Below are 54,779 nucleotides of genomic sequence, written 5' to 3' on the forward strand. Positions count from 1 at the left end.
ATGGCTACCTGGAGCAGATCCGTGAACTGCTTGCCCAGGTCCGCAGCGACATCGGCGGCGACCCGGACGCGGTGTTCCTGACCGGCGGCATGTCCCGTGCCGGTTACCTGCGCCAAGCCGTGGCGGAGGCCTTCCCGGGGGCCCGCATGGTCCACGGCGAGCCCTCGCTGGGCGTGGTCCAGGGCCTTGCGCTGGCGGCAGCCAGCCAGGATTAACAAAACGTTACGCGGTCTAAGTTACTCTTGGTCGGCTAGAACCCCGCTGCACCTTCCACCGGCCACGCCGGTGTGTGTCCACGGTACAGCCTGGCCCGCCCTGCGGGCCTAGCGGCCATGCCTTCCTGGCTCGTTCATGGTCCGCGCAGCACCTGAGCCGCCATCGAGACCCGCTTTGGGCACCCGCCAGGCCCCCGTGGCCTTACAACCTGACGCAGCACCTGCACCCATCGACTGCCGCCGTTGTGACGCGGTCTGTTGCCGGCTGCCCGTGCTGCTGCAGCCCGGCGACCACGTGCCTGGCCAGTTCCTTGCCCGCGACGCCCACGGCCGTGCCGTGATGGCGCGCAACGAGGAAGGCTGGTGCGCGGCGATCGATCCCTATCACCTGCGCTGCACGATCTATTCGCAGCGCCCGGCGATCTGCCGCCAGTTTTCGATGGGCGGCGATGACTGCCGCCGCGAGCGGCAGGACTACCTGCGCCAGGCCGACGCCTGGGCGCTTTCCTCCCCTTCCACCTGACAGGAGCAACCATGCCCCGCAAGGCAAAGACCCCCGCGAAGGCCAGCAACAGCATCCGCAGCGAACGCAAGGGCGCGGCCGCCAGCACCGTGGTCAGCAGCGATTCGATCGCTTCGGACCTGGCAGCGTTCCGCAAGGCCGGTGGCAAGATCGAAGTCCTCGGCACCACCTGGGCGCTGAAGAAAGCCAGCTGACCCAGCACCGACCGCGGCGGCGCTGCCGCCGCGGCCTGCCGGATCGTGCTCAGCGATCCAGGCGCACCCGCACGCTGCCCGAGTGCGACTGGATGCGGATGTCACCGTCGCCGCCGCCCAGCCGCGTATCGAGGTTGCTGCCCGGCCCATAGCGCGGCCGCTCCACCTGCCCGGCATCGCTGTTGATCGACCCGCTGAAGCTGTTCACTGACAGCTGCGCCGACACCGTGCGCGGCAGGCTCAGCGTGACCGACGCACTCACCGATTCGACATTGATGCGGCCCCCCGGCGCCAGCCCGGCCGCGGACAGGTCGATACTGCCCGATACGGTTTCCACCGCCAGCCGTTGCACGCGCCCGGCGTCGACCTCGACCCGGCCCGACACCGTCTGTGCACCGATATCGCCGGACACGCCGCCGCCGGCCTCGATGCGGCCACTGACCGTGTTCACATCCAGCTTCGGCGTCTGCAGGCGTGCGCTGACGCTGCCGCTGACCGTGTTGAGCTTGCTGTCACCACTGCGTCCGGCGGCGCTCAGGCTGCCGCTGACCGAGTCGGCCTGGAGCCGTCGCACATCGATGCCGCTGATGTCCTGGTTCGCGCTGACCGTGCTCAGCAGCAGTTCCACCGAGCGCGGCACGTTCAGCACCAGCGTGGCCCCACCGTTGTTGTTGCGGCGCGGGTATTCGATCTCCCAGCGCACGCGGTTGGCGCTCTTCTCCTGGCGCAGCTGCAGGCCATCGCTGAGCGTGCCGGTCAGCTGCACATCGTTGCGGTCCCAGCCACGCACGGTCACCTTGCCAGCCACGTTGCTCAGCTCGATGCGGCCACCGGCGGCCAGGTTGTGGCGCTCGTCGATCTGGGTGTCAGCCAGGGCCACTGCCGGCAGCAGCAACAGCGCGGCGCAGCAGGTCATCAGGGTTCGTGTCATCGGGGGTCTCCTCAGGTCGTCAGGCCGGACTCGGCGGCATAGGCCGCTTGCCGGGTCAGTTCCAGCCGCAGCGCATAGGTGCGCTTGAGCTGGCCAAGCAGGTGCGGCGCACGTGGATCCTGCGCAAGTGCGGCCTGGATCTGTGCCGCGCTTTCATCGAGTTCGTGCAGCGCCGGCTGCCATTCCGGTGCCCGGCCTGGGGGCAACGAGGCCACGGCCTGCTGGTACTGCTCGGTCATCGCTGCGGCCTGCAGCTGCAGGGTAGACGGCACCGGCGCGTCCGGCTGCGCATGGCGCCACGGCGCCACCGCGTAGAGCGCGAGGCTGGCCGCCAGGGCAGCGCCAGCCGGCAACCACCAGCGGTGCCGCGAACGCGCAGGCAGGGCCACCACGTTGCCCGGTGGCACGGGTGCTTCCTGCGATCCACGCGGCGGCAGCTGCGCCGACAGGCGCGCCCAGCCATCGGTGGGCAGGCTGCGTTCGGGTGGCAGTGCGCGCAGTCGGGCTGCCAGATCGTGGTCGGAATCGTGTTCGCGTGTACTCATGTCATGTCTCCCAGCCGTGCGCGCAACAGGCCACGCGCACGATGCAACTGTGCCTTCGAACTGCCGACAGCCATCTGCAGTTGTTCGGCGATTTCCTGGTGTTTCCAGCCTTCGATGTCGTGCAGCACCAGTACCGCACGCGCCCGTGGTGGCAGCGTCGACAGCGCCCGTTCGAGGTCGCGTTCGGTGCCGGCGCAGCGATCATGCACCGCTAGTTCCTGCAACCCTCCGTCCACCTCGTCGAGACTGTCATGGTCCTGCCCGGCAGCACGTCCGCGCAGCTCCATCAGCGCAGCGTTGACGCCCAGCCGGTGCAGCCAGGTCGACAGGCTGCTCTCGAAGCGGAACCCCGGCAGCGCTTTCCACGCCTGCAGGAAGGCCTCCTGCAATGCATCCTCGGCACGTGCCTGCTGGCCGCCACACAACCGCCAAAGCACAGCGAATACACGCGGCGCGTGGCGCCGGTACAGCAGTTCGTAGGCAGCGGTGTCGCCCGCGGCCGCCGCCCGCACCAGAGCGGGTTCGTCGACGGCGTCGTTGGCGGCAGGCGGCGCGGGCATGGTGGTGTCGAGCATATCGCTTGGATGCGGCAACCCGGGAAAAGGTTTAGAGCCGATCCGAGGTCGGGCAATGCAACCTTTTCGACCGTCCCTGCATCCATGAAAGGTCCTTCGCAAAAACGCCGTAGGGGAGTCCCCCATGTCCAGCCCATCCTGCGCCGCCCTGCTGGTGATCGCCGCCTGCGTCGTGCTGCAGGCACTGGGCCTGTCACTGCAGCTGCGCCCCGACAACGGCCGCGCCTGCCTGCAACAGCACCGCCAGGAGCTGGTCTGCCTGGCCTGGACACCGGCGGTCGAATCCCCCGCACGCGCCGGGTAACATCGGGGGCCGTCCCCGCCACCTGTTTTCGCCCCATGATGTTGTCGCTGAAGGATCACCTGCCCGCCTGGACCCACCCGTGGTTGAACTACGCGGGCGTCGCCCTGCAGATCGTACTGGTGCTGCTGGTCGCATGGCTCCTGCGCGTGCTCGCCCGTCGCCTGATCCGCCGCTTTGCCGAGCACTACACGCTGCCGCCTGAAATGGTGATGGGCGCACGCCGGATCACCAGTTTCGTGGTCTATTTCAGTGCCCTGCTGTACATCCTCAGCCTGCTCGGCGCGAAGCCCTCGGTACTGTGGACCGCGTTCACCGGCTTCGCCGCCGTGGGCGCGGTGGCCTTCTTCGCGGCGTGGAGCGTGCTGTCCAACATCTTCTGCACGCTGCTGATCTTCACCACCCGTCCGTTCCGCCTGCACGACTACATCGAGGTCCTGGAGAACGGCGAGAAACCTGGCCTGAAGGGCCGGGTGATCGACGTGAACCTGATCTACACCACGCTGCAGGAGACCGGCGACGGCCACGAGGGCACGGTGCTGCAGCTGCCGAACAACCTGTTCTTCCAGCGCACGGTGCGCCGCTGGCGTGACCCGGCGCAGGCCCCCGGCGGCATCCAGGGCGACGGCTGAGGGTGGTTTTCGGCAGGGCTGCGCCCTGCACCCGCTATGAGCTGGAGCAACAGCACCAGCAACAGCAAAGGCGAAAACAAAAGCCGGCATTCCGTGGGTTGGCGGGATGGATCCGGTGGCGGGAGACGCCGTAAACCCGTCCATGGGGGCTTGGCCGCGGCATCCATGCCGCGGACACTCCCGCCACCGGACCCACCCCGCCTTCGACAGATTTCCGCGAGCTGTCGGAACGACGCGTTGCCCTGGTGGGTGTCGACCTGGGTCGACACGGTAGATCCACGCCATGCGTGGATGACTCATTCGATATCTGACAGATGTGTCGACCAAGGTCGACACCTACCAACAGCCGCGGGAATCTGTCAGAGGCGGGACGGTGTGGGTAGGCAGGACCGTTGGCGCCATGGATGGCGCCATCGAGCCCCCATGGCTGAGGGCGCTTTGCTTGCGAAGCACTGCTCCGCAAGCGCCCGAACGCCCAGCCGCCAGCGGCTGGGCCGGACCCCGGAGGGGGGTTTACGGCGTGTCCTGCCTACCCACACCGTCCCGCCTACCTACGGAATGTCCGCTTTTGACGTTGAAGTTGCCTTGGCTTGAAGGCCTCGGCGGGTGCAGGGCGCAGCCCTGCCGAACAACCTTTACCTCAACTGGCTGTCCTTGCTGCCACGCCGGTTGTAGCCGGCATGCGCCTGCGCCTCATCGTCATGCGCCTGCTGGCACGCCACGCACAGCCGTACCCCGGGCACGGCCTGACGCCGCGCCAACGGGATCGGCGCGTCGCATTCCTCACAGTGTTCCAGACCCGGGCCCTCGCGCAGCTGGCGCCGCGCGCGGGCGATCGCATCGTCGACGGTGGCGTCGATCTGGTCCTGGACCGCGCTGTCTCCCGCCCAACCGGTGGCCATGGCCATCCTCCGCAGGTGTGTCGCCTGATATGGGGACGATACACCCGCGCCCAAAGGAGCAGACCTGGGTTGAGCCGAGCCATGCCCGGCAAGCCTTCAGCAAGCCGAGCAGGAAGTGGACGGATCCGATCAGGCCGATTGCGGCTTAATCCCCTCCGTCCCCTTTTTGCTTACCAGACCAGGTCGTCCGGCACCTGGAACTGCGCGTAGTAGGCGTCGTCCTCGGCATTGCCGGTGGAGATCTCGGCGGTCGAGCCCGGCTGGCCGTGGTCGACGATGATCGCCTCCGGGGCGCGCTCACGCACCTTTTCGGCAGCGGCACGCGGCAGCAGGGCGTAGCCCTCGCCGTGGGCAACGATGACCAGCACGCCCACCGACAGCGCCTTGCGCAGCTTGGGGTCGATCAGCAGGGTGCGGATCGCCGCGCCATCGCTGAAGCGGTACTCGTCGTCGCCCTTGTGGGGCACGGCATGGGCGGTGATGATCTGCTTGGCCTGCGCTTTCTGTTCAGCCTGCCTGGCCTGGGCGTTGCGCTCGGCGGCCAGCGCACGGTCGCGCTCGACCTTCTCAGCGCGGGCCCGTTCAGCCTCGCGCTGGACCTCGGCCGAGGTCGATTCGGCCTTGCCCTGGCGGGCCTTGGCCTGCGCGCTCGCGGCGGCGCTGGCCTGCGACTTCTTGGCCAGGCCGGCCTTGAGCAATTGTTCCTGCAGCGCGTTGGGCTTTGCCATGGTCGATGCGTACCGCGTGTAATCTTGGATGTCCCCATTCTACCGACGCCCCGCCGCCCCTGCATGGCAGTCCTGAAGTACCTCACCGGCTATCCCGAACCCCTGGTCGCCCAGGTCAGCGAACTGCTGGCGCAGGGCAAGCTTGGCCCCTGGCTGCAACAACGCTACCCCGACCCGCACGAGGTGCGCAGCGACCGCCAGCTGTACGACTACACCCAGGAGCTGAAGGACCGCTACCTGCGCAAGTCGGTGCCGCTCAACAAGGTCTGCTACGACAACACGCTGGAAGTGATCAAGCACGCGCTGGGCACCCATACCGCCATCTCCCGCGTGCACGGCGGCCGCCTCAAGGCCAGCCGCGAGATCCGCATCGCCACCGTGTTCCGCCAGGCGCCAGCGGCGTTCCTGCGCATGATCGTGGTGCATGAGCTGGCCCACCTGAAGGAAGCCGACCACAACAAGGCCTTCTACCAGCTGTGCCAGCACATGGAGCCGGAGTACCTGCAGCTGGAGTTCGATACCCGCCTGTACCTGACCGAGCTGGCCAACCGCGGCCAGCGCTGACCGGCCGCAGCAGCTACACTGCGCGCCCCCCGCCCGACCTGCCCGCCATGGAACCGATCCGTCTCGACAAACGCCTGTCCGCCCTGCTCGGCATCCCGCGCGGTGAAGCGCGGCGCTACATCGAAGGCGGCTGGGTCACGGTCAACGGCGATGTGGTGGAACAGCCGCAGCGCCCGGTCGATGACAACGCGGTGATCGTGGTGGCCGACCAGGCCAGCGATGAAAAGGCCGAGCGGGTCAGCATGCTGCTGCACAAGCCGGCCGGTGTCGCCGCCGAAACCCTGTGTGCCCTGGTCAGCAGTGACAGCCGCAGCGAACTTGATGCCAGCGACATCCGTCCGCTGCAGCGTCACTTCCACGGTCTGCAGCTGGCCGCCTCGCTTCCGGCCAGCGACAGCGGTCTGGTGGTGGTCAGCCAGGATCCGGCCACGCTGGCTCACCTGCAACGCAATCTGGGCCGCACCGAGCAGGAATACCTGATCGAAGTGGCCGAAGGCGGTCCCGAGCGCGGCCCGTGGCTGATGGCGCGGCTGCAGCAGGAATCGGGCGGCGCCAAGGTCAGCTGGCAGAGCGAGCAGCGCCTGCGCTTCGCCGGCAAGGGGCTGACTGCCAAAGGCCTGCGCGTGGCGGTCACCGCCGCCGGCCTGCAGGTCACGGCCGTGCGCCGCCTGCGCATCGGGCGCGTGGCGCTGGGGCCGCTGCCGCCGGGGCAGTGGCGCTACCTGGGCAGCGACGAGCGCTTCTGAGGCCGTCCAGGGTCAGAGCCCTTGCCTGCGACAAGGGGTCTGACCCTTAAACCCTCGGGGTCGGATCCCTTTCCGCGGGAAAGGACTCTGACCCCATCCACGCATGGCGTGGATCTACAGCAATGGGTCTTTCGGCTTTCATCCACGCGCGGCGTGGCTCTACCATCGGGGCATGAGCCTGCCCAAGCCTTTGTGGCGACGTCTGCTGCGCGTCGCTGCGATCATCCTCGCCGCGCTGTTGCTGCTGGTCCTGTCCGGCCTGCTGCTGGCCGACCACCTCACGCCGCAGGCACAGGGCGCGCCCTCGCACGTTCTGCCGCTGCAGCCGGCGCAGACCCGCATCGACCGGCAGATCGTGCCATTGCAGGAGGCCCATCCCGGCCAGTCCGGCGTGGCGTTCCTCAGCGATGGCATGGATGCGTTCGCCGCGCGCGCGATGATCACCGCGCACGCCGGGCGCAGCCTGGACCTGCAGTACTACATCTGGCACGACGACCTGATCGGCCACCTGATGGCCAAGGCGTTGTATGACGCCGCCGAGCGCGGCGTGCGCGTGCGCATCCTGCTCGACGACATGAACGCCAAGGACAAGGACGCACTGATGATGGCGCTCGATGCGCACCCGAACATCGAGATTCGCCTGTACAACCCGTTCCGCAACCGCAGCGGCATCGCACGTACGCTGGAACTGGTGCAGCGCGCCTTCAGCGTGAACCACCGCATGCACAACAAGAGCTGGATCGCCGATGGCCGCATCGCGATCGTCGGTGGCCGCAACATCGGCGAGGAGTACTTCAGCGCGCGCGACGATGTGAACTTCCAGGACCTGGACCTGGTGGTGGCCGGCCCCGCCGTGCAGCAGGCCAACCGGATCTTCGACGACTACTGGAACAGCAGCGCGGCCATCCCGATTTCCGCGCTGGCCTCGTACAGCGATGAACAGCTGCGGCAACTCGTGCAGCAGTCGGACCTGGATGCGATGCATGCCAAGGCCCAACCCTACCTGCAGCGCGTGGCCGACTCGCGCCGCCTGCAACGGCCCAGCCCGGAGCCACTGCACTGGAGCACGAACGTGCGCATCGCCTCCGATCCGCCGATGAAGCACCGCGACGATGATCGCCGCAACTGGCTGGTCAACACGCTCAGCGACGAGCTGGCAACCGCCCGTCGCAGCGCACTGCTGATCTCGCCCTACTTCGTCCCTGGCAGCGAAGGCGTTGAAGGCCTGTCGGCGCTGGCCGCGCGCGGTGCGCAGGTCGGCGTGGTCACCAACTCGCTGGCCGCCAACGACGTAGCGGCAGTGCACGGCGGCTACATGGGCTACCGCGTGCCGCTGTTGAAGGCTGGCATACAGCTGTACGAACTGAAGGCACACGGCCAGCTGGATACCAGCCTGTTCGGCAGCAGTGGCGCCAGCCTGCATACCAAGGCACTCGTGGTCGATGATCGCCGTGGCTTCGTCGGCTCGTTCAACCTCGATCCGCGCTCGGCCTACCTCAACACCGAAATGGGCGTGCTGTTCGACGACCCGGTGCTGGGCGCGCAGCTGCGCGACGAGTACCTGCGCCTGGCCAGCCCGGAACACAGTTGGTGGCTGGCACTGGGGCGCAATGATGAGCTGCGCTGGCTGCAGCGGCAGCCACCGCCGCACTGGGTGGAAGCCGAACCCGGTGCCAGCCTCGGCAAGCGCTGGACTGCGCGCGTGATCAGCTGGCTGCCGGTGGAATCGCAGCTGTAGCGCTCAGGCGGCCGGTCCAGCTTCGTCCTGCGCGGCCTCATCCAGCGTTTCCACGCTGCGCCCATGCAGGCGTCGCCAGATCCAGCGCAATGCATGCGGCGGCGCCGAAGGCAGCTGTTCCAGCAGGGCCAGCATGCGGCTCTGGCTGGCATGGCCATGCCGGCACAGCAGACTCGCTGCGGCCGCCGCACTGGCCAGGCGCAGGCTGTCAGCCAACGGTCCTTGCGCATTCACCGCCAAAGCCTGATGCACCGGCTCAGGCAACTCCCAGGCGGCGGCGACCCGCTGCGCCAGCGGCAACGACCACTGCTGCAACAGCTGCAGTGCCAGCGCCGGCTCCACGGTCTCGCCACGAGCCTGCGCTTCCTGCAGCAGCTGGCGCATCACCAGCGCTGCGCCCAGGCCCTGAACCAGGCCCAGCCACTGCGCGGCGAAGGCATCGCCAAAGGTGACCGTGCGTGCGTGGTCAGCGGCTGCGCGCGAGGCCAGCAGCGCGTGCTCCCAGATGATCGTGCTGAACTGTGGGAACACCTCGCACTGCACCTGCATCACCGGCTGCACCAGTACGGCGCTGATGATCTGTCGCACGCCCTCGGTGCCGACCAGGGTCACCGCCCGCTGCAGGCTTTCCACCGGCCGCTCGTGCACCTTGTAGGCCGGGCTGTTGGCGATACGCAACAAGTTGCCGGTGAGCACCGGATCCTGGCCGATGATTGCCGCCATCACCCGTGCCGAGGCGGCATCGTCGTTGACGGTCTGGATCAGCTGCGGCAGCAGTTGAGGACGGCGCGGCAGGTGCCGGGCCGCCCAGTCGCGGTCCTGCAGCGCGCGCGCCACCGCCTCGCCCAACCCCGCGGCCTGCACCGCCGTGGATTCACCGGCCAGGCGCGGGTACAGGGCCAGTGCATGCAGGCCACGCTGCAGATGTGCAGCGATCTCGGCCGAGGGCAGAGCCTCGCCCTGCAGGCTGGCCGCAGCCGCCGCCACCGCCTGCCGCGACGCCGCCGCCAACCGGGACGGTGCCGTCCCGGTCGAGCGCGCCAGCCAGCCACGCAGTGATCGCCACCAGGCCGGCGTCATCGCCGCCCGCCCTGTCGTTGTGGTGCCCTTGCCGTCACTGACCGCCCTGCCTCTTCACGCGAATCCGGCCACCCGCCGTCGTCGCAGCATCGGCCGCACTTTCACCTTCTTTAACCCGACGGCTGCCAAAGTCGACGGCAGCGGCCGGGGGAATGGACTAGAATGGCGCCGCGCGACCCGTCCCCCAGCCATGACGACGTCGCTTTTTTTGTTTTGGGACCCTACCGTTCACTGGCCGTTCGCTGCAGTTCGCCGCTGTTCGCGCCATCGGAGACGCCATGCTATTCGAAACCCTCGCCACCACCGGCCACGAACAAGTGGTGTTCTGCCACAACCACGATGCCGGCCTGCAGGCGATCATCGCCATCCACAACACCACCTTGGGCCCGGCGCTGGGCGGCGTGCGCATGCGCCCCTATGCCAGCACCGATGAAGCGCTGGCCGACGTGCTGCGGCTGAGCCGGACGATGACCTACAAGAATGCGCTGGCCGGCCTCAACGTGGGCGGCGGCAAGGCGGTGATCATCGGCGACCCCAAGGTGGACAAGACCGAGGTGCTGTTCCGCGCCTTCGGCCGCTACGTCGATTCGCTGGGTGGCCGCTACATCACCGCCGAAGACGTCGGCACCGACGTCAACGACATGGAGAACATCTACCTGGAGAGCCAGTTCGTGACCGGCGTGCACCAGGTCCATGGCGGTTCCGGTGACCCGGCCCCGTTCACCGCCTACGGCGCGCTGCAGGCGTTGATGGCGGCGATGCGCTTCAAGTTCGGCCACGAGGAAGTGGGCAAGACCAGCATCGCGGTGCAGGGCCTGGGCCATATCGGCATGGAACTGGTGAAGCTGCTGCGCGACCGCGGCGCCAAGCTGTATGTCACCGATCTGGACAGCGCGCTGGTCGATCGTGCAGTCAGCGATTTCGGCGCCGAAGCGGTCAAGCCGGACGAGATCCACGAAGTGAACGCCGATGTGTTCGCACCGTGCGCGCTGGAAGGCGCCATCAACGCCGACACGCTGCCGCGGATCAAGGCGAAGATCATCTGCGGCACCGCCAACAACCAGCTGTCCAGCCTGGAAATCGGCGACGAGCTGCATGCGCGCGGCATCCTGTATGCGCCGGATTACGCGGTCAACGCCGGTGGCGTGATGAACGTGTCGCTGGAGATCGATGGCTACAACCGCGAACGCGCGATGCGCCTGATCCGCAGCATCTATCACAACCTCACCCGCATCTTCGAACTGTCGCAGCGCGAGAACATCGCGCCGCAGCGTGCGGCCGACCGCATCGCCGAAAGCCGCATCCTGTCCATCGGCAAGCTGAAGATGCCGCTGGGTCGCAGCACCCCGCGCCTGGGCAACCTGCGCGGCGGCTGAGTCCTGCCGATGTCGCGCCGGGGCTGACGTCCCGGCGCGACTAGCCACTCAGAACCCGGTGCTGTAGCGCAGCGCCGCCTGGCGCGCGCCCTCACCACCGACGCGCTGGTCGAAGCCCAGGCTCAGGCGGCCATTGCGGCCCCACCACGATTCCAGCGCCACACCGATCAGCGCACTGCCGCGTGGCGCGTTCCAGCCCACCAGCGGCGCCCATGCATCCACGCCGACAAAGCTGGCCTGCCAATCGGCATCACCGCCGTCCAACCGCTGCTGCCACTCGGCATGCCCACGCAGCGTCCAGCGGCCCCAGCCACGCTCACCGCGGATGCCGGCCAGCATCTGGCTGCGCTGCACGCGATTGGCATCGCCACGCAGGCCGAAGCCGAAACCGCCCAGCTCATTGAAGGCATCGGTATCCACACGCGTGGTGCTGGCGCCGAGGTACGGCGTCAACGATGCACCCGCACGCCCCAGCCGATACCCGCCCTCCACGCTGGCACTGCTGAAACGGCCGCCGTACCGCGCAGAGACGCCATAGGCACCGGCGCCCAGCAGCAACTGGCGATCCAGCGCACGGGTGAACTGGCCGCTGCCGAACTGGGCCAGCGCATAGCCACGCCCCAGGTTCCAGCCTGCATACAGCTGCGCCTGCGCCTGACGATCACGCCCACGATCACCGCCGAAACTGCTGCCACCAGTGCTGCGGGTCTCGCCAAACGCCACGCCCATCAGGCCGTTGCTGCCCAGTGGCAGATCCTGGCCGGCCATCCAGCCCCGGCTGTCGGCAGCGTTGCCGGCGAAGCTGCCCTGCCCCGCCTCACCCAGCGCGCTCTGCCAGCTCCCGCGCAGGCGCGGTGCGGCCTGTACACGATCAAAGCGCTCGGCGATCGCACGCCGCGACATGTCGATACTGTCGAAGGTCGCTGCTTCGGCTCGCGCATGCGCTTGACCGGACAGGCTCTGCAGGCTGGCGGCCAGGCCCTGCGGGCCACCGCCGGTCCACTGCAGGGCACCGGCCGCTGCACCAAAAGCCGATCCCTGCAGGCCTGCGTTTTTGTCCAGCGCTGCGAATGCACCCTCCAGGCGCTGTGCTGCCGCCTGGGCGGACGCCCCCAGCCCGCTGGCCGCTGCAGTGACGCTGACCTGGGTCAGGTTCAACCACGCATTGTTGCTGTCATAGCCATAGCTGCTCTGCAGCAGTGACAGGCCCTGCAGGCCGCTGGAGGTAGCCGGCGTACTGAAGGCGCCGCTGAGTCCGCCTGCCGCATGGATCAGGTCCTGCCGGCTGCCGTTCTGTGGCACGTAGCCGGAAACGAAGCCATGCACGCGCACGCCACCGTCGATCGTGGCATTGCCGGTGACCTGCAGCGCATTGGCGCCCAGTGCGATCATCAACTGTGCGCCGGCCTGCTGCGTGTAGTTGCCCTCGATGGTGCCGGTGGTGTTGCCGGTGGTGAGGAATACGCTGCTGCCGTTGACCACATTGCCGATCACGCGGGGCGTGCCGCCATTGAACTGCAGGCCGGTCGAATCCGGATCGGACTGGCCGAGGATGGTCACGTTGGACCGGATCACACCGCCGTTCTGCAACGACAGGATGCCGCGTTCGATGCGGGTGGCGCCGCTGTAGCTGTTGTTGCCGGCCAGCACCAGGGTGCCTCCACCCTGCTTGACCAGGCCGCCGCTGCCGACGATGTCATTGCGCCACGCCGAACCGGTCGAGGCTGCATCCACGTTGACGACCACATCGCCCCAGTCGAAGCGACCGGGACCGTTGATCGCGCGACCGATGTCGAGCAGTCCATAGCCGAACACCGGATCAACGCCGGGCACGCCGATATCCTTGGCGGTACCCAGCAGGGTCTGCCGGACCAGGTCATTGTTGAAATACGGGAAGCGCTGCCAGACCAGGGCCGCCGCACCGGAAACCAACGGCGCAGCGAAGGATGTGCCGTAGTTCCAGTAGTAGCTGCCACCGTTGGCATCCGGATAGACCGCGCTGCCCGGCGCTGCCAGGCAGTAGCGGGCAGCCTGGCCGCAGGCATTTGCATAGCTGGCCAGTGCTCCGGGCGTATAGGGATCCACTGCCGTGGCCACCAGCCAACCGCGCTCCAGATCAGCAGCCGGAAGCGTGCCGGCCACGCCCTGCTGGCTGGGCAGCGCGGCCAGGCTGCTCGGCTCGCTGCGGCCATCATTGCCGGCCGCGAACACCACCAGCCCACCGTGGTTGATCACGAACGGCCGGTACTCGGCGGCCACCTGCGCGGTGGTCGGCAGGTCGGTCCAGTACAGGCCGCCCCACGAGTTGTTCATCACCTTCACGTTGTAATTGATCAGGTCCTGGTGGACCTGGGCCACGCCCAGCGGGCCGCTGAAGGCATTGCCCTTGCCACTGCCGTCATCGGCCGGCGGTTTGTCGGAAATGATCCGTGCCGACACGATCTGCGCGCCCGGCGCGATGCCGCCCGGCCAGGACCCTACCGCCGCACCGGCAGCAAGGCTGGCGACCGCAGTGCCATGCCCGACCACGTCGTCAACGCCCAGGTTGTTCCTGGCCGGATCAATGTAATTGAGGTTGGCGAGCACCCGGCCGTTCAGGGCCACCGCATTGCGCTGCACGCCCGAATCGACGATGCCGATGCGTACACCCTGTCCGGTCAGGCCGGCGGCCTGTGCGGCGCGCGCATTGGTGACTGACAGATGCGCGTCGAAGGCCGGCTCCTGCGGTTTGGCCGGCGGTGGCGTGGTGGGAGGCGGCGTGGTCGGCGGCGGAGGCGTGGTCGGCGGCGGATCGACGCGCACGTTGCTGCCGCCCCCACCGCCACCACAGGCCGTCAGCGCTACCGCCAGCGCGGTTCCCAGGGCAGACCTCACCATCATCGTGCGTTCCATCGATTCCTTCCCATGAACGTTGTCCTGCCTTCATCCCGGCAGGCGTGCGGCCGCGCCCAGCGGCGGCCCTCCCCGACCCTCTATACTTGGGCCGACCCCCACGCAGTCTGCCGGGAAACCGGGGCACATCCAACGGCCCCCGGTCTCCTTTCCGAACATTGCTTACGCATCAACGAGATTGCCATGTCCAACATCGTCATCGCCGCCGCCAAGCGCACCGCCATCGGCTCCTTCCTCGGCCAGTTCAACGGCGTGCCGACCCCGACCCTCGGCGCGGCCGCCATCGCTGCCGCCCTGGAACAGTCGGGCATCCCGGCCAGCGACGTTTCTGAAGTACTGATGGGCTGCGTGCTGCCGGCCAACCTTGGCCAGGCGCCGGCCCGCCAGGCGGCGATCGCCGCCGGCATCCCGCTGTCAACCGGTGCCACCACGCTGAACAAGGTGTGCGGCTCGGGCATGAAGACCATCATGCTTGGCCATGACCTGATCAAGGCCGGTTCGGCCCGCATCGTGGTCGCCGGCGGCATGGAATCGATGTCCAACGCCCCGCACATGCTGCCGAACTCGCGTACCGGCAACCGCTTCGGCAACTTCCAGGCGGTCGACCACATGGCCCACGACGGCCTGGTCAACGCCTACGACGGCAAGGCCATGGGCGAATTCGCCGAGTGCGCCGTGGACAAGTACCAGTTCAGCCGCGAAGAGCAGGACGCCTACGCTATCGAATCGGTCAAGCGTGCCCAGGCCGCGCAGGCCAACGGTGCATTCGCCGATGAAATCGTCGCGGTGAAGGTCGCCACCCGCAAGGGTGAGGTCGAAGTCACCACCGACGAGCAGCCCGGCCGCTCGGACATTGCCAAGATCCCGACCCTGCGCCCGGCCTTCAAGAAGGACGGCAGCGTCACCGCCGCCAGTTCCTCCAGTATCTCCGACGGCGCCGCCGCGGTGGTCCTGCTGACCGAGGAAGATGCGGCCGCACGCGGCATCACCCCGCTGGCGCGCATCGTCGGCCATGCCACCCATTCGCAGGAACCGGAATGGTTCACCACCGCGCCGATCGGCGCACTGCACACGTTGCTGGAGAAGACCGGCTGGTCGCTGGACCAGGTCGACCTGTTCGAAATCAACGAAGCCTTCGCCGTGGTGGCGATGGCGCCGATGCGCGAGCTGGGCATTCCGCATGACAAGCTCAACGTGAATGGCGGCGCCTGCGCACTGGGCCATCCGATCGGTGCCTCCGGTGCACGCCTGGTGGTGACCTTGGTCAACGCCCTGCGCACGCGCGGTGGCAAGCGCGGCATTGCCACCCTGTGCATCGGTGGCGGCGAAGCAACGGCTATCGCCATCGAATTGATTTAAATGGGTTTAACGATGATTTCGCAAAAATGAATGCGGGATCGCTTGACACCCAATCTTGGCTTGTCATCATGTTGTCGGCGCGCAGCATGCGCGTTGCCTAATTCTAACGACGAGGATTTACACAATGAGCATCAACAAGCTGCTGGTCGCGATGTCCCTGGCTCTGGCCCTGGCCGCCTGCTCGAAGCAGGAAGCTGCCCAGGACGCCGCTGCTTCGGCCAACGAAGCCGCCACCGAAGCCCAGGCTGCTGCCGACCAGGCCGCCGCTGCTGGCGCCCAGACCGCCGACGCTGCCCAGCAGGCTGCTGACACCGCCGCCACCGCTGCTGACGCTTCGGTTGACGCTGCTGCCCAGGCTGGCGCTGCTGCCACCGACGCCGCTGCCGGCGCCGCTGCTGACGCTGCCAAGGCTGCTGAAGGCACCGCTGAGAAGGCCAAGGACGCTGCTGAAGAAGCCAAGAAGTAATAACTTCTTTCTTCACGCTGTTCTGGAAAAGCCGCTGGTTCGCCAGCGGCTTTTTCTTTTGTCGAATGCGCGCGACTGAGCCGCTGCATCGCGACCCCGTCTTCACAACGGCATGAATAGGCTGGCGTCCCCATCCATTGCAGTACCGGAGACCGCCATGAAGATTCGTCCGATCACCACCACCCTGCTGGCCGCCTCCCTGCTGCTGGCCCTGGCCGCCTGCAAGGGCCCGGAAGCCGAACAGGCCAAGCAGGACGCGCAGCAGGCCGCCGACAGCGCTGGCGCTGCCGCCCGTGACGCCGTGGACAAGGCCGCCGAAGCCACCCGCGACGCCGCCGACAAGACTGCTGCCGCGTCCGAGCAGGCCGCTGCCGATACCCAGCAGGCGCTGGACAAGGCTGCAGACGCCACTGCCAACGCTGCCGACAAGGCCAAGGACGCCGCAACCGACGCCGCCGCACATGCCAGCGACGCCACCGCCAACGCCGCACAGAAGGTCGCCGACAAGGCCCGCGATGTCGCCAATGACGCCAAGGCGACCGCCGCCAAGGAAGAAGCCAAGCACTAAGCCCTACCGGCAGCCGTGCATGGCCTCGGCGCTACAGGAAAAGCCGCGGCACTGCCGCGGCTTTTCTGCTTTTCGCTTTTCGCCTTTTCTGTTGATTCCGTGGTGTGCGCCCACGGAAATTGTCCGCGGCCGCGCGGGTGGGTTGCGCAGGGGCGTGAGCCGCATGGATGCGGCGATCGAGCTTACATGGACGTACTTGCAGCGCCCCCTGCGCAACCCACCCGCGCGGCCCGCTCACGACGCAGACTCCGCGCCGCCCACCACGAGGGGCTCCGCCGTTGGCCGCCTCCTACGGCAGCGCCCGCGCCAGCATCGCCGTCAGCTCCAACCCCGCCGGCAGCGTCCCGAACGCCAGGCCGTGCTCCCCTTCCAGCCGGCTACGCACGAACGCCTCCGCCATCGGGCTGCGCGCACGCAGCAGCACTGCCGCCTGCAGCAGCAGCGCAGTACGCTCGCAGAACAGCCGCGCCTGCGATTCTTCCGGTGGCGGCGCCGATGCCCAGCGCTGCAATGCCGCTGCGTAGCGCGCATCACGGTCAGCCACCGCCGCCAGCTCATCTCGCAGCGCCGCCAGCGCTTCCGGCTCACGGGCCAGCGCGCGCAGCACGTCCAGGCACTGGATGTTGCCGCTGCCCTCCCAGATCGAATTCAACGGTGCCTGCCGGTACAGCCGCGGCAGCATCGACTCCTCCACGTAGCCCGCCCCACCCAGGCATTCCTGCGCTTCATTGACGAATGCCGGCGCACGCTTGCACAGCCAGTACTTCCCGAGCGCCGTCCCCACCCGTGCCAACGCAGCTTCGTTGGCGTCCACACCGGCACGATCCACCGCGCGCGCGATGCGCATCGACAGCACCGTGGCCGCCTCCGACTCCAGCGCCAGGTCGGCGAGCACGTTGGTCATCAACGGGTGTTCGACCAGCGGCTTGCCGAAGGTGCGGCGATGGCGTGCATGGTGCAGTGCCTGCGCCAATGCCATGCGCATTTCCGCCGCTGCACCCAGCATGCAGTCCAGGCGGGTCATCATCACCATGCCGATGATGGTGGCCACGCCGCGCCCCTCTTCGCCTACGCGCCATGCCTGCGCGCCGCAGAACTCGACCTCGCTGGAGGCGTTGGCCCAATCGCCGAGCTTGTCCTTCAGCCGCATCAGCCGGAACGCATTGCGGTCACCGTCGGCCAGCCGGCGCGGCATCAACAGGCAGGTCAGGCCTCCCGGCGCCTGCGCCAGCACCAGGAAGCCGTCGCACATCGGTGCGGAGAAAAACCACTTGTGGCCGACCAGGCGATAGCGTTCGCCATCGATCGGTTCGGCACGCGTGCTGTTGGCGCGCACATCGGAACCGCCCTGCTTTTCGGTCATGCCCATACCCAGGGTGATGCCGGCCTTGTCCGCCACCGGTACATCGCGCGGGTCATAGACCGGTGCGGCGGCCTTGCGCGTCCACGCTGCGAGATGCGGTTGAGACTGCAGCACCGCCACCGCGGCATGGGTCATGGTCAATGGGCAGCTGGTACCGGCCTCGGCCTGGTGGTGCAGGTAGCTCAGCGCCGCACGCGCGACGTGTGCGCCGGGCTGCGGCTCGTGCCAGGACAATCCAGCGACACCGTGCGATTTCGCGGTTCCCATCAACTGGTGATAGGCCGGATGGAACTCCACCGTATCGATGCGATGGCCCTGCGCGTCATGCGTGCGCAGGCGCGGGCGATCACGGTTGGCGTCGAAGCCGATCCGGTACAGCTCATCACCGGCCAGCGCGCCGTACACCGCCAGCCGTGGCGCGAAGCTGGCGGCCCCTTCGCGTTGCACGGCGTCCATCAACGCCACGTCGTCGGTCCACAGCTGGTGGCCGGCAAACGGCGGCGGCTGGTTGAGCACCACGTGGGTTTCATAGGGCGCGTTGCTGCTGAAGCTGGGTCCACTCATCCGGTCCATCCTGGCGGCAAGAGGTGTGCGGTTCGATTGTGCCGCATCGCCTGCCAAGCCCGCGTTCAGGCCGGTTCTCACCCCGTGCACGAGCGGCAGGCCACAGTGATCGCATGGCAGTCAACGACGATCTGGTGGTGCTGCGCCCGGAAGGGCTGTACTGCGCCGCCGGCGATTTCCACATCGATCCCTGGCGACCGGTAGCGCGCGCGGTCATCACCCATGGTCATGGCGATCACGCGCGCCCAGGCATGAGCGAATACCACTGCAGCGACGGCAGCCTGCCGATCCTGCGCTGGCGTCTTGGCGATGTGCCGTTGCAGGCGCATGCGGAGGGCGTACCGTTCCGCCTGGGCCAGGTGCAGGTATCCCTGCATCCGGCCGGTCACGTCCTCGGCTCTTCGCAGGTGCGCATCGACGACGGGCGGCAGGTCTGGGTGGCCTCCGGCGACTACAAGCGCCAGCCTGATCCAACCTGTGCGCCATTTGAAGTAGTGCCCTGCGATACCTTCATCACCGAAGCCACCTTCGCCCTGCCGATCTACCGCTGGCCGGACACCCCGGCGGTCGCTGCGGAGATCGTGGCGTGGCGCCGCGAATGCGAACAACGCGGCGAGGCCGCGATCCTGCTGTGCTACGCACTGGGCAAGGCGCAGCGGGTGCTGGCCGAGCTGCTGCCGCTGGATGATCGCCCGGCGTGGCTGCACGGCGCCATCGCCAATGGCGTCGCGGTCTACCGGCAGGCCGGCGTGCCGATGCTGGAGACGCTCACCGTCGCCGAACAGGGCCGTCAGCCCGATGCCGCCGGTCAGCTGATCCTCGCACCACCCTCGGCCGCCGGCACACCGTGGATGCGCCGCTTCGGCCGCCACCAGCTGGGCTTTGCCTCGGGCTGGATGCAGCTGCGCGGCAACCGGCGTCGCCGCAACGTCGATCGTGGCTTCGTCATTTCCGATCACGCCGATTGGCCTGCGCTGCTGCAGACCATTGAACAGACCGGTGCGCAGCGGGTGATCGCCACCCATGGCAATACCGACGCATTGATTCCCTACCTGCGCGAGCGCGGCGTGGCTGCCGAAGCCTTCCGTACCGATTTCGGGAGCGAGGAATGAAGGCCTTCGCCGCGCTCTACCAGCGCCTGGACCGCAGCACCGCGACACTGGACAAGCGCGCGGCGCTGGTCGACTACTTCCGCCAGGCACGTGCGCATGATGCGGCGTGGGCGCTGTACCTGCTCAGCGGCGGCAAGGTAGGCGGCGCACGCCGCAGGATCGCCGCCAGTGGCGAACTGCGCGCCTGGATTGCCGAAGAATCGGCGCTGCCACCGTGGCTGGTCGAAGACAGCTATGCGCAGGTGGGTGACCTGGCCGAAACGCTGACCCTGCTGCTGGATGATCCATCGCAGCCAGCCGCCGACCGCCCGTTGGCTGATTGGATCGAACAGCATCTGCTGGCCGTGGCCAACCAACCCGAGGCAGTACGCCGCGCTGCGGTCGTCGCCGGGTGGCGGCAGCTGTGCAGCAGCGAACGCCTGGTGTTCAACAAGCTGCTGACCGGCGCCCTGCGCGTTGGCGTTTCGCAGCGACTGGTACAGCAGGCACTGGCGGAATGGTCCGGCCTGGACATCGCACGCATCGCCCAGCGCATGCTCGGCGAGTGGGTCCCCTCGCCCGGGCTGCTGGCTCAACTGCTGTCACCGGACGAGCTGCCGTCCGACCGCCAGCAGCCCTACCCCTTCTTCCTCGCCTCCCCTCTGGAAGGCGATCCTGCCGAACGCCTCGGCGCGATCGACGACTGGCTGCTGGAATGGAAATGGGATGGCATACGCCTGCAGCTGCTGCGCCGGCGTGGCGAAGTCGCGCTGTGGTCCCGTGGCGAGGAACGACTGGATGGCCGCTTCCCCGAGATCGAGCACGCCGCGATGGCGTTGCCGGAGGGCTGCGTGCTGGACGGAGAGCTGCTGGCCTGGGACGAGACCGCCAACCTGCCGCGCGCATTCACCGCCCTGCAGACCCGCATCCAGCGTCGCAAGCCAGGAGCAGCGACTCTGCGCAACACGCCGGTACGCGTGCTCGCCTATGACCTGCTTGAACTCGATGGCGTGGACCTGCGCGAGCGTCCGTTGCGGGAACGGCGTGCACGGCTCACCGCGGTCATCGGCGCCCTGGATGATGCGCGGATCCAGCTGTCACCCGACGTTGCCGCCGACGACTGGCTGCAGGCGGCGGCGATGCGCGACGCAGCACGCGAACGCGGTGTGGAAGGACTGATGCTGAAACGGCGCGCCTCGCCCTACCAGGCCGGGCGACGCCGCGGTGACTGGTGGAAATGGAAGGTCGATCCGCTCACGATCGATGCGGTGCTCTTGTATGCACAGGCCGGCCATGGGCGACGCAGCACCCTGTATACCGACTACACCTTCGGCGTCTGGGACGGCGACACGCTGGTACCGGTGGCCAAGGCCTACTCGGGCCTGGATGACAAGGAGATCCTCGCGCTCGATCGCTGGATCCGCGCCAACACCCGCGAGCGCTTCGGTCCGGTGCGCAGCGTACGCGCCGAACAGGTCTTCGAACTGGGCTTCGAGGCGGTCAATCGCAGCAGCCGACACAAGTCCGGCATCGCCGTGCGCTTTCCACGCATCCTGCGCTGGCGCCACGACAAGCCGGCCAGCGAGGCCGACCAGCTGGCCACCCTGCAGGCGCTGGCGCGATGAACCGCAGCCAGGCACTGCGCCGGCTGGAAGACTGGTTCGCGTCGAAAGGCTGGCGCTCACTGCCGTTCCAGCGCGCGATGTGGCGGCACTATCTCGCCGGCGGCTCCGGGTTGCTGCACACGCCGACCGGCAGCGGCAAGACACTGGCCATGTTCGGTGGCCCGCTGCTGCAGGCCATGATCGACCCACCGCCCTCACCCCGCCGCGCCAGCGCGGTACGCCCGCTGCAGGTGCTGTGGGTGACGCCCCTGCGCGCGTTGGCCAGCGACACCGCGCGCGCACTGCAGGCGGTGATCAACGGGCTGGGACTGGGCTGGCGTGTCGGCCTGCGCAGTGGTGATGCCAGCAACCGCGAACGACGACAGGCGCGCGAGGGGCGCATCGACGTACTGGTCACCACGCCGGAATCACTGGCGCTGCTGCTGAGCTACCCGGATACGCTGCCGCGCATGCGCCAGCTGCGTTGCGTGGTGGTGGACGAGTGGCACGAGTTGTTGGGCAACAAGCGCGGCGTCCTGCTGCAGTTGAATCTTGCGGTGTTGCGCGATGCTGCACCTGCATTGCAGTTGTGGGGGCTTTCGGCCACGCTGGGCAACCTGGATGAGGCGCGCGACGTGCTGCTGCCCGGACAGCCCGACGCGCCGATCGTGCAGGGCGTGCGCCCGCGCGCGATCAGCGTGCGCAGCCTGCTGCCGGAACCCGGCGAACGTTTTCCGTGGGCCGGGCATCTGGGCCTGGCGCAGCTGCCGCGGGTGCTGGACGCGTTGATGCGGGCACGCAGCAGCCTGTTGTTCACCAACACCCGTGCGCAGGCAGAACTGTGGCATCAGGCGCTGGCCGCGGTCTGGCCGGAAGCCCCGGACACGCTTGCGCTGCACCACGGCTCGCTGGATCCGGCGCTGCGCCAGCAGGTCGAGGATGGCCTGCGCGCGGGGGCGTTGCGCTGCGTGGTTGCCACCTCCAGCCTCGACCTCGGCGTGGACTTCCCCGAGGTTGAGCAGGTACTGCAGCTGGGCAGCCCGAAGGGCGTGGCCCGCCTGCGCCAACGCGCGGGACGTGCACGTCACCGCCCGGGCGCCAGCGGTTCCATCCTGTGCGTGCCCAGCCATGCACTGGAACTGGCCGAATACGCCGCGGTGCGCCGTGCGTTGGCCGAAGGCGTGGTCGAAGCACGCAGGCCGCCGACGCTGTCGCTGGATGTGCTGGCCCAGCATGCGGTCAGCCGCGCCCTGGCCGGTGGCTTCGACAGCGATGCGCTGCTGGCGCAGGTACGGCGTACCCATGCCTTCGCATCTCTCGGCGACGACGCATGGCAGGCCGTGCTGACGTTCATCGTGCAGGGTGGCCAGGCCCTGGCCCAGTACCCCGATTTCCACAAGGTCGTGCGTGATGCCGACGGCTACTACCGCATGCACGACCGCCGGCAGGCACTGCGGCACCGGTTGTCTATCGGCACCATCAGCAGCGATGGCAGCGTGCGAGTGCAGTTCCTGCGCGGTGGCGGGCTCGGCGCAGTCGAGGAGCAGTTCGCCAGTCGACTGCGCCGTGGTGATCGCTTCCAGTTTGCCGGGCGCCTGCTGGAACTGGTGCAGCTGCGTGACATGACCGCCTTCGTGCGACTGGCGCGTGGACGCGGCAACGGCGTCGTGCCACGCTGGCAGGGCGGCCAGCTGCCGTTGTCAACGGCGCTCGGCCGCGAACTGGAGTGGGTCCTGTCCGGTGCCGACGACAGCGCGGAATCACGCTGGCTGGCTCCGCTGTTGGCTCTGCAGGAACAGGTGTCCGCACGCCCCGGGCCGGACCATCTGCTGGTGGAAGACGTGCGGCGCCGCGACGGCCAGTTACTGTTCGTCTATCCGTTTGCCGGCCGCCACGTTCACGAGGCACTGGCCGCGCTGCTGGCGCTGCGGCTCACGCGCCGGCAGCGCAACAGCATCGGCTATGCAGTGAACGACCACGGCCTGGTGCTGGCCCCGGCGCAGACAGTCGATCTGGAGGCGCAGCAGTGGCGGGTGCTGTTCACTGCTGATCAACTGCTCGACGATCTGCGCGCGGCGGTGAACCTGGGCGAGCTGGCGCGACGCCAGTTCCGAGGCATCGCTCGCGTCGCCGGGCTGCTGGTTCCGAGCCTGCCCGGTGGCATGCCGCGTTCGCTGCGCCAGCTGCAGGCCTCGGCCGGCCTGCTGTACGACGTACTGCGCGAGCATGATCGCGACCACCTGCTGCTGGCGTTGGCCGAGCACGAGGCCCTGCACGACAACCTGGACCTTCCCGGACTGCAGCAGGTACTGGAACGGATCGGCACGCAGTCGCTGTCGGTGCAGCGCCCTGCATCGCTCACGCCGCTGGGCTTTCCACTATGGGCAGAGCGGCTGCGCGGGCAGTTCAGCAACGAAGACTGGCGCACCCGCGTGCAGCGCGCCGCACTACAGCTGGAACGCCGCCATGGCCGATGAACTGCCGCTGCTGCTGGCCAGCGAGCCGCTGACGCTGCTTGGCTCGCGTGCGCTGTACTGGCCCGCACGGCAGGCACTGCTGATCGCCGACCTGCACCTGGGCAAGGCCGATGTGTTCCGCCGTTCCGGCATCGCGCTGCCCGGTGGCGGCACCCGCGGCGACCTTCAGCGCCTGCAGTCACTGCTGGATGCGCACACCTCTCGCGAACTCTGGATCCTGGGCGACATCTTGCATGGGCCGGTCCATCGCGCCGCGTGGTACCAGCAGTGGCTGGCATGGCGCGAACGCAATGCCACGTTGGATGTGCATGTGCTGCGCGGCAATCACGACCGGCAGCTACCGCATGCGCAGCTGCAGGTACAGATCCACGATGAGGTACGACTGCCGCCGTTCCTGCTTCGCCATGAGCCGATGCCCGATGCGGCATTGCACGTGATCGCAGGTCATCTGCATCCGCAGATCGCCTTGCCACCGTTGCGGCGACGCTTCCCTGCATTCTGGTTGCGCGAGCGCACGATGATCCTGCCGGCGTTCTCCACGTTCACCGCTGGAATCGTGCCTGCACCTGCCCACGGCGAGCGGATGATCGCGTGTGTGGAGGGGGGCCTGGTGGAACTGCCCGTGCGTTGAATCAGGCCGGGCGGACGCCCAGCACCGGCATCAGGCGGAAGTCGGGCGAGTCATCGTCACGCCGCCGCGGCAGGGCCTGGATGGCCACCAGCATTTCCTGCGCACAGGCCCGGATGCGTGCGTGATGCTCGGGCGATGCATGACTGATCAGGCTGCCGACATGGAATTCGAATACGTCCTCCAGTACGTCGGGCTGGTCCTCGTGCAGCATCTGCAGCAGACCGCGCAGCTTGCAGATTTCCGATTCCAGCTCCTCGACCGCGAACAACATGGCGTCCTCCTCTTCAACTTCAGCGGCTCATCCGGGCCGCAGCAGGCCGCAACGGCGGCGCCACCCGGGCCACGCGCGATGTTGATCACGGAAAGGAAAACGGGCGACGCGGCTGTCGCGTGCTCCCCTCTTCTCGCATATCCGCAGTGAGGCAACCGTTAATTCACGTGACGGCGAGCTTCACGCACCGGCAGTTGCGGTGATGATGCGGGTCGGTTCGGCGGCGGTCGCCAACGCGTCGATGAAGGCCGGATCCAGTGCCAGCGAGCCGAACCAGCCGTGCTGCGTGCCACTGAGCACGCGCAGCATGTGGCCACGACCACCAGGCAGGCGCCCCATCGGCCCGAGCAGTACATCGCGCGCCTTTGCCCATGCATCACGATCGGACTGGAACAACGGCGTCAGCCAGCGGCTCCAGCGCTGATAGACCGCCACATGCGCGCGTCGCTGCGCCTGGTAGGCCTGCAGCGCGACCGTGCTGCCGCCATAGGTGCGCACCGCATCGCGCAGCGCCAGCGCATCCAACAGCGCCATGTTCACCCCCTGCCCCAGCTGCGGGCTCATCGCATGCGCGGCATCACCGGCCAGTACCATGCGGCCCTGATGCCAACGCGTCATCACTGCGTCGCGATAGATCGCGCGCGCCATCTGGCCGGGGTCGCGCAGATGGGCGAAGCGTGCAGCAGCCTGCGGCCACAGCGCGTGCAGTTCCTCCAACCAGGCTGGCATGCCATCGCTCTGCCAACGCTCGAAGTCGGCACGTGGCAGGCTCCAGAAGAAGCTCAGGCGCGGCGTGTCATCACCGGGGCGCGTGCCGACGGGCAGCAGCCCGATCATCTTGCGCGCGGCCACGTAACGCTGCCGCAGCTCCTGCACGTGTGGCCAGTCCTCGGCCGGCAGCAGGCACCACAGCGCCCCCCAGGGATACACACGGTCCAGCCCGGCACCACCGGCGATGGTGCCGCGCAGCGTCGATGCGGCGCCATCGGCGGCCACCACCAGGTCGAACGGGCCATGCGTGCGCCCATCGCTGTCGCGCAGACGGCCGTGTTCGGCATCCACCTCGGTAATGGTGGTACCGGCATGCAGCTGGCCCTCGCCTGCGCGCGCCTCGTCCAACAGCGAGAACAAGGCCCCGCGCTGCATGCCCAGGCCGTGCAGGCGCGCATCCAGTCCCTCGTAGCGCATGTCCATCACCGCGCGCTCGCACGGCGTGTCGCCATACAGGCGATGCACCGGCGCGGCATGTGCGCGCACGGAATCAAGCAGGCCCATCTGCCACAGTACCTGCAGGCCGCTGGGCTGCAGCAGGAAACCGGCACCCACCGGCCCCGGCGTGGGCACGCGTTCGAAGATATCCACCTCGTGGCCGTCACGGGTGAGCAGGATGGACACTGCCTGTCCAGCGGTGCCGTAGCCGATCACGGCGATGCGCAGTCGTTCCGTCATGGCCGCATTGTGCCCGAGGCGGGTGGATCGCGAGCGGGTCGCGGGCAATCCGCGCAAAAAAAACCCCGCCGAAGCGGGGTTTTCAACGCACTGTCGAGTGGATCACTCGGCCGGCGTGATGTTCGAAGCCTGGGCACCCTTCGGGCCCTGGGTCACGTCATAGGTGACACGCTGGCCTTCCTGCAGGCTGCGGAAGCCCTTGGAGTTGATGGCGGAGAAGTGCGCGAACACGTCGGCGCTGCCATCCTCCGGCGAGATGAAGCCAAATCCCTTGGCGTCGTTGAACCACTTGACGGTACCGTTCGGCATGGTGATGCGAGACCTTATGCAATGAATGGGTGGTGTACGCTGAACCCGCGCACAAGCTGAGTATGCAAAGCTTGCTCGGGGAAGACAATCACCCCCGTGCCAATTCGCCCACCAGTTCCGGAAGTCCGTTGCCGGCCGCCTGCACGTTGGCCAGCACTTCGGCCATCGTGATCTCCTCGCCATCACCACAGCCGGCAGCCCAGTTGGCGATGATCGCCAGGCAGGCGTAATCCAGCCCCAGCTCGCGTGCCAGCGCGGCTTCCGGCATGCCGGTCATGCCCACCAGATCGCAGCCGTCGCGGCGCATACGGGCGATTTCAGCGATGGTTTCCAGGCGCGGGCCCTGTGTTGCGCCGTAGCAGCCACCGTCATGGACCGTGACGCCGGTCACTTTGGCCGCAGCCAGGATCTTGCTGCGCAGCATTGGTGTGTACGGGTGGCCGAAATCAACGTGGACCACGTCGGTGCCTTCTTCCTCACAGATCGTGCTGATGCGGCCCCAGGTGTAGTCGATGATCTGGTCCGGGCAGGCCAGCACGCGCGGACCAAAGTGTTCGGTGATGCCCCCCACCGTGTTCAACGCCAGCACGCGCTGCGCGCCCAGCTGCTGCAGCGCGGCCAGGTTGGCGCGGTAGTTGATCTTGTGCGGCGGCAGCGAATGGCCTTCGCCATGCCGCGCCAGGAACGCCACGCGATGGCCGAGCAGCGTACCAACGCGCACCGGGCCGGACGGACGGCCGAAGCGGGTGTCGACCTCGTGGGTCTGCACGTCGTCAAGCTTGGCCAGGTTGTAGACACCGGTACCGCCGATCACGGCCAGGGCGATCTGTTGCATTCGAAGCACTCCATGAAAAGACGAACGCCGGCACCCGAGGATGCCGGCGGCAGAAGAAGACGCGCCGCGGGCGGCTGCGCCGTTATTCCTTCATCGCATAGATGGCCGGCACGCAGCGCAAGGTTTCGTTGACGTCCATGCCGAAGCCGAACACGTAACGGTCCGGCAGTTCGATGCCGGCGTAGTCGGCAGTCACGTCCGGCAGCGCGCGGTCGTGCTTCTTCACCGTCATCGCGGCGATGCGCACGTCGGTCGCGCCTTGTTCCAGGCACCAGGTGCGCACGCCCTGCAGGGTGTAACCCTCGTCGAGGATATCGTCGACCAGCAGCACGCGGCGACCGAACAGCGAGGTGGCCGGCTTGTGCTTCCAGACCAGGTCGCCGCCGGTGGTTTCACCGCGGTAACGGGTGGCGTGCAGGTAATCGAACTGCACGTCCTGGCCGCGCGCGCCCAGTTCCAGCGCCAGCTGGCCGGCGAACGGCAGCGCACCGTGCATGATGGACAGGAACAGCGGCACCTCGCCCTTGTAATCGCGCGCGATGGCGTCGGCGATACCAGCGATGGCCTTGTCGATGGTGGGGCGGTCGACCAGCAGGTCAGCCTGGGCCAGGGCCTGGGAAATGGTGAGGTTGGGCATCAGACGGTTCTTCCAAGGGTTTCAAGCAGACGGGATTGGGTGTCGCCATGGCGGGCATCGGCCAGCAGGCCGTCCCAGCCGAGCGCGCCGCGGCCCAGCAGGCCCAGCAGCGCAGCAGTATTGAGGGAGCGTCCCTGCACCGCGTGCAGGGCTTCATCGACCAGTTCCGGGTGGCAGACCAGCACCACGTCGCAGCCGGCATCCAGATGCGCGTGCACGCGCGCCGGCACGCCGCCCGCACTGTGCGAGGCAGCCATGCCGATGTCATCGGAGAACACCACGCCGCGGAACCCGAGCTCGCCGCGCAGGATGTCCTGGATCCAGCGCGGCGAATAGCCGGCCGGTTCCGGTGCCACTTGTGGATAGATCACGTGCGCCATCATCACCGCGTCGGCACCGGCGGCGATGCCGGCCTGGAACGGAACCAGGTCCTGCGCGCGCAGCTCGTCCAGCGCACGCGGGTCGATCGCGGTATCCACGTGGGTATCTTCCAGCACTGTGCCATGGCCGGGGAAATGCTTGAGCGTGGCAGCCATGCCGACCGCATGCATGCCGCGCACGTAGGCGGCGGTGAACGCGGCCACCACCTGCGGGTCTTCACTGAAGGCGCGGTTGCCGATGGCGCGGTTGCCACGGCCAAGGTCGACCACCGGCGCGAAGCTCAGGTCCAGGCCACTGGCGCGCACTTCGCTGGCCATCAGCCAGGCGTGCTGCTCGGCCAGCGTCAGCGCCTGCTGCGGATCGGTGGCGTACAGCGCCCCGATGTCCTGCAGCGGCGGCAGCTCGCTGTAGCCCTCGCGGAAACGCTGCACGCGACCGCCTTCCTGGTCCACGCAGATCAGCTGCGGGCGCGGCGCGGCGGCGCGGATCGCCGCGCTCAGATCGGTTACCTGCTGGCGCGAAGCGAAGTTGCGCTTGAACAGCACCACCCCGGCCACGGCATCGTGCTGCAGCCAGTCACGTTCCTGGGCAGTCAGTTCAGTGCCGGCAACGCCGATCAGCAGCATGGTCGATCTCCACAACGCGCGCCCGCATGGCGCAGTGCCGCATTGTCGCAGAACCGGCCGACAGGCGCAGTGGTCAGAAAAAGGGGACGGAGGGGATTAAGACGTATCCAGCCCACGGGGCCGATTGCGGCTTAATCCCCTCCGTCCCCTTTTCGGGTGCGATCAGACCTTGCAGCCGTCCGGGCCGCAGGCCTCGTCTCCGTCAGCCGGGGCCGCAGGCGCGCCCTGTTCGGCCGCGATCTGGCGCAGGGCGTTGGCGAAGGCCTCGGGGGGCTGCGCCCCGGAAATGGCCCACTTCCCATCGATGACGAAGGTCGGCACCGAAGAAACGCCCAATGCGTGGGCCTGCGCCAGCTTGGCTTCAACCTCGGCCAGGCCGCGGTCGGAGGCCAGCATCTGGGTGATTTCGCCTGCGTCGAGGCCCCCCGTCACGCCCGCCTTGATCAGCACCGAGGGGTCCGCCAGGTTCTGGCCGTGCTCGAAGTGGGCGCGGAACAGCGCCTCCCCGACCGCGTCCTGCACGCCGTGCTGGCCGGCCAGCCACAGCACCCGGTGCGCCGGCAGCGTGGTCACCCGCACCTGGCCCCGGCTGAAGTCCATCGGCAGGCCTTCCGCACGCGCCGTGGTCTGGGTCTGGCCGAGGATCTGCTCGGTGCGCTCGACGCCACCGAACTTGCGCACATAAGCCTCGCGCAGCGGCACCGGGGTGTCGTCCGCGTCCGGGTCCAGCTGGAACGGCTGCCAGTGGATATCGAGTTCAGGCGCATTGGCGCCCAGCAACTGCACACCCTGCTGGAAACGATGCTTGCCGATCCAGCACCAGGGGCAGACCACGTCGGAGTAGATGTCGATTCTCATCCACACGACATGGGGCCCCTCCCCCACGATAAAAGGGGACGGAGGGGATTAAGTCGTTTTCAGCACAGGCGGGGTAAAGACGACTTAATCCCCTCCGTCCCCTTTTTGGAATTTCACCACTGTGAATAGGGGTGACTGGCCAAGGCGACGTTGTAGTAGCGGGCGTCGTCGGTGACTTCCGCGCCGGCCCAGTCTGGCAGGTCGATCGCCTGGTCGGCGCTGTCCAGTTCGACTTCGGCCACGATCAGGCCGGCGTTGTCGCCGAGGAACTCGTCCACTTCCCAGGTCAGGCCGGCGTGCTCGACCAGATGGCGGCGCTTGTCGATCAGGCCACCCACGCACAGCGCCAGCAGCGCGCGCGCGTCCTCCACCGGAATCGGGTAATCGAATTCCTGCCGGGTGTGGCCGATGGTGCGCGACTTCAGGTTCAGCGCCGCATGGTCGCCCTCGATACGCACGCGCACCGAGGCGTTCTGGGTGCCGCGATCCAGCGCGCCCATGTCGTTGATGTAGCCCTGCGCCATCGGGATCACCCGGTGCGCAGCGGATCGCCAGCCATCGTTGATGACCAGGAATTTGCGTTCGATTTCAATGCCCATGGCGCGATTATGCGCCATGGGTGATGACAGACGCTCAGCGCTTCTCGAACACCGCGATGCTTTCCACGTGCGCGGTGTGCGGGAACATGTCCATCGCACCGGCGCTGACCAGGGTGAAGCCCTGCTCATTGACCAGATAGCCGGCATCGCGCGCCAGCGAGCCCGGGTGGCAGCTGACATAGACGATGCGCTTGAACTGCTTCAGCGGCAGCTGCTGCAGCACCTCGATCGCGCCCGAGCGCGGCGGGTCCAGCAGCAGCTTGTCGAAGCCCTGGCGCATCCACGCGGTGCTGCGCTGGTCCTGGGTCAGGTCGGCACTGAAGAACTGGGCATTGGCCAGGCCATTGCGCTCGGCATTCTCACGGGCACGCGCGACAAGGCCGGCATCACCTTCCACGCCGACCACTTCGCGCACACGGCGGGCCAGCGGCAGGGTGAAATTGCCCAGGCCGCAGAACAGATCCAGCACACGCTCGTCCTCACCCGGCTCAAGCAGGTCCAGGGCGTGGGCAATCATCTTCTCGTTGAGCTTGGCGTTGACCTGGATGAAGTCCAGCGGGCGGAACGCCAGCTCGACGTCCCACGGCGCCAGCCGGAACGACAGCGGCACGCCCTGCCCGTCCAGCGGCTGCACGGTGTCCACGCCACCGGACTGCAGGTAGATCACGAAGCCATGCTGCTGGCCGAAATCGGCCCAGGCCGCACGGTCGGCATCACTCAGCGGCTGCAGATGGCGCACGGTCAGGACCACGGCCTGGTCACCGGCAATGAATTCGATCTGCGGAATGTCACGCTTGCCATCGAGCGACTCGATGAAGGTGGACAGCGCCTCGACCTTGGTGCCGATCTCGGGGATCACGGTCAGGCACTGGCTGAGGTCGGCGACGAAGCGCGGATCCTGTTCACGGAAGCCGACCAGGGTCTTGTCCTTCTTCTCGACCCGGCGCACCGAGAAGCGGCCCTTGCGGCGGTAACCCCAGCTCTCGCCGACCAGCGGCGCCAGCACGGTGCCCGGCTTCACGTGGCCGATCCGCTCCAGGTTGTCCATCAGCACGCGCTGCTTGGCGACAATCTGCTGGTCTTCGTCCAGGTGCTGCAGCACGCAGCCAGCGCAGGTACCGAAGTGCGGACACTTCGGAGTCACGCGCTGCGGCGAGGCCTGCAGCACCTCCACCGTGCGTGCCTCGTCGAAATGTCGGCTGCGGGCGGTCTGTTCCGCCATGACCACCTCACCCGGCAGGGCGCCGCTGATGAAGGTGACCTTGCCGCCTTCACCTTCACGGCGGGCGACGCCGCGACCATCATGGCTGAGGTCGAGGATCTCGGTCTGGAACGGGGTACGGTCGATGCGGGAGCGGGATCGGGCCACGTGGCAACAGGCTGCGGGCAAAAATGGGGGCGTATTGTCGCAGATCCTGACTGGCAGGATCGGGACCCGCTTGCGCCCGCCGCCGCTGTGCTTGATGATTGGGCCAGCTGACATGGAGGCAGCCCTGATGCAGATGACCCCGCGGGCCAGCCGGCCTCGCTTCCTGCTTGTCGAGGACGACATCATCAGCCGCGGTTTTTTCAAGGCGGCGTTGGAAACGTTACCGGCGGACGTGGATACCGCAGATTCCCTGGCCAGTGCGCTGGCGAGCGCGGAGCCCGGCGCGCATGACCTGTGGCTGATCGACGTCAACCTACCCGACGGCAATGGCGCGCAGCTGCTGCGCCAACTGCGCCGTTCACACCCTGATACTCCCGCGTTGGCGCATACCGCCGACGGCGACACCTCCATTCATGCCCGGCTGCGCGAAGCCGGGTTCAGCGACACCCTGGTCAAACCCCTCGGCCGCGACCAGCTGCTGAAGGCCGTGCGCCGCGCGCTGGTGAACAGCCCGGCGGGGATCGTCATGGCACAGGCGCCAGCGGCGGTCGAGCTGCAGGTGCAGGACTGGGACGAGACTGCGGCATTGGCCGCGCTCAATGGCCAGCGCAACCACCTGATCGCCCTGCGCGAGCTGTTCTTGGCCGAGCTGCCGGGCGTACGCGATGCGGTCGAGCAGGCGGTGGACCAGCACGACGAGCGGCAGCTGCGCAGCCAATTGCACCGGTTGCAGGCAAGCTGCGGCTTCGTGGGCGCGGCACGTTTGGCCCGTGCGGTGCGCCAGTTGCATCATGCGCCGGAGTCCGGGCAGGCCCAAGCGGGGTTCCGCGACGCGGTGGCTGCCCTGCTGCATTGAGGGGTGTTCGGCAGGGCTGCGCCCTGCACCTGCCGAGGCTTTCAAGCCGGAGCAACACCAAGGGCCAGAGCCAGATCGGCTCTGGCTTTCTGCTTGTTGGGCGGGGCGGTGTGGATTGGCAGGACACACCGTAAACCCGTCCCTGGGGGCTCGATGGCGCCATCCATGGCGCCAACGGTCCTGCCAACCCACATCGGCCCACCCCCGACAGATTCCCGGTGACGGCTGGTAGATCCACGCCATGCGTGGATGAATCTCAATCGGAATCAAATATTTCGAATTGAAATCGAAACGCATCCACGCATGGCGTGGCTCTACTGTGTCGACCAAGGTCGACACCCACCAGAGCAGAGTGCCGTTCCGACAGCTCGCGAGAAACTGTCGAAGGCGGGGTGGGTCCGGTTGCGGGGGCGTGAGCCGCATGGATGCGGCGACCGAGCTTACAGGGACGTACTTGCAGCGGCCCCCGCAACCGGACCCACCCCGCCTACCCACGGATAGCCAGCTTTTGCAATTGACGTTGACGTTGATTCGGCGGGTGCAGGGCTGCAAGCCCTGCCGAAGCCCCCCCTACCTGCGGGGCGCGAGCTGCTCGAGCATTTCCCAGGACTTCAGGCCGCGCGGCCCCAGGTGATGGGCCAACACCCGCCGCATCGGCAGGCGCAGGCTGGCCAGGTCGGCGGCATCGGGCTCTTCGTCGGCGGCCAGCGCCAGCAGCGCAGAACCCGTCGCGGCCGCCCGGCGTTCCCCACCGCGCTCGCTGAGCAGGCGCTGCGCGCCTTCCTGTGGGTCCAGTTCGTAGCGCGCGGCCGGGTCGATCGGCTGGCCGTCGCTGGCGCTGTCCAGATCGAAACCCAGGCCCAGCGCGGACAGCAGCTCGCGTTCAAACCGGCGCAGGGTCCAGGCCAGGCCCGCCCCCACTCCCAGCCGCGCGCGTGCCTCGCCGTAGGCCAGGTAAAGCTCCGGCAGCGGGTCCTGGCGCGGGGCCAGGCGCAGGGTCAGCTCACTCAGGTAGAAGCCGGCCAGCATCGCCTGGCCGACCAGGCGCGGGGCCGCGTCCAGTGCCTCGGCGCCGCGCAGCTGGGCAAGCTCGCCACGTTGCTGGGCACTGAAGCGGATCCACTGCAGCGGTTGCAGGGCGGCGCGCAGCACCTGGCCCTTGGCAGTGGACACGCCGCGCGCGAGCAGGCCGATACGGCCATGCTGCGCGCTCAACACTTCGACCAGCAGGCTGGTCTCGCGATAGGCCCGTGCATGCAGCACGAAGCCGGTGTCGTCCTCGATCAGCATCGAAGCGACCGTTCCGGGTTACTCGTAACCGAAGGCCTTCAGTGCGGCCTCGTCGTCGGACCAGCCTTCACGCACGCGTACCCAGGTCTCGAGGAACACCTTGGCGCCGAACAGACGCTCCATCTGCAGGCGCGACTTGGCCCCGATTTCCTTCAGGCGGGTGCCGCCCTTGCCGATCACGATCGCCTTCTGGCCTTCGCGCTCGACCCAGATCACCGCACCGATGCGCAGCAGGTTGCCGTCCTCGGTGAAGCGCTCGATCTCCACCGTGGTGGCGTACGGCAGTTCCTCGCCGAGCTGGCGCATCAGCTGCTCGCGCACCAGTTCACCGGCCAGGAAACGCTGGCTGCGGTCGGTGATCTCGTCCTCGCCGAACATCGGCGGGGCTTCCGGCAGCAGCTTGAGCACGTCACGCACCAGCGCTTCCAGGCCGTTGCGCTTCTGCGCCGAGATCGGGTGCACGGCGGCGAAATCGCGGCCTTCGGTCACCTGCTGCAGGAACGGCAGCAGCGCGCCCTTTTCCTTCAGGCGGTCGATCTTGTTGACCACCAGCACCACCGGGATGCCGGCGTCGCGCAGCACGTTGAAGGCCAGGCTGTCCTCTTCGTCCCAGCGCCCGGCTTCGATCACCAGCAGGCCGGCATCGACGCCTTCCAGCGAACCGCGCGCGGCGCGGTTCATCACCCGGTTCATCGCCCGCTTCTGCACCTTGTGCAGGCCGGGGGTGTCGACCAGCACCAGCTGGCCTTCCGGATAAGTGGCGATGCCCAGCAGGCGATGGCGCGTGGTCTGCGGGCGGTTGGAAACGATGCTGACCTTGGCGCCGACCAGGGCATTGGTCAGGGTCGATTTGCCCACGTTCGGGCGGCCGATGACGGCCACGCTGCCGCAATGATGGGGAGTTTGTTCGCTCACTTGGAATCCAGTTGTTCTAGGACGGCCGCAGCCGCCTGTTGTTCGGCAAGCCGCCGCGAGGCGCCTTCGCCCTCGGTGCTGGCGGCCGGGTCGGCTACGATGCAGCGTACCCGGAAGTGTTTGGCATGGTCGTCACCGGATTCTGACACCAGTTCATACTGCGGCAACGCCTTCTGTCGGGCCTGCAGCCATTCCTGCAGGCGGGTCTTGGGGTCCTTCTCGGGCCGGCCGGAGGCCGGCAGTGCCTCGATCGAAGCGCTGAACCAGGGCAGTACCACCGCCCGGCAGGCCTCGAAGCCGGCATCCAGGTAGATCGCGGCCACCACGGCTTCCACCGCGTCGGCCAGGATCGAGTCGCGACGATGACCGCCGGACTTCATTTCGCCCGGGCCCAGGGTCAGCCGCTCGCCCAGTTCCAGGGTGCGCCCGATCACCGCCAGCGCGCCTTCACGCACCAGCTCGGCACGGGCACGGGTCATCGCCCCTTCGTCAGCCTTGGGCCAGCGCCGGTACAACGCCTCGGCCGCCATCATGTTGACGATGCTGTCGCCGAGGAACTCCAGGCGCTCGTTGTGCGGCGCGCCGGCACTGCGATGGGTCAGCGCCTGCTTGAGCAGGGCCGGATCGCGGAAAGGATGACCGATCAGGTCGCCACGTTGGATGAATTTACTGGGCACCGCTTCGTGTCAGGTCCTGGGAAGAATCGAATTTGCCAACCACATCGAGGTTGCCGATCAGCGGGCGACGCACTTCGTAGTTGACCTTGAGGGTCCAGCCATTGTCGCGACGATCGAACTTCACGTTGGCCGGCTTCACATTTTCCGAGTAGTTGATGTACAGGCGCTTGAAGAACAGATCCTGGATCCGTGAGGGCTCCATGCTGCCTACGCCCGGCTCGTTGGCCAGGCTCTTCATCGCCGAGCGCACGGCGTAGTACTCCTGGTACATCGGGAACAGCTTCATGCCGATGTAGAGGAAGAACCCGACCACGATCAGGACCGTCAGGAACGAGGTCAGGGTCATGCCGCGCTGCGTGTTCATCGTCTTCATTGCGTTCTCCCCAGATACGCGTTGGATGTGAAAGTGCTCAGTTGATGCCCGATCAGTTGATGCTCGAACCGATCCGCGACGGCTCGAAGCCATCCTTGCAGAACCAGCCCTGGCAGTTCAGCCAGATCAGGAACGCCTTGCCGCGCAGGTTCTCTTCCGGCAGCAGGCCCCAGAAACGGCCGTCGTCGCTGTTGTCGCGGTTGTCGCCCATCACCAGGTACTTGCCGGCCGGCACGGTCCATTGACCCTGGCCACGCGGGTAATCGGTCTCCAGCACGGTGTGGGTACGGCCCGGCAGGTGCTCGACCAGCAGGTTTGCGCCCTCGCCCTGGCCCTTGTGGCCGGCGTAGATACCCTTGTTGTCGTACTTCAGCGGCTCACCGTTGAGGATCACGCCGTCGCCTTCGAAGACCACGGTGTCGCCCGGCACGCCGATCACGCGCTTGATGAAGTTCTCGCCCTTGGCCGGGTCGTTGTCGCTGTGGCCGGGGAAGTGGAACACCACCACGTCGCCACGCGATGGCTCGCCGAACGGCACGATCTTGGTGTTGCTGATCGGCAGGCGCAGGCCGTAGGAGAACTTGTTGACCAGGATGAAATCGCCGATCAGCAGGTTCGGCATCATCGAGCTGGACGGGATCTTGTACGGCTCGGCGATGAAACTGCGCACGATCAGCACGATCGCCAGCACCGGGAAGAACGCACGCGAGTAATCCACCAGCACCGGCTCGGAATCGAGCAGGCCCGCGCGCTGGGCGCGACGCTTGGCGAGATACAGCTTGTCCGCGAGCAGGATCAGGCCCGAGGCCAGGGTCAGCACGACCAGGAGGATCTCAAACAGTTTCATTCAGGGTCCTTTGCAACGTCACCAGACGACCGGCCCCGCGGGGCCGGTGCGGGCTTACTTGTTGTCCATCTGCAGGACGGCCAGGAACGCTTCCTGCGGAATCTCCACGCGTCCGACCTGCTTCATGCGCTTCTTGCCTTCCTTCTGCTTTTCCAGAAGCTTCTTCTTGCGCGAAACGTCGCCACCATAGCACTTGGCCAGCACGTTCTTGCGCATGGCCTTGACCGTGGTACGGGCGATGATCTGCGAGCCGACGGCGGCCTGGATGGCCACGTCGAACATCTGGCGCGGGATCAGGTCCTTCATCTTCTCGCACAGCTCGCGGCCGCGGCGGTCGGCATGGCTGCGGTGCACGATCAGCGACAGCGCATCGACCTTGTCGCCGTTGATCAGCACGTCCACGCGCACGAACGGGCCCGCGTCGAAGCGCACGAAGTGGTAGTCCAGCGAGGCATAGCCGCGGCTGACCGACTTCAGCTTGTCGAAGAAGTCCAGCACCACTTCCGCCATCGGCAGCTCGTAGCTGATCTGCACCTGGCTGCCCAGGTAGTTGATGCCGATCTGGCTGCCGCGCTTCTCTTCGCACAGTTTGATGATGTTGCCGATGTACTCCTCGGGGGTGAGTACGTTGGCACGGATGATCGGCTCGCGGATCTCCTCGACCTGGTTCACCGGCGGCAGCTTGGCCGGGTTGTCCATGTTGATGATCGAGCCATCGGTCTTCAGGACTTCATACACCACCGTCGGCGCGGTGCTGATCAGGTCCAGGTTGTATTCGCGCTCCAGGCGCTCCTGCACGATTTCCATGTGCAGCATGCCGAGGAAGCCGCAGCGGAAGCCGAAGCCCATCGCCTCGGAGCTTTCCGGCTCGAAACGCAGCGCGGCATCGTTCAGGCGCAGCTTGTCCAGCGCTTCGCGCAGGTCCGGGTAGTCCTCGGCGTCGACCGGGAACAGGCCGGCGAACACGCGCGGCTGCATTTCCTGGAAACCCGGCAGCGGCTTCGGCGCCGGGTCGCCGGCCAGGGTCAGGGTGTCGCCGACCGGCGCACCGTGCACGTCCTTGATGCTGGCAGTGACCCAGCCCACTTCGCCAGCCTTCAGCGCCGGCAGCACCTTGCGCTTCGGGGTGAACACACCGACGTTGTCGACCTGGTGGTTGCGGCCGGTGGACATCACCTGCAGCTTGTCACCGGCCTTGATCTCGCCCTGCATCACGCGCACCAGCGAGACCACGCCCAGGTAATTGTCGAACCAGGAGTCGATGATCAGCGCCTGCAGCTTCTCGGTGTCGCGCGGCTTCGGCGGCGGGATGCGATGCACGATCGCTTCCAGCACGTCCTGCACGTTCAGCCCGGTCTTGGCGCTGACCGGCACGGCGTCGGAGGCATCGATGCCGATCACGGCCTCGATCTCGGCCTTGGCGCGCTCGATGTCCGCGGTCGGCAGGTCGATCTTGTTGATCACCGGCACCACTTCCAGGCCCTGCTCCACGGCGGTGTAGCAGTTGGCCACCGACTGCGCTTCCACGCCCTGGGCGGCATCGACCACCAGCAGCGCGCCTTCGCAGGCGGCCAGCGAGCGGCTGACTTCATAGGAGAAGTCGACGTGGCCGGGGGTGTCGATGAAGTTCAGGTGGTAGGTCTGCCCGTCCTTGGCCAGGTACGGCAGCGACACCGACTGCGCCTTGATCGTGATGCCACGCTCGCGCTCGATCGGGTTGGAGTCGAGCACCTGCGCTTCCATCTCGCGGGCCTGCAGGCCACCACAGAGCTGGATGATGCGGTCGGCCAGCGTGGACTTGCCGTGGTCGACATGGGCGATGATGGAGAAGTTGCGGATGTTCCGCATCGAATCAGAAGACATAGGTGGCGGCGGCGCGCGGCGTCGTCAGGGTAACGGTCGATTATCGCACGCCCGGCGCCCCGCCGCGAAAATGGCCTCATCGGCCCGGGCCCGGAACGGCCGAAGCCCCGCCAGAGCGGGGCTTCGGGGAACACGGCGGGGCCGACAGGACGGCCCGGGCGGGCCTTACTGGCCGGCCTTCACCGCCACGAACGCGCTGTTGCCGTTGCCGGTACGCACCAGCAGCATCACCACATCGTCCTTCTTGTAGCTGGACAGCGCGCGGTTCAGGCCATCCACGCTGCCGACCGGGGTGCGGCCGACCTGCAGGATCACCATGCCCGGAGACAGTCCGGCATCCCGCGCCGCCTGGCCCTTGACCCCGGTGATGCGCACGCCCTCGTTGCCATCCAGGCCGAACTGCTTGCGCTGCGGTGCGGTCAGGTCGCTGACATCCAGGCCCAGCAGGGCATTGGCGCCGGCCTGCGGTGCCGCATCGGGCTTGGCCGCAGCCGCCGCGCGGGCATTGCCCTGACCGTCGTCGCTCAGTGCGGTCAGCGTGGCGCTGAGGTCACGCGGCTTGCCGTCGCGGATCACGCCCAGAGTGACCCGGCTGCCCGGTGCCATCGCGCCGATCAGCGGCGGCAGGTCGGACCAGCTGTTGACCGGGCTGCCATTGACCGAGCGGACCACGTCGCCGATCTGCACCCCGGCTTTCTCGGCAGCACTGCCGGGCACGATCTGGTTGACCAGCGCACCACGGCTGTCCGGCAGCCCCAGGCCCTGTGCCTTCAGCGAATCGATCGGTTCGACCACCGCGCCGAGCTGGCCACGGGTGACCTTGCCGCTCTTCTTGATCTGTTCAACCGCACTCATCGCCAGGTCGATCGGGATCGCGAAGCTGATGCCCATGTAGCCGCCCGAGGCGGAGAATATCTGCGAGTTGATGCCGACCACTTCGCCCCGGGTGTTCAGCAACGGACCGCCGGAGTTGCCCTGGTTGATCGCCACATCGGTCTGGATGAACGGCACGTAGCGCTGGTCTGCACCGCCGGTGCTGCGACCCAGCGCGCTGACGATACCGGCGGTGACCGAATGGTCGAGACCGAACGGCGAGCCGATCGCGACGACCCACTGGCCCGGCTTCAGCGTGTTGGAATCACCCACGCGCACGGTCGGCAGGTTCTTGCCTTCGATCTTCAGCAGGGCTACGTCGTACTGCTGGTCGCTGCCCACCACCTTGGCCTTGAACTCGCGGCTGTCACCCAGCTTGACCTTCACCTCGCTGGCATCGGCCACCACGTGGTAATTGGTCAGCACGTAGCCGTCGGGTGAAATGATGAAGCCCGAGCCCATGCCGCGGCCCTTGATGCTGGGACCACCGTCCTGGCCACCCGGGCCCTGCCCCGGCATCGGGAAGTCCGGGCCGAAGAAGCGGCGGAAGAATTCAGGCATGTCATCGTCGCCCCCCATCGGGCCTCGCGAGGCCTGCCGGTTGTTGCGCACGATGGTGGTGTCGACGTTGACCACGCCCGGGCCGACCTGTTCGACCAGGTGGGTGAAGTCGGGCAATCCACTGACCAGCGGCTGTGCCGGCGCCCGCGGTGCGGCGGCCGGAGAGGCCTCGGTCTGCGCGGCCGGGGCCGGGGCCTGCGCGCAGGCCATCAGCGGCAGGGTCAGGGCCAGCAGGCCAATGGCCTGCGTGCGGAATCGGGGAGTCATCGGACGGCAACCTCCGGATCGGATGGAAAGAGGAATACGGGCCCCGCCGGCGGCGGGGCGTGAAAGCGCCCGGCTCAGTCGCGCGGACGCGGCGGCACCGGCAGGTCGTCCTGCAGGCGCGGCTCGAACGGGTAGAACGCGGCGCCACCGGCGTGGGCCGGGAAGCTGGCATTGAGCGCGCCGGCGGCGGCAGGTGCCAGGCTGGAGCGCGGCCACGGTCGTGCCTGCAGCCCGCCGACCTCACCGAATGGCAGGTTGCGGCCCGTGTTGGCCGGCACGGTCGGGGTCAACGGCGCCTGCGCGGCGGCCACCGCACGCTGCGGAACATCGTCGCGCTGGGCGGCTCGCGCAGCCTGCTGGCTGCGGGTCGCGCTGGCACGGCGGGTGTCCTGGCGGCGGCTGGCAGCGGCCATCGCCACGGCAGGCGCCGCCGCCACGGCCATCGCCGCAGTATCCACCGAGGCTTCGGTCACCGGGGCCGGGTTGCCCGGGGCCGGCGCAAGCTCGGCCTGGCTGGCGATCACCTGCGGTGCCAACGGCTCGCCCGGCGTGGCGTCCTGCAGCTTCTCGCCGCCCATGAACAGGGCCACGGCTGCCACCGAGGCGGCCAGTGCAGCGCCACCGCCCCACGCTCGCCAGCCGGTACGGCGCACCTGGCGACGCGGCTCGGCCCGTGGCGCCGGTTCGGCGGCAATGGCAGCGGCCACGGTCGCGCTGAAGCCGGCCGGCGCCAGCGCCGAGGCCTGCCCGCGCATCACATCGCCCAGCAGCTGCCAGCGTTCCTGGCAACCCGCCAGTTCGGGATCGTGTTCCATGCGACGCAGCAGGAAGCGGGCCTCATCGGCACCCAGCTCGCCATCGACCAGGGCCGACAGCTGTTCGCGGTGGCGCTGGTCCAGGCGCTGCCCGGCGGGCGAATGGTGATTCTGCGATTCGTTGAACGGATTACTGGTCATACGCGGCTCTTCTCACGGGTGGCGCTGCCGATGTCCAACAGCGGCCGGAGTTCGGTGTCGATCGCCTCGCGCGCCCGGAAGATCCGTGAACGCACGGTGCCGATCGGGCACCCCATTTTCTGCGCGATATCCTCGTAGCTCAGGCCTTCCACCTCGCGCAGGGTGATCGCCAGCCGGAGTTCTTCCGGAAGCGCGTTGACGGCCTTCATCACCGTCTGTTCCAGCTCCTGGCGCATCAACTCGCGTTCGGGCGTATCGGTGTCGCGCAGGCGCGTCCCGCTGTCGAACTGTTCGGCGTCACCGATGTCGATGTCATCGGTCGGCGGCCGTCGATTGTGTGAAGCCAGGTAGTTTTTGGCGGTATTCACGGCGATTCGATGCAACCAGGTTGAGAACTGGGCGTCGCCACGGAAACTCCCGATCGCGCGGTACGCACGGATGAAAGTGTCCTGGGCGACGTCCTGACATTCGCTCCAGTCGGCGATGTAGCGACCGACCAGGGCCACCACGCGATGCTGGTACTTGCGCACCAGGACATCGAACGCGGCGCTCTCGCCGTGCTGCACGCGCCGGACCAGTTCCAGATCCAGCTCCTGAGGTGTATCAACATCGGCCATGAGGGGCCGCACTCCTGTCAGCCCAACCGACGTCGGGCAATGAGACTGCCAATCCCGGGAAAAGTTCAGTCGCCGATCACCCGGCGCCGCACCAGCTTTTAACCACCGTTCCGTTAGCGTCCCGGTCCACGGCCATGGATCCGGGGGCGCCACTCCCCTGCTATTGGGATTTGACGCGGGGGAAACAACCTCTGGATCATAGCCGCTTCTCCATACACAACCGGATGGAACGTCCATGCTCTCAGGCTTCGATGGTCTCCGCTTCAGCCACTGGCACCCCGAGATCCGCGACGACGGCGTGGTGGTTCTCTCCCTGGATCGTCAGGACAGCAGCGTCAACGCCATGTCGCAGGACGTGCTGCTGGAACTGGGCGACCTGCTCGAGCGCATTGCGCTGGACCCGCCCAAGGGCGTGGTGATCCAGTCGCTGAAGAAGGCCGGCTTCATCGCTGGTGCGGACCTGAAGGAGTTCCAGGAGTTCGACCGCCGCGGCACCGTCAACGACGCCATCCGTCGCGGCCAGGCCACCTACCAGAAGCTGGCTGAACTGCCCTGCCCGACCGTGGCAGCCATCCACGGCCACTGCCTGGGCGGCGGTACCGAGCTGGCGCTGGCCTGCCGCTACCGCGTGGCCTCCAATGACAGCAGCACCCGCATCGGCCTGCCGGAGACCCAACTGGGCATATTCCCGGGCTGGGGTGGCAGCGCGCGCCTGCCGCAGCTGGTCGGCGCACCGGCGGCGATGGACATGATGCTGACCGGCCGCACCCTGTCAGCCTCGGCCGCGCGTGGGATCGGCCTGGTCGACAAGGTGGTGGCACCGGCGGTGGTACTCGACACCGCCGTCGCGCTGGCGCTGTCCGGCACCACCCGCCCGTTCAAGCAGCGCGCGACGGCCTGGGCCACCAACACCTGGCTGGCCCGCAGGCTGCTGGCGCCGCAGATGGTCAAGCAGGTCGCACGCAAGGCCAAGAAGGACCAGTATCCGGCGCCCTACGCGCTGATCAGCACCTGGCAGCGCAGCGGCGGCAAGCCGATCCAGGCGCGCCTGGATGCCGAACGCCGCGCCGTGGTGAAGCTGGCCAGCACGCCGACCGCGCGCAACCTGATCCGCATCTTCTTCCTGACCGAGCGCCTGAAGGGCCTCGGCAGTGGTGATTCCGGCATCCGCCACGTGCACGTGGTCGGCGCCGGCGTGATGGGCGGTGATATCGCCGCGTGGGCCGCCTACAAGGGCTTCGACGTGACCCTGCAGGACCGCGAGCAGCGCTTCATCGACCCGGCCATGGAGCGCGCGCAGGCCCTGTTCGCCAAGAAGGTACGCGATGAGAGCAAGCGTCCTGCGGTGGCCGCGCGCCTGCGTGCCGACCTGGAAGGCAACGGCGTGGCCGAGGCCGACCTGGTCATCGAAGCGATCATCGAGAACCCGGAGGCCAAGCGTGCGCTGTACCAGACGCTGGAACCGAAGATGAAGCTGGACGCGCTGCTGACCACCAACACCTCGTCGATTCCACTGGTGGAGCTGCGCGACCACATCCAGCGCCCGGCGCAGTTCGCCGGCCTGCACTACTTCAACCCGGTGGCGCAGATGCCGCTGGTGGAAATCATCCACCACGACGGCATGGCGCCTGAGACCGAGCGTCGCCTGGCCGCGTTCTGCAAGGCACTGGGCAAGTTCCCGGTGCCGGTGGCCGGAAGCCCGGGCTTCCTGGTCAACCGCGTGCTGTTCCCGTACATGCTGGAAGCCGCCACCGCGTATGCCGAGGGCATTCCGGGCCCGGTGATCGACAAGGCCGCAGTGAAGTTCGGCATGCCGATGGGCCCGATCGAACTGATCGATACCGTGGGCCTGGATGTGGCCGCCGGCGTCGGCCGCGAACTGGCCCCGTTCCTGGGCCTGCAGATTCCGGCCGCGCTGCAGACGGTGGAACCGGACAAGCGCGGCAAGAAGGATGGCCAGGGCATCTACACCTGGGAAAACGGCAAGCCGAAGAAGCCGGACGTGGCCAGCGACTACCAGGCCCCGGCCGATCTGGAGGACCGCCTGATCCTGCCGCTGTTGAACGAGGCAGTGGCCTGCCTGCACGAAGGCGTGGTGGCGGATGCGGACCTGCTGGATGCCGGCGTGATCTTCGGTACTGGTTTTGCACCGTTCCGCGGTGGTCCGATCCAGCACATCCGTGCGGTGGGTGCCGATGCGATCGTCGAGCGGTTGAAGGCGCTGCAGCAGCGCCACGGCGACCGTTTCGCACCGCGCCCGGGCTGGGACAACCCGGCCCTGCGCGAACCGGTGGTGTGAGTTGATCGGCCGGGCCTGCGGCCCGGCACCCGCTGGATCAACAGCCAGAGCCAGAGCTGGAGCAACAGCCGGCTCTGGCTTTTCTGTTTGTTGGGCGGGGCGGTGTGGGCAGGCAGGACACGCCGTAAACCCATCCATGGGGGCTCGATGGCGCCATCCATGGCGCCAACGGTCCTGCCTGCCCACACCGCCCCACCCCTGACAGTTTCCCGGTGACGGTTGGTGAACTGCGAATCTGGTTGATGGCTACTGCGAACTGGTGGGTGGCGACCTTGGTCGCCACCAGGAGCGAAGCGACCGGCGTTTGATTTTGACTTTGATTTTCTTTTTTCTTCTCCGTGGCTGGATGCACACGGAAACTGTCAGAGGCCGGGCGGTTGGGTGGCGCAGGGGCGTGAGCCGCATGGATGCGGCGACCGAGCTTACATGGACGTACTTGCAGCGGCCCCTGCGCCACCCACCCGCCCGGCCAAGCGCGGCTTCTGCTTCTGCCTTCAGCGACCAACCCACAGCCACGAGGGGCTGCGCCGTTGGCTGGAACAACCTGTTACCCATACGGGGCATGTCCCCGTCACAGCCGCATGCGATGCTGACCACCTGATCCCTGCCAGCGAGAACGCCCGCATGACCACCATCATCGCCCCGCGCGTGCACGACATCGGCGGACTCGAAGTCCGTCGCGCCGTCCCCACCCTGCAGGCGCGCAGCATCGGCTCGTTCGTGTTCGTCGACCAGATGGGCCCGGCACTCATGCATCCCGGCACCGCCATCGACGTGCGCCCGCATCCGCATATCGGCCTGGCCACCGTCACCTATCTGTGGTCGGGCGCGATCGGCCACCGCGACACGCTGGGGTCGGACCAGGTGATCCGTCCCGGTGACGTCAACTGGATGACCGCCGGCCGCGGCATCGCCCATTCCGAGCGCACGCCGCAACCGGACCGCGACCATGACAACCCGATCCACGGCATGCAGACCTGGGTGGCACTGCCGAAATCGCATGAGGAAATCGAACCGGCGTTCTACCACCATGCCGCGGCCACCCTGCCCGAGCAGCGCCGCAATGGTGCCTGGGTGCGGGTGATCGCCGGCCGCGCCTATGGCGAGGAATCGCCGGTGAAGGTGTTCGCCGACACCCTCAACGTGGCCATCGATCTCGACCCGGATGCGGAAATCGATATCGACAATGGCCACCGCGAGCGCGCGCTGTACATCCTCGAAGGCGACGCGCAGCTGGATGGCGTCGACATCCCCGCCCAGCATCTGGTAATCCCGGAAGCCGGTGCGGTGGGCCGCCTTCGCGCGAAGACGCCGGTGAAGGCCATGCTGTTTGGCGGCGAACCGCTGGATGGCCCGCGTCACCTGTGGTGGAACTTCGTGTCCAGCTCGAAGGAGCGTATCGAGCAGGCCAAGCACGACTGGGAAGCCGGCCGCTTCGGCACCATTCCGGGCGACGACAAGGAGTTCATTCCCCTGCCCCAGTACTGAACATCGCGTGTTGCACACACCCGAAGGTGTATCCCTGCACCCGGCGTTGACGCTATCGTCACTCGCCGGTCACTGAAATGTGACCGACCGCACAGTTCGGACATCTTTCAAAGGAGTGCAACACATGAGCATGGGTAAACGCTTGTCCGCCGAATTCCTCGGCACTTTCTGGCTGGTTCTGGGTGGCTGCGGCAGCGCGGTGCTGGCCGCCAAGTTCGGGGGCGACGGCAATCCGCTGGGTATCGGTTTCCTCGGCGTAGCGCTCGCCTTCGGCCTGACCGTGGTGACCGGCGCCTATGCGTTCGGCCATATCTCCGGCGCGCACTTCAATCCGGCGGTCAGTGTCGGCCTGTGGGCCGGCGGTCGTTTCCCGACCAAGGACCTGATCCCGTACATCATCGCCCAGGTCGCCGGCGGCCTGCTGGCCGGCTTCATCCTGCTGCAGATCGCATCGGGCGCCAGCGGCTTCGCCATTGATGGCAGCCAGGCCGGTGCATTCGCCAGCAACGGCTACGGCGCATTGTCCCCCGGCGGCTACAGCGTGGCCGCGGCCTTCCTGTGCGAAGTGGTGCTGACCGCCGTGTTCCTGATCGTGATCATGGGCGCCACCCACGGAAAGGCACCGGCAGGGTTCGCCCCGCTGGCGATCGGCCTGTCGCTGACCCTGATCCACCTGATCAGCATCCCGGTCACCAACACCTCGGTGAACCCGGCCCGTTCCACGGCGGTGGCCTTCTTCGCCGGCAGCGGCGCGGTCAGCCAGCTGTGGCTGTTCTGGGTCGCCCCGCTGCTGGGCGGCGCGATCGGCGGCATCATCTACAAGTGGATCGGCAACGACCGCTGAGGCCGGTGCGGACCATTGCGGCCGACCTTCGGCCGCAATGGTTACGCCTGTAACCGCGATTTGTGCGATCGCTCACGTTCCGTTAAGGTTGAGTTGACCGTCCGTGCACATGCCGGCCGGGGTGGCATCCGGGGATGGGATGCCAACGCTGCCCGCCCATCCGGCAGCGCCAAACGACACACCACCTTGGGGGATGCATGAAGTTCGCGCCTGTAGTGTTGTCGAGCCTGCTGTTCGCGGTGGCCCAGGCCGCCGCTGCACAGGCTCCCACCGAATGTCCTTCGCTGCCGGCCAGCAGTGGCCTGCAATGGCAGCAATTGGTGCAGACGGACTTCCTGGTCTGCCGCGCCAGTACCGGAGATGGCCGTGAAGTGTTGAGCCTGATGCTCAGCGCACGTGACCCGTCCATTCCACTGAACCGCTCATTGCGCCAGGAAAAGGGCAGCTTCGGCGGTGAATCACTGTACTGGTACCAGCCCGACCTCGGTGGCCAGCAGCCGCCGGGCTATGCCGAGCGCCGGATCAGCGTGGTCAAGCTCGACAAAGGGCGTTACGCGCAGATTTCACTGTATCCGGACAGCCCGCAGGAACTGGGCTCGCTGCAGCAGCTGGCGCAGGGCATGAGCCTGACGCCGTCGGCCGTGGCCGCCGGGCGCTGACCATGACGGGGATGCCTGCCTGGCAGCATCCCCGCAATGCGGCCCGATCACAGGGTAGTGCCGGCCGCTGGCCGGCACCTCGATCCGCCGTGACCGCAGGCAGTTGCCGGCCAGCGACCGGCACCGCCTCAGAACTTGCCTTCCTGGAAATCGACGAAGGCCTGCATCAGTTCCTGCCGCGTGTTCATCACGAACGGGCCATGCCGCATCACCGGCTCGCGCAGCGGACGGCCAGCCACCAGGATCAACCGCGCGCCTTCGTTGCCGGCCGAAAGGTGCAGCTGTTCGCCGCCGCCCAGCACCGCCAGTTCCTGGCGCGCCACGTCACGCGCAGCGTCCTGCTCACCTACGGTCACCGCACCTTCGAACACATAGGCAAACGCGTTGTGCCCTTCCGGCAACGCATAGGTCCACGCCCGATCCGGCGCCAGCGTGATGTCCAGGTAGAGCGGATCGGTGGCCGGCTGCACGATCGGGCCGTGGGTGCCGTCGACCGTGCCGGCGATCACCTTCACTTCCACGCCGGCATCCGGCTGCACCACGGGGATGCGCTCGGGTGCGAACTCCTGGTACTTCGGCTCGGTCATCTTCTCCTTCGCCGGCAGGTTCACCCACAACTGGAAACCGCGCATCTGCCCGCTTTCCTGCTCGGGCATCTCCGAATGCACCAGGCCGCGGCCGGCAGTCATCCACTGCACGCTGCCCGGAGTAAGGAGGCCCTCGTTGCCATGGTTGTCGCGATGCCGCATGCGCCCGTCGAGCATGTAGGTGACGGTCTCGAAGCCACGGTGCGGATGCTCCGGGAAGCCTGCGATGTAGTCTTCGGCACGGTCGGTGCCGAACTCATCCAGCAGCAGGAACGGATCCAGGTCGGGCAGCGTCGGGCCACCGATGACGCGGGTCAGGCGCACGCCGGCACCGTCGGAGGTGGGCATGCCACGGATGGTGCGCAGTACGCGGACCGGTTCGGGAAAGCTCATGGCGACTCCTGTTGGATGGATGCCACTGAAGATGGACGCCACACGACCGTAGGCCAATGGATGGCTCCGCAACCGATTGTTCCATCCCTGATGTTCGCTGCACGTCAGCACGCCCTGCGTACGACCAAAGTACTACCGCAGATTCGTCCTGTGCCAATTGACCCTGTCGTGGGCAAGCAGGACTCTTTGACTGTCTTTCCGGGAGAGAGCACCTCATGAAAGGGTTTTCCAAACTGGGCTGGGCGGTACTCGCGCTGCTCGGCGCATTCTGTCTGGGCACCGTGGCACTACGCCGCGGCGAACACATCAACGCCCTGTGGATCGTCGTCGCGGCGGTGTCGCTGTACCTCGTCGCCTATCGCTTCTACAGCCTGTTCATCGCCAACAAGGTGATGCAGCTCGATCCGACCCGGGCCACCCCGGCGGTGATCAACAACGATGGCCTGGACTACGTGCCGACCAACAAGCACGTGCTGTTCGGCCACCACTTCGCCGCCATTGCCGGCGCCGGTCCGCTGGTCGGCCCGGTGCTGGCCGCACAGATGGGCTACCTGCCCGGCCTGCTGTGGCTGGTGGTGGGCGTGGTACTGGCCGGCGCGGTGCAGGACTTCATGGTCCTGTTCCTGTCCAGCCGCCGCAATGGCCGCTCGCTGGGTGACCTGGTCCGCGAGGAGATGGGCCAGGTGCCCGGCACCATTGCCCTGTTCGGTGCGTTCCTGATCATGATCATCATCCTGGCAGTGCTGGCGATGGTGGTGGTCAAGGCGCTGGCCGAAAGCCCGTGGGGCATGTTCACGGTGATCGCAACGATGCCCATCGCGATCCTGATGGGCGTGTACATGCGCTACATCCGCCCTGGCAAGATCGGCGAGATCTCCGTGGTCGGCCTGATCCTGCTGCTGGCCGCGATCTGGTACGGCGGCAAGGTCGCCGCCGACCCGGTCTGGGGCCCGGCGTTCACCTTCACCGGCACCCAGATCACCTGGATGCTGATCGGCTACGGCTTCGTCGCCTCGGTGCTGCCGGTGTGGCTGCTGCTGGCTCCGCGCGACTACCTGTCGACCTTCCTCAAGATCGGCACCATCATCGCGCTGGCCATCGGCATCCTGGTGGTGATGCCGGAGCTGAAGATGCCGGCGCTGACCCAGTTCGCCGCCAGCGGCGATGGCCCGGTGTGGAAGGGCGGCATGTTCCCGTTCCTGTTCATCACCATCGCCTGCGGTGCGGTCTCCGGTTTCCATGCACTGATTTCCTCCGGCACCACGCCGAAGCTGCTCGCCAATGAAGCGCACATGCGTTACATCGGCTACGGCGGCATGCTGATGGAATCGTTCGTGGCGGTGATGGCGCTGGTGGCGGCCTCGATCATCGATCCGGGCATCTACTTCGCGATGAACAGCCCGGCGGCGGTGATCGGTGCCGATGCCGCGTCGGCGGCGCACTACATCACCAACACCTGGGGCTTCACCATCACGCCCGAACAGCTGACCGCAACTGCGGCGGCGATCGGTGAACCGACCATCCTGCACCGCGCCGGTGGCGCGCCCACGCTGGCGGTGGGCATCGCACAGATCCTGCACGAGGCGATTCCCAGTGGCAGCGACGCGATGATGGCGTTCTGGTACCACTTCGCGATCCTGTTCGAAGCGCTGTTCATCCTCACCGCGGTGGACGCCGGCACCCGCGCCGGTCGCTTCATGCTGCAGGACCTGCTGGGCAACTTCGTGCCGGCCCTGAAGAAGACCGAATCGTGGACCGCCAACATCATCGGTACCGCCGGCTGCGTGGCGCTGTGGGGCTACCTGCTGTACACCGGCGTGGTGGATCCGTTCGGCGGCATCCAGACGCTGTGGCCGCTGTTCGGCATCTCCAACCAGATGCTGGCCGGTATCGCGCTGATGCTGGGCACGGTGGTGCTGTTCAAGATGAAGCGTGACCGCTATGCGTGGGTCACCGCGGTTCCGGCCATATGGCTGCTGATCTGCACCACCTACGCCGGCTTCATCAAGATCTTCGACAGCAACCCGGCACAGGGCTTCCTGGCACAGGCACACAAGTTCCAGGCCGCGCTCGCCAGCGACACGATTACCGCACCGGCCAAGTCGGTGGCGCAGATGAAGCAGATCGTGGTCAACGCCTACGTCAACACCGGCCTGACCGCGCTGTTCCTGCTGGTGGTCGGTGCGGTGCTGGTGTATTCGATCAAGACCATCCTCGCGGCCCGCCGCAACCCGCAGCGTTCCGACCGCGAGACTCCGTACGTGGCGCTGAAGCCGCATGAAATGGTGGATCTGTGATGAGTACGCAACTGGTTCCCGCCGGCCAGTACCAGGCGCACCGCCGTATCTGGCGGCGCCTGGTGCAGACCGCACGGCTGTGCTGTGGCATTCCTGATTACGACAACTACGTCCGGCACATGCTGGAGAAGCACCCGGACCAGGAGCCGATGGACTACAAGACGTTCTTCCGCGAACGCCAGGAAGCGCGCTACGGCGGACGCAACGGCGGACGCTGCTGTTGAGGAGTGAGGCGGGTGCCGAGCTTGCAGCCCGGCACCCGCAGAAGCAACTGCAACGGCCAAAGCGCCGGCTCTGGGTTTTTGTTTGGCTGGCGGGCCGATGTGGATTGCCGGTGACGGCGAGATACAACCGGGGTCAGACCCGTTTTCCTTCGGAGAACGGATCTGACCCCATGTTGTTTGTCGACCTCTGACAGATTTCATCCACGCATGGCGCGGATCTACTGGACGCCCGCCATCCCGCGGAATGCCGCTCTTGATTTGACCGTTGCCGTTGCATCGAGCGGGTGCAGGGCTGCAAGCCCGGCTGGACTACTCCACCAGCGTGATCGGCGTCAGCGTGACCCTGGCGTTGTTCGCCGCGCCCATGCGATCGGTGTACGCCTGACCACGCTGCACCAGGTAGAAGCTGTCCAGGTAATCGATGTCGTTGGAGAACCACGATGTCGGCATCGCCTTCAGGATCGCACCGGCAATATCGGCGATCACCGCATACTCCGGTGCGAACGCGCCCAGTGCCGCCTTCACACCATTGCTCAGCGCCACCAGCAGGTCCTGGTAGTTGGTGTCACCGTCATCCTCGAACAACTGCACGTTGGCGGCGTTGAAGCGGTAGTTCCCCCACAGGATCAGTGCCTGCTGCGGTGTGTAATCGGTCTTGTCGTAGTCCAGGTACGGCATGTCGACCGTCGCCATTTCCGGCTCGGCCTTGCCGATCTGCAGCCCGGACACCACCGCGAACACCTCCGCCGCGCCCAGCGCCCATGGCTCCTGATCGTCAGCCAGGCGGATGCGATCGAGCCGGGTGATGTCCAGCGCGGCCCGCGTGCCATCGGCCGACAGCTGGATGCGCTCCGGCGATTGCAGGCCGCGTGCACGCAGGCCGGCGTTGACCAGCGCCATGCCCTCCTGCACCGAACGGCGGGTATCGACATCAACGATCAGCACCGGGAATGCCGGAGCCCGCTTTGCATCCAGCACATGCGCACGGCCCTGCGCGTCGTAGGCGGTCAACGTGGTCCAGTCGCGATCATTGCCGCGCGGCAGGCTGGCCACCCACAACTGGCGTGGAGCGATGTCCGCCAATGATTGGCCCTCAGGCACATAGGCGCGCAGCTGCAGCAGCCCTTCACCCTGCTCCGGCAGGCCCTTGGCCTGGCGCAGCTGCTGGTCGTTGCGGGCCAGGGAGGCACTGGCCCGGGTGCGGACACCCGGGTCGAAACGCTCCATCACTGCATCCAGCGCCACACCCTGCCCTGGTGAGGCCACCAGCGTGCCGCGCACGACGTCCGCAAAGCCGGGTTGCGCGATCAATGCCGCCACCTCACGCGCACTGGCCTCGGTCACCGCCTGCACCTGTGCGCCACGCGCAATAGCCGCGCCTTGCGCAGCCGCTCCCGCACTGGCCAGCAACAGTGCCAGCAGCGTGGCTCCCCGAATCATCCGTCGATGCGTCATTCCAGCCCCCGGCAACGTCGCTGCAGTCGAGCGACAGGAGCTGCCTACGCTACGACGCGGGCACCATACGTTCCGGTATGCGCCGCACAGTTCTGCGTGCGGCAGGCAAAAAAGAGCCGAGCATGAGCTCGGCTCCATGTGGGCCCCTGGTGCCGGAGAGGGTTCCCCACCCGGGACTCAGCCGTTGGCCATCCACTTCAGGATCAAGCCGGTGACGTAGGCCAGGCCGGTGCCGGTGGCATAGCCCACCGTGCCCAGCAGCACACCCACCGGGGCCAGCGTCGGATGGAATGCCGCCGCCACCACCGGGGCCGAGGCGGCCGCACCGATGTTGCCCTGCGAACCGATCGCAAAGAAGAACAGCGGCGCGCGCAGCAGCTTGGCCACCACCCACAGCACCAGCACGTGCGTGGCCATCCAGATCGCGCCGAGCAGGAACAGCCACGGCCGATCCAGCAGCGACAGCAGGTTCATCTGCATGCCGATGCAGGCGATCAGGAAATACAGGAACACCGTGCCCAAGCGCGACGCACCAGCTGCTTCCAGCCGGCGTGCGCGGGTGAAGCTCAGGCCCAGGCCCATCGCGGTGGACAGCAGGATGACCCAGACGAACTGGCTGTCCAGGCTGAACTGGCTGGCCCAGCTGACATTGGCCTTGAACCAGCCCGACAGCGGCGCCGCGATGGCGTGGGCCAGACCGACACCGCCCAGTGCCACGCCGACGATCACCATCAGGTCGGTCATGCTGGGAATGCGCGCGTTCTGTGCCTCATAGGCACTGATGCGTGCCTTCATCTCGTCGATGGCACGGGTGTCGGCACCATTGCGGGTGTCGATCTGCTGTGCGCGGTTGGCCAGGAACAGCAGGATCGCCATCCACAGACTGGCACAGGCCACGTCAACCACCGCGAACTGGCCGAAGGTGGTGGCATCGGTGCCGAACACTTCGCGCATGGCGACCATGTTGGCGCCGCCACCGATCCAGCTGCCGGCCAGCGCCGCCATGCCGGCCCAGGTATCACCGGCCACGGTTTCCGGATGGATCAGCTTCATCAGCTGGAACGAGACGATGGCGCCGAGCATGATGCCGGCGGTACCGGCACAGAACACGATCAGCAGTTTCGGGCCGAGCTTGGCGATGCCTTTCAGATCGATCGACAGGGTCAGCAGGACCAGCGCGGCCGGCAGCAGCACGTCGCGCGCGACCGGGTTGTACAGCGAGGTGTTGTGGCCATCGATGACACCGGCGGTGTTGTAGATGGCGGGGATGAAGTAGCACAGCAGCAGTGCCGGCACCCAGGCGAAGATTTTCTTCAGTAACGGGGTCGGACCACTGGCGGCCCAGAAGATCAGGGCCAGGGTGGCGGCAATCAGGCCCAGTCCAACGATGTCGTTGCTGATCAGGGCAGTAGCGGGTTCGGTCGGCATGGGATCCTCTGTCGATCGAAAGAGCGGAGAAAAAAAAGCGCCGCATAAAGCGGCGCAGGTCGAGATTAACATTGTCTTCACGCCGGGTCATGCCGCAGCGCGGAGCAGGACTGGGAGACCGGTCAGGCGGGGCGCGAGGCGCCGAAGTCCAGAGTGACGCGCGTTCCGCGCGGCTCGCAGGGCTGCAGCTGCAGGGTCCAGCCCAGGTGCTCGCACAGCCGTGCGATCAGGTCCAGGCCGATGCCGCCGCCACGATCGGCGCGCCCGCCACGGGCCATGCGGGCGTGGATGGCGGCAATCTCCTCCGGGCTCATGCCGTGCCCCGGGTCCTGCAGGGTCAGCACCGCCGACGCGCTCAGCTGCAGTTCGATATGGCCGCGGCCACTGTTCTCGATGGCGTTGCGCAGCAGGTTGCCGATCGCTGCCTGCACCACCGCCAGCGGCGCGACGATGTCCACCGGTGCGGCCTGGATGCCGATGCTCAGGTCCTTGTCGCCCAGCAGGTGGCGATGGTCGTCGACGATTTCCGGAAGCAGCTGGTCCAGCGCAATGCGCTCGGCACGAGCCGCCAGTCGCGCCGGATCACGGGCCAGCACCAGCAGCAGTTCGATCAGCTGCTCCACGCTCTGCGCCGTGCGCAGCACCCGCTGCATCTGCTGGCGCGCGCGATCGGGCAGGCCCGGCTGTTCCAGCGCCAGCTCGGCGGCACCGGTCATCACCGCGATCGGCGTGCGCAGCTCGTGGCTGGCGGTGCTGATGAAGACCCGCTCGCGCTCGACGAACTGCTCGTTGCGGTCCAGGTAGTCGTTCAGCGCATCGGCGATGGTATGCAGCTCGGAGCTGCCACGCGGGTCGACCTCGATGCGCTGGCCCTGCACCCCAGGTCGCAACCCGGCAATGCGCTGCGCCAGCAGGCTCAACGGACGCACCATCCGCTCCATGCCGAACGAAGCCATCAGCACGGTGACGAAGATCATGATCACGCCGGCCAGCATCACCCAGCGCGTGGCGAACTGTTCCAGGTCGTGGAAGTCGGAAATGTCCAGCGCCAGTGCCACCCGCCCCATCGAGCCGGTATCACGCACCATCACCGCAGTCTGCCGCCCCTTGATCGGGACCCCGTCATGCAGTCCCGGGTGCAGCGTACGCACGCTTTCCGGCATGTTGCCTTCGTCAAAGCGGAACAGGCTGAGCGTGTCCGAGTCCTGCCAGCGGTAATGCGGCTCGTGCTCGGTGTGCTCGACGATGCTGTCCAGTTCGGAATTGAGCAGCGCACGCCAGGCGGCGTGCTCGGCATGCTCGTGCACGTAGTTGCCAACGCTGAACACCGCGATCGACAGCAGCGCCAGGTAGCCCAGCAACCACCACACCACCCGCCGGTACAGCGGCCCCGGCTTACGCGCCTTCATCATCATCCTTGCCGGCATCGCTGGCCGTGGCCACCGCCAAGCGGTAGCCAACCCGCGGCAGGGTATGGATCAGCTTCTCGGCGAACGGCCCATCCACACTGCGGCGCAGCTCATAGACATGCGAACGCAGCAGGTCGCCATCCGGTGGCTCGTCGCCCCAGAGCGCGAACTCCAGCTGCTGGCGGGTCACCGCGCCCGGGCT

The 54,779-nt window shown here is 67.3% G+C and carries 54 protein-coding genes (2 of these 54 only partly in view); 23 read left to right on the forward strand and 31 right to left on the reverse strand.

From position 1 onward, the window contains the following. From SriyCCGPB3_RS15675 to SriyCCGPB3_RS15685, 3 genes are all read left to right on the forward strand, one after another. Positions 1-215, forward strand: the 3' end of a protein-coding gene (locus SriyCCGPB3_RS15675) for an Hsp70 family protein (protein ID WP_350259480.1). 1,147 nt of this gene lie to the left of the window's left edge; the window shows 215 of its 1,362 coding nt (coding positions 1,148-1,362); its start codon lies off the left edge, out of view; it ends in the stop codon at positions 213-215. A gap of 271 nt (positions 216-486) precedes the next feature. Continuing rightward, positions 487-738, forward strand: coding sequence for a YkgJ family cysteine cluster protein (locus tag SriyCCGPB3_RS15680; RefSeq protein ID WP_239496494.1), 252 nt, complete (start codon positions 487-489; stop codon positions 736-738). An 11-nt stretch (positions 739-749) separates the two neighbouring features. Further along, positions 750-932 carry a hypothetical protein gene (locus SriyCCGPB3_RS15685; RefSeq protein ID WP_005410566.1) on the forward strand — a complete coding sequence of 61 codons (183 nt, stop codon included), beginning with the start codon at positions 750-752 and terminating at the stop codon, positions 930-932. 49 nt (positions 933-981) lie between these two features. On the opposite strand, the gene SriyCCGPB3_RS15690 is transcribed toward SriyCCGPB3_RS15685, so the two are convergent. The 3 genes from SriyCCGPB3_RS15690 to SriyCCGPB3_RS15700 are packed head-to-tail and all read right to left on the reverse strand — an operon-like array spanning position 982 to position 2,983. Next, positions 982-1,863 (reverse strand): DUF4097 family beta strand repeat-containing protein, encoded by an 882-nt coding sequence (locus SriyCCGPB3_RS15690; protein ID WP_110713096.1) that lies wholly within the window; start codon positions 1,861-1,863, stop codon positions 982-984. A gap of 11 nt (positions 1,864-1,874) precedes the next feature. Further along, a complete protein-coding gene (locus SriyCCGPB3_RS15695) occupies positions 1,875-2,408 on the reverse strand; it encodes a hypothetical protein (protein WP_110713098.1) in 534 nt (177 codons plus the stop codon). After that, positions 2,405-2,983: an RNA polymerase sigma factor gene (locus SriyCCGPB3_RS15700; RefSeq protein ID WP_012511790.1), complete on the reverse strand. Its 579-nt coding sequence runs from the start codon at positions 2,981-2,983 to the stop codon at positions 2,405-2,407. Before SriyCCGPB3_RS15700 ends, SriyCCGPB3_RS15695 begins: the two co-directional genes overlap by 4 nt. 124 nt (positions 2,984-3,107) lie before the next feature. Here SriyCCGPB3_RS15700 and SriyCCGPB3_RS15705 point away from each other — a divergent pair, with 124 nt between their 5' ends. Both SriyCCGPB3_RS15705 and SriyCCGPB3_RS15710 read left to right on the forward strand, forming a co-directional pair. Then, positions 3,108-3,287: a hypothetical protein gene (locus SriyCCGPB3_RS15705; protein WP_110713099.1), complete on the forward strand. Its 180-nt coding sequence runs from the start codon at positions 3,108-3,110 to the stop codon at positions 3,285-3,287. 35 nt (positions 3,288-3,322) lie between these two features. Continuing rightward, entirely contained in the window at positions 3,323-3,916 is a 594-nt protein-coding gene (locus tag SriyCCGPB3_RS15710; protein ID WP_080291803.1) for a mechanosensitive ion channel family protein, read from the forward strand. 635 nt (positions 3,917-4,551) lie between these two features. Here the strand turns inward: SriyCCGPB3_RS15710 and SriyCCGPB3_RS15715 are convergent. Then, positions 4,552-4,818: a DksA/TraR family C4-type zinc finger protein gene (locus SriyCCGPB3_RS15715; protein ID WP_110714363.1), complete on the reverse strand. Its 267-nt coding sequence runs from the start codon at positions 4,816-4,818 to the stop codon at positions 4,552-4,554. A 170-nt stretch (positions 4,819-4,988) separates the two neighbouring features. Continuing rightward, positions 4,989-5,546 carry a DUF2058 domain-containing protein gene (locus tag SriyCCGPB3_RS15720; protein ID WP_110713100.1) on the reverse strand — a complete coding sequence of 186 codons (558 nt, stop codon included), beginning with the start codon at positions 5,544-5,546 and terminating at the stop codon, positions 4,989-4,991. A 63-nt stretch (positions 5,547-5,609) separates the two neighbouring features. Here SriyCCGPB3_RS15720 and SriyCCGPB3_RS15725 point away from each other — a divergent pair, with 63 nt between their 5' ends. The 3 genes from SriyCCGPB3_RS15725 to SriyCCGPB3_RS15735 all read left to right on the forward strand — a co-directional run bounded on the left by SriyCCGPB3_RS15725 (position 5,610) and on the right by SriyCCGPB3_RS15735 (position 8,594). Beyond that, positions 5,610-6,110, forward strand: coding sequence for a M48 metallopeptidase family protein (locus SriyCCGPB3_RS15725; RefSeq protein ID WP_005414217.1), 501 nt, complete (start codon positions 5,610-5,612; stop codon positions 6,108-6,110). Between the two features lie 47 nt (positions 6,111-6,157). Next, the gene (locus SriyCCGPB3_RS15730) at positions 6,158-6,856 is read left to right on the forward strand and encodes an RNA pseudouridine synthase (RefSeq protein WP_110713102.1); all 699 of its coding nucleotides are present in this window, start codon (positions 6,158-6,160) and stop codon (positions 6,854-6,856) included. Between the two features lie 172 nt (positions 6,857-7,028). Beyond that, the gene (locus SriyCCGPB3_RS15735) at positions 7,029-8,594 is read left to right on the forward strand and encodes a phospholipase D family protein (RefSeq protein ID WP_194936631.1); all 1,566 of its coding nucleotides are present in this window, start codon (positions 7,029-7,031) and stop codon (positions 8,592-8,594) included. A gap of 3 nt (positions 8,595-8,597) precedes the next feature. Here the strand turns inward: SriyCCGPB3_RS15735 and SriyCCGPB3_RS15740 are convergent, their stop codons facing one another. Next, positions 8,598-9,674: an HDOD domain-containing protein gene (locus SriyCCGPB3_RS15740; protein WP_350259481.1), complete on the reverse strand. Its 1,077-nt coding sequence runs from the start codon at positions 9,672-9,674 to the stop codon at positions 8,598-8,600. Positions 9,675-9,952: 278 nt separating this feature from the next. On the opposite strand from SriyCCGPB3_RS15740, the gene SriyCCGPB3_RS15745 reads away from it, so the two are divergent. Continuing rightward, entirely contained in the window at positions 9,953-11,050 is a 1,098-nt protein-coding gene (locus SriyCCGPB3_RS15745) for a Glu/Leu/Phe/Val dehydrogenase dimerization domain-containing protein (protein WP_004153019.1), read from the forward strand. 48 nt (positions 11,051-11,098) lie between these two features. Here SriyCCGPB3_RS15745 and SriyCCGPB3_RS15750 read toward each other — a convergent pair whose 3' ends face one another. Further along, positions 11,099-13,942: a S8 family serine peptidase gene (locus tag SriyCCGPB3_RS15750; RefSeq protein WP_350259482.1), complete on the reverse strand. Its 2,844-nt coding sequence runs from the start codon at positions 13,940-13,942 to the stop codon at positions 11,099-11,101. A 183-nt stretch (positions 13,943-14,125) separates the two neighbouring features. On the opposite strand from SriyCCGPB3_RS15750, the gene SriyCCGPB3_RS15755 reads away from it, so the two are divergent. The 3 genes from SriyCCGPB3_RS15755 to SriyCCGPB3_RS15765 all read left to right on the forward strand — a co-directional run bounded on the left by SriyCCGPB3_RS15755 (position 14,126) and on the right by SriyCCGPB3_RS15765 (position 16,335). After that, positions 14,126-15,301 (forward strand): thiolase family protein, encoded by a 1,176-nt coding sequence (locus SriyCCGPB3_RS15755; protein ID WP_110713108.1) that lies wholly within the window; start codon positions 14,126-14,128, stop codon positions 15,299-15,301. A 124-nt stretch (positions 15,302-15,425) separates the two neighbouring features. Continuing rightward, positions 15,426-15,767 (forward strand): hypothetical protein, encoded by a 342-nt coding sequence (locus SriyCCGPB3_RS15760; protein ID WP_004153024.1) that lies wholly within the window; start codon positions 15,426-15,428, stop codon positions 15,765-15,767. Positions 15,768-15,924: 157 nt separating this feature from the next. After that, positions 15,925-16,335 (forward strand): hypothetical protein, encoded by a 411-nt coding sequence (locus SriyCCGPB3_RS15765; protein ID WP_153855777.1) that lies wholly within the window; start codon positions 15,925-15,927, stop codon positions 16,333-16,335. Between the two features lie 289 nt (positions 16,336-16,624). On the opposite strand, the gene SriyCCGPB3_RS15770 is transcribed toward SriyCCGPB3_RS15765, so the two are convergent. Continuing rightward, positions 16,625-18,262: an acyl-CoA dehydrogenase family protein gene (locus tag SriyCCGPB3_RS15770; RefSeq protein WP_350259483.1), complete on the reverse strand. Its 1,638-nt coding sequence runs from the start codon at positions 18,260-18,262 to the stop codon at positions 16,625-16,627. 113 nt (positions 18,263-18,375) lie between these two features. Here SriyCCGPB3_RS15770 and SriyCCGPB3_RS15775 point away from each other — a divergent pair, with 113 nt between their 5' ends. The 4 genes from SriyCCGPB3_RS15775 to pdeM are packed head-to-tail and all read left to right on the forward strand — an operon-like array spanning position 18,376 to position 24,065. After that, on the forward strand, positions 18,376-19,374 hold the full coding sequence (locus SriyCCGPB3_RS15775; RefSeq protein WP_350259484.1) for a ligase-associated DNA damage response exonuclease: 999 nt from the start codon (positions 18,376-18,378) through the stop codon (positions 19,372-19,374). Beyond that, positions 19,371-20,978 carry an ATP-dependent DNA ligase gene (locus SriyCCGPB3_RS15780; protein WP_350259485.1) on the forward strand — a complete coding sequence of 536 codons (1,608 nt, stop codon included), beginning with the start codon at positions 19,371-19,373 and terminating at the stop codon, positions 20,976-20,978. Before SriyCCGPB3_RS15775 ends, SriyCCGPB3_RS15780 begins: the two co-directional genes overlap by 4 nt. Then, positions 20,975-23,434: a ligase-associated DNA damage response DEXH box helicase gene (locus SriyCCGPB3_RS15785; RefSeq protein ID WP_350259486.1), complete on the forward strand. Its 2,460-nt coding sequence runs from the start codon at positions 20,975-20,977 to the stop codon at positions 23,432-23,434. Before SriyCCGPB3_RS15780 ends, SriyCCGPB3_RS15785 begins: the two co-directional genes overlap by 4 nt. After that, on the forward strand, positions 23,424-24,065 hold the full coding sequence (pdeM, locus tag SriyCCGPB3_RS15790) for a ligase-associated DNA damage response endonuclease PdeM (protein ID WP_153855772.1): 642 nt from the start codon (positions 23,424-23,426) through the stop codon (positions 24,063-24,065). Before SriyCCGPB3_RS15785 ends, pdeM begins: the two co-directional genes overlap by 11 nt. A gap of 1 nt (position 24,066) precedes the next feature. Here the strand turns inward: pdeM and SriyCCGPB3_RS15795 are convergent, their stop codons facing one another. The 9 genes from SriyCCGPB3_RS15795 to rlmD all read right to left on the reverse strand — a co-directional run bounded on the left by SriyCCGPB3_RS15795 (position 24,067) and on the right by rlmD (position 31,399). Further along, positions 24,067-24,336 carry a hypothetical protein gene (locus SriyCCGPB3_RS15795; protein ID WP_110713117.1) on the reverse strand — a complete coding sequence of 90 codons (270 nt, stop codon included), beginning with the start codon at positions 24,334-24,336 and terminating at the stop codon, positions 24,067-24,069. A 180-nt stretch (positions 24,337-24,516) separates the two neighbouring features. After that, positions 24,517-25,785 carry an FAD-dependent oxidoreductase gene (locus tag SriyCCGPB3_RS15800; protein WP_350259487.1) on the reverse strand — a complete coding sequence of 423 codons (1,269 nt, stop codon included), beginning with the start codon at positions 25,783-25,785 and terminating at the stop codon, positions 24,517-24,519. Between the two features lie 102 nt (positions 25,786-25,887). Next, entirely contained in the window at positions 25,888-26,094 is a 207-nt protein-coding gene (locus SriyCCGPB3_RS15805; RefSeq protein WP_005410590.1) for a cold-shock protein, read from the reverse strand. Positions 26,095-26,182: 88 nt separating this feature from the next. Further along, the gene (locus SriyCCGPB3_RS15810; protein WP_010482830.1) at positions 26,183-26,929 is read right to left on the reverse strand and encodes an S-methyl-5'-thioinosine phosphorylase; all 747 of its coding nucleotides are present in this window, start codon (positions 26,927-26,929) and stop codon (positions 26,183-26,185) included. A gap of 82 nt (positions 26,930-27,011) precedes the next feature. Beyond that, a complete protein-coding gene (locus SriyCCGPB3_RS15815; RefSeq protein ID WP_005410592.1) occupies positions 27,012-27,566 on the reverse strand; it encodes a hypoxanthine-guanine phosphoribosyltransferase in 555 nt (184 codons plus the stop codon). Next, positions 27,566-28,573 carry a beta-N-acetylhexosaminidase gene (gene nagZ, locus SriyCCGPB3_RS15820; RefSeq protein WP_350259488.1) on the reverse strand — a complete coding sequence of 336 codons (1,008 nt, stop codon included), beginning with the start codon at positions 28,571-28,573 and terminating at the stop codon, positions 27,566-27,568. Before nagZ ends, SriyCCGPB3_RS15815 begins: the two co-directional genes overlap by 1 nt. A 162-nt stretch (positions 28,574-28,735) precedes the next feature. Then, entirely contained in the window at positions 28,736-29,431 is a 696-nt protein-coding gene (locus SriyCCGPB3_RS15825) for a DsbA family oxidoreductase (RefSeq protein WP_180848001.1), read from the reverse strand. 113 nt (positions 29,432-29,544) lie between these two features. Further along, complete coding sequence (locus SriyCCGPB3_RS15830; protein WP_110713123.1) at positions 29,545-30,030, reverse strand: CYTH domain-containing protein; 486 nt, start codon at positions 30,028-30,030, stop codon at positions 29,545-29,547. A gap of 34 nt (positions 30,031-30,064) precedes the next feature. Beyond that, positions 30,065-31,399, reverse strand: coding sequence for a 23S rRNA (uracil(1939)-C(5))-methyltransferase RlmD (rlmD, locus tag SriyCCGPB3_RS15835; RefSeq protein WP_110713124.1), 1,335 nt, complete (start codon positions 31,397-31,399; stop codon positions 30,065-30,067). A 127-nt stretch (positions 31,400-31,526) separates the two neighbouring features. Here rlmD and SriyCCGPB3_RS15840 point away from each other — a divergent pair, with 127 nt between their 5' ends. Continuing rightward, complete coding sequence (locus SriyCCGPB3_RS15840) at positions 31,527-32,255, forward strand: response regulator (RefSeq protein ID WP_110714364.1); 729 nt, start codon at positions 31,527-31,529, stop codon at positions 32,253-32,255. 570 nt (positions 32,256-32,825) lie between these two features. On the opposite strand, the gene recO is transcribed toward SriyCCGPB3_RS15840, so the two are convergent. From recO to rpoE, 9 genes are all read right to left on the reverse strand, one after another. Then, the gene (gene recO / locus SriyCCGPB3_RS15845; RefSeq protein WP_110713126.1) at positions 32,826-33,545 is read right to left on the reverse strand and encodes a DNA repair protein RecO; all 720 of its coding nucleotides are present in this window, start codon (positions 33,543-33,545) and stop codon (positions 32,826-32,828) included. A gap of 18 nt (positions 33,546-33,563) precedes the next feature. Next, the gene (era, locus tag SriyCCGPB3_RS15850; RefSeq protein ID WP_093999747.1) at positions 33,564-34,460 is read right to left on the reverse strand and encodes a GTPase Era; all 897 of its coding nucleotides are present in this window, start codon (positions 34,458-34,460) and stop codon (positions 33,564-33,566) included. Beyond that, positions 34,457-35,137, reverse strand: coding sequence for a ribonuclease III (gene rnc, locus SriyCCGPB3_RS15855; protein ID WP_088026761.1), 681 nt, complete (start codon positions 35,135-35,137; stop codon positions 34,457-34,459). The genes era and rnc overlap by 4 nt, the downstream gene beginning before the upstream one ends. After that, the gene (locus SriyCCGPB3_RS15860; protein ID WP_110713127.1) at positions 35,127-35,510 is read right to left on the reverse strand and encodes a DUF4845 domain-containing protein; all 384 of its coding nucleotides are present in this window, start codon (positions 35,508-35,510) and stop codon (positions 35,127-35,129) included. The genes rnc and SriyCCGPB3_RS15860 overlap by 11 nt, the downstream gene beginning before the upstream one ends. 52 nt (positions 35,511-35,562) lie before the next feature. Beyond that, positions 35,563-36,357, reverse strand: coding sequence for a signal peptidase I (lepB, locus tag SriyCCGPB3_RS15865; protein ID WP_014038087.1), 795 nt, complete (start codon positions 36,355-36,357; stop codon positions 35,563-35,565). A 54-nt stretch (positions 36,358-36,411) separates the two neighbouring features. After that, positions 36,412-38,205: a translation elongation factor 4 gene (lepA, locus tag SriyCCGPB3_RS15870; RefSeq protein ID WP_049463329.1), complete on the reverse strand. Its 1,794-nt coding sequence runs from the start codon at positions 38,203-38,205 to the stop codon at positions 36,412-36,414. A gap of 180 nt (positions 38,206-38,385) precedes the next feature. Then, positions 38,386-39,921, reverse strand: a complete 1,536-nt coding sequence (locus tag SriyCCGPB3_RS15875; protein ID WP_350259489.1) for a DegQ family serine endoprotease — start codon at positions 39,919-39,921, stop codon at positions 38,386-38,388. A 74-nt stretch (positions 39,922-39,995) separates the two neighbouring features. Continuing rightward, positions 39,996-40,877, reverse strand: coding sequence for a sigma-E factor negative regulatory protein (locus tag SriyCCGPB3_RS15880; protein ID WP_110713130.1), 882 nt, complete (start codon positions 40,875-40,877; stop codon positions 39,996-39,998). Continuing rightward, positions 40,874-41,494: an RNA polymerase sigma factor RpoE gene (gene rpoE, locus SriyCCGPB3_RS15885; protein ID WP_010482816.1), complete on the reverse strand. Its 621-nt coding sequence runs from the start codon at positions 41,492-41,494 to the stop codon at positions 40,874-40,876. The genes SriyCCGPB3_RS15880 and rpoE overlap by 4 nt, the downstream gene beginning before the upstream one ends. Positions 41,495-41,729: 235 nt before the next feature. On the opposite strand from rpoE, the gene SriyCCGPB3_RS15890 reads away from it, so the two are divergent. The 4 genes from SriyCCGPB3_RS15890 to SriyCCGPB3_RS15905 all read left to right on the forward strand — a co-directional run bounded on the left by SriyCCGPB3_RS15890 (position 41,730) and on the right by SriyCCGPB3_RS15905 (position 46,784). Further along, positions 41,730-43,793: a 3-hydroxyacyl-CoA dehydrogenase NAD-binding domain-containing protein gene (locus tag SriyCCGPB3_RS15890; protein ID WP_350259490.1), complete on the forward strand. Its 2,064-nt coding sequence runs from the start codon at positions 41,730-41,732 to the stop codon at positions 43,791-43,793. Between the two features lie 624 nt (positions 43,794-44,417). Continuing rightward, the gene (locus SriyCCGPB3_RS15895; RefSeq protein ID WP_153855765.1) at positions 44,418-45,281 is read left to right on the forward strand and encodes a pirin family protein; all 864 of its coding nucleotides are present in this window, start codon (positions 44,418-44,420) and stop codon (positions 45,279-45,281) included. A gap of 124 nt (positions 45,282-45,405) precedes the next feature. Beyond that, positions 45,406-46,125 carry an aquaporin Z gene (aqpZ, locus tag SriyCCGPB3_RS15900; RefSeq protein ID WP_032129854.1) on the forward strand — a complete coding sequence of 240 codons (720 nt, stop codon included), beginning with the start codon at positions 45,406-45,408 and terminating at the stop codon, positions 46,123-46,125. 197 nt (positions 46,126-46,322) lie between these two features. Continuing rightward, positions 46,323-46,784, forward strand: a complete 462-nt coding sequence (locus tag SriyCCGPB3_RS15905; protein ID WP_110713135.1) for a hypothetical protein — start codon at positions 46,323-46,325, stop codon at positions 46,782-46,784. Positions 46,785-46,912: 128 nt separating this feature from the next. On the opposite strand, the gene SriyCCGPB3_RS15910 is transcribed toward SriyCCGPB3_RS15905, so the two are convergent. Next, complete coding sequence (locus SriyCCGPB3_RS15910; protein WP_110713136.1) at positions 46,913-47,764, reverse strand: pirin family protein; 852 nt, start codon at positions 47,762-47,764, stop codon at positions 46,913-46,915. Positions 47,765-47,979: 215 nt separating this feature from the next. Between SriyCCGPB3_RS15910 and SriyCCGPB3_RS15915 the strand changes: the two genes are divergently transcribed. Both SriyCCGPB3_RS15915 and SriyCCGPB3_RS15920 read left to right on the forward strand, forming a co-directional pair. Then, positions 47,980-50,061, forward strand: coding sequence for a carbon starvation CstA family protein (locus tag SriyCCGPB3_RS15915; protein ID WP_180848151.1), 2,082 nt, complete (start codon positions 47,980-47,982; stop codon positions 50,059-50,061). Beyond that, entirely contained in the window at positions 50,061-50,285 is a 225-nt protein-coding gene (locus tag SriyCCGPB3_RS15920; protein ID WP_005410613.1) for a YbdD/YjiX family protein, read from the forward strand. The genes SriyCCGPB3_RS15915 and SriyCCGPB3_RS15920 overlap by 1 nt, the downstream gene beginning before the upstream one ends. 309 nt (positions 50,286-50,594) lie before the next feature. Here the strand turns inward: SriyCCGPB3_RS15920 and SriyCCGPB3_RS15925 are convergent, their stop codons facing one another. The 4 genes from SriyCCGPB3_RS15925 to SriyCCGPB3_RS15940 form a co-directional block, all read right to left on the reverse strand. Then, the gene (locus tag SriyCCGPB3_RS15925; protein WP_350259491.1) at positions 50,595-51,725 is read right to left on the reverse strand and encodes a DUF3103 family protein; all 1,131 of its coding nucleotides are present in this window, start codon (positions 51,723-51,725) and stop codon (positions 50,595-50,597) included. Positions 51,726-51,917: 192 nt separating this feature from the next. Then, positions 51,918-53,168, reverse strand: a complete 1,251-nt coding sequence (locus SriyCCGPB3_RS15930; protein WP_106551172.1) for a DUF819 domain-containing protein — start codon at positions 53,166-53,168, stop codon at positions 51,918-51,920. Between the two features lie 122 nt (positions 53,169-53,290). Continuing rightward, a complete protein-coding gene (locus SriyCCGPB3_RS15935; protein ID WP_350259492.1) occupies positions 53,291-54,577 on the reverse strand; it encodes a sensor histidine kinase in 1,287 nt (428 codons plus the stop codon). Further along, positions 54,564-54,779, reverse strand: partial view of a response regulator transcription factor gene (locus tag SriyCCGPB3_RS15940; protein ID WP_110713146.1) — the 3' end only. 498 nt of this gene lie beyond the right edge of the window; only the last 216 of its 714 coding nucleotides appear in the window; its start codon lies off the right edge, out of view; its stop codon occupies positions 54,564-54,566. The genes SriyCCGPB3_RS15935 and SriyCCGPB3_RS15940 overlap by 14 nt, the downstream gene beginning before the upstream one ends.

This window comes from Stenotrophomonas riyadhensis, from assembly GCF_040256885.1.
GTDB lineage: Bacteria > Pseudomonadota > Gammaproteobacteria > Xanthomonadales > Xanthomonadaceae > Stenotrophomonas > Stenotrophomonas riyadhensis.

Excerpts from the sequence above, each read along its gene's own strand:
- SriyCCGPB3_RS15685 (WP_005410566.1), top strand. The coding sequence starts at position 750 with ATGCCCCGCAAGGCAAAGACCCCCGCGAAGGCCAGCAACAGCATCCGC.
- SriyCCGPB3_RS15690 (WP_110713096.1), bottom strand. The coding sequence starts at position 1,863 with ATGACACGAACCCTGATGACCTGCTGCGCCGCGCTGTTGCTGCTGCCG.
- SriyCCGPB3_RS15695 (WP_110713098.1), bottom strand. The coding sequence starts at position 2,408 with ATGAGTACACGCGAACACGATTCCGACCACGATCTGGCAGCCCGACTG.
- SriyCCGPB3_RS15700 (WP_012511790.1), bottom strand. The coding sequence starts at position 2,983 with ATGCTCGACACCACCATGCCCGCGCCGCCTGCCGCCAACGACGCCGTC.
- SriyCCGPB3_RS15705 (WP_110713099.1), top strand. The coding sequence starts at position 3,108 with ATGTCCAGCCCATCCTGCGCCGCCCTGCTGGTGATCGCCGCCTGCGTC.
- SriyCCGPB3_RS15710 (WP_080291803.1), top strand. The coding sequence starts at position 3,323 with ATGATGTTGTCGCTGAAGGATCACCTGCCCGCCTGGACCCACCCGTGG.
- SriyCCGPB3_RS15715 (WP_110714363.1), bottom strand. The coding sequence starts at position 4,818 with ATGGCCACCGGTTGGGCGGGAGACAGCGCGGTCCAGGACCAGATCGAC.
- SriyCCGPB3_RS15720 (WP_110713100.1), bottom strand. The coding sequence starts at position 5,546 with ATGGCAAAGCCCAACGCGCTGCAGGAACAATTGCTCAAGGCCGGCCTG.
- SriyCCGPB3_RS15725 (WP_005414217.1), top strand. The coding sequence starts at position 5,610 with ATGGCAGTCCTGAAGTACCTCACCGGCTATCCCGAACCCCTGGTCGCC.
- SriyCCGPB3_RS15730 (WP_110713102.1), top strand. The coding sequence starts at position 6,158 with ATGGAACCGATCCGTCTCGACAAACGCCTGTCCGCCCTGCTCGGCATC.
- SriyCCGPB3_RS15735 (WP_194936631.1), top strand. The coding sequence starts at position 7,029 with ATGAGCCTGCCCAAGCCTTTGTGGCGACGTCTGCTGCGCGTCGCTGCG.
- SriyCCGPB3_RS15740 (WP_350259481.1), bottom strand. The coding sequence starts at position 9,674 with ATGACGCCGGCCTGGTGGCGATCACTGCGTGGCTGGCTGGCGCGCTCG.
- SriyCCGPB3_RS15745 (WP_004153019.1), top strand. The coding sequence starts at position 9,953 with ATGCTATTCGAAACCCTCGCCACCACCGGCCACGAACAAGTGGTGTTC.
- SriyCCGPB3_RS15750 (WP_350259482.1), bottom strand. The coding sequence starts at position 13,942 with ATGGAACGCACGATGATGGTGAGGTCTGCCCTGGGAACCGCGCTGGCG.
- SriyCCGPB3_RS15755 (WP_110713108.1), top strand. The coding sequence starts at position 14,126 with ATGTCCAACATCGTCATCGCCGCCGCCAAGCGCACCGCCATCGGCTCC.
- SriyCCGPB3_RS15760 (WP_004153024.1), top strand. The coding sequence starts at position 15,426 with ATGAGCATCAACAAGCTGCTGGTCGCGATGTCCCTGGCTCTGGCCCTG.
- SriyCCGPB3_RS15765 (WP_153855777.1), top strand. The coding sequence starts at position 15,925 with ATGAAGATTCGTCCGATCACCACCACCCTGCTGGCCGCCTCCCTGCTG.
- SriyCCGPB3_RS15770 (WP_350259483.1), bottom strand. The coding sequence starts at position 18,262 with ATGAGTGGACCCAGCTTCAGCAGCAACGCGCCCTATGAAACCCACGTG.
- SriyCCGPB3_RS15775 (WP_350259484.1), top strand. The coding sequence starts at position 18,376 with ATGGCAGTCAACGACGATCTGGTGGTGCTGCGCCCGGAAGGGCTGTAC.
- SriyCCGPB3_RS15780 (WP_350259485.1), top strand. The coding sequence starts at position 19,371 with ATGAAGGCCTTCGCCGCGCTCTACCAGCGCCTGGACCGCAGCACCGCG.
- SriyCCGPB3_RS15785 (WP_350259486.1), top strand. The coding sequence starts at position 20,975 with ATGAACCGCAGCCAGGCACTGCGCCGGCTGGAAGACTGGTTCGCGTCG.
- pdeM (WP_153855772.1), top strand. The coding sequence starts at position 23,424 with ATGGCCGATGAACTGCCGCTGCTGCTGGCCAGCGAGCCGCTGACGCTG.
- SriyCCGPB3_RS15795 (WP_110713117.1), bottom strand. The coding sequence starts at position 24,336 with ATGTTGTTCGCGGTCGAGGAGCTGGAATCGGAAATCTGCAAGCTGCGC.
- SriyCCGPB3_RS15800 (WP_350259487.1), bottom strand. The coding sequence starts at position 25,785 with ATGACGGAACGACTGCGCATCGCCGTGATCGGCTACGGCACCGCTGGA.
- SriyCCGPB3_RS15805 (WP_005410590.1), bottom strand. The coding sequence starts at position 26,094 with ATGCCGAACGGTACCGTCAAGTGGTTCAACGACGCCAAGGGATTTGGC.
- SriyCCGPB3_RS15810 (WP_010482830.1), bottom strand. The coding sequence starts at position 26,929 with ATGCAACAGATCGCCCTGGCCGTGATCGGCGGTACCGGTGTCTACAAC.
- SriyCCGPB3_RS15815 (WP_005410592.1), bottom strand. The coding sequence starts at position 27,566 with ATGCCCAACCTCACCATTTCCCAGGCCCTGGCCCAGGCTGACCTGCTG.
- nagZ (WP_350259488.1), bottom strand. The coding sequence starts at position 28,573 with ATGCTGCTGATCGGCGTTGCCGGCACTGAACTGACTGCCCAGGAACGT.
- SriyCCGPB3_RS15825 (WP_180848001.1), bottom strand. The coding sequence starts at position 29,431 with ATGAGAATCGACATCTACTCCGACGTGGTCTGCCCCTGGTGCTGGATC.
- SriyCCGPB3_RS15830 (WP_110713123.1), bottom strand. The coding sequence starts at position 30,030 with ATGGGCATTGAAATCGAACGCAAATTCCTGGTCATCAACGATGGCTGG.
- SriyCCGPB3_RS15840 (WP_110714364.1), top strand. The coding sequence starts at position 31,527 with ATGCAGATGACCCCGCGGGCCAGCCGGCCTCGCTTCCTGCTTGTCGAG.
- recO (WP_110713126.1), bottom strand. The coding sequence starts at position 33,545 with ATGCTGATCGAGGACGACACCGGCTTCGTGCTGCATGCACGGGCCTAT.
- SriyCCGPB3_RS15860 (WP_110713127.1), bottom strand. The coding sequence starts at position 35,510 with ATGAAGACGATGAACACGCAGCGCGGCATGACCCTGACCTCGTTCCTG.
- lepB (WP_014038087.1), bottom strand. The coding sequence starts at position 36,357 with ATGAAACTGTTTGAGATCCTCCTGGTCGTGCTGACCCTGGCCTCGGGC.
- lepA (WP_049463329.1), bottom strand. The coding sequence starts at position 38,205 with ATGCGGAACATCCGCAACTTCTCCATCATCGCCCATGTCGACCACGGC.
- SriyCCGPB3_RS15875 (WP_350259489.1), bottom strand. The coding sequence starts at position 39,921 with ATGACTCCCCGATTCCGCACGCAGGCCATTGGCCTGCTGGCCCTGACC.
- SriyCCGPB3_RS15880 (WP_110713130.1), bottom strand. The coding sequence starts at position 40,877 with ATGACCAGTAATCCGTTCAACGAATCGCAGAATCACCATTCGCCCGCC.
- rpoE (WP_010482816.1), bottom strand. The coding sequence starts at position 41,494 with ATGGCCGATGTTGATACACCTCAGGAGCTGGATCTGGAACTGGTCCGG.
- SriyCCGPB3_RS15890 (WP_350259490.1), top strand. The coding sequence starts at position 41,730 with ATGCTCTCAGGCTTCGATGGTCTCCGCTTCAGCCACTGGCACCCCGAG.
- SriyCCGPB3_RS15895 (WP_153855765.1), top strand. The coding sequence starts at position 44,418 with ATGACCACCATCATCGCCCCGCGCGTGCACGACATCGGCGGACTCGAA.
- aqpZ (WP_032129854.1), top strand. The coding sequence starts at position 45,406 with ATGAGCATGGGTAAACGCTTGTCCGCCGAATTCCTCGGCACTTTCTGG.
- SriyCCGPB3_RS15905 (WP_110713135.1), top strand. The coding sequence starts at position 46,323 with ATGAAGTTCGCGCCTGTAGTGTTGTCGAGCCTGCTGTTCGCGGTGGCC.
- SriyCCGPB3_RS15910 (WP_110713136.1), bottom strand. The coding sequence starts at position 47,764 with ATGAGCTTTCCCGAACCGGTCCGCGTACTGCGCACCATCCGTGGCATG.
- SriyCCGPB3_RS15915 (WP_180848151.1), top strand. The coding sequence starts at position 47,980 with ATGAAAGGGTTTTCCAAACTGGGCTGGGCGGTACTCGCGCTGCTCGGC.
- SriyCCGPB3_RS15920 (WP_005410613.1), top strand. The coding sequence starts at position 50,061 with ATGAGTACGCAACTGGTTCCCGCCGGCCAGTACCAGGCGCACCGCCGT.
- SriyCCGPB3_RS15925 (WP_350259491.1), bottom strand. The coding sequence starts at position 51,725 with ATGATTCGGGGAGCCACGCTGCTGGCACTGTTGCTGGCCAGTGCGGGA.
- SriyCCGPB3_RS15930 (WP_106551172.1), bottom strand. The coding sequence starts at position 53,168 with ATGCCGACCGAACCCGCTACTGCCCTGATCAGCAACGACATCGTTGGA.
- SriyCCGPB3_RS15935 (WP_350259492.1), bottom strand. The coding sequence starts at position 54,577 with ATGAAGGCGCGTAAGCCGGGGCCGCTGTACCGGCGGGTGGTGTGGTGG.